General features: G+C 58.0%; 39 protein-coding genes (1 of these 39 only partly in view). 23 read left to right on the top strand and 16 right to left on the bottom strand.

Annotated elements, in window-relative coordinates:
- The 5 genes from HMPREF1556_RS06110 to uvrB form a co-directional block, all read left to right on the top strand.
- Nucleotides 1-691, top strand: partial view of an outer membrane beta-barrel protein gene (locus HMPREF1556_RS06110; protein ID WP_021667491.1) — the end only. It extends 2,129 nt beyond the left edge of the window; only the last 691 of its 2,820 coding nucleotides appear in the window; its start codon lies beyond the left edge, outside the window; its stop codon occupies nucleotides 689-691.
- Between the two features lie 568 nt (nucleotides 692-1,259).
- Nucleotides 1,260-3,221 carry an LTA synthase family protein gene (locus HMPREF1556_RS06105; protein WP_021667488.1) on the top strand — a complete coding sequence of 654 codons (1,962 nt, stop codon included), beginning with the start codon at nucleotides 1,260-1,262 and terminating at the stop codon, nucleotides 3,219-3,221.
- A 22-nt stretch (nucleotides 3,222-3,243) separates the two neighbouring features.
- Nucleotides 3,244-4,602, top strand: a complete 1,359-nt coding sequence (locus tag HMPREF1556_RS06100; RefSeq protein ID WP_021667487.1) for an MATE family efflux transporter — start codon at nucleotides 3,244-3,246, stop codon at nucleotides 4,600-4,602.
- Between the two features lie 26 nt (nucleotides 4,603-4,628).
- Nucleotides 4,629-5,543, top strand: coding sequence for a mechanosensitive ion channel family protein (locus HMPREF1556_RS06095; protein ID WP_021667486.1), 915 nt, complete (start codon nucleotides 4,629-4,631; stop codon nucleotides 5,541-5,543).
- Nucleotides 5,544-5,555: 12 nt separating this feature from the next.
- Nucleotides 5,556-7,577 carry an excinuclease ABC subunit UvrB gene (gene uvrB / locus HMPREF1556_RS06090; protein WP_021667485.1) on the top strand — a complete coding sequence of 674 codons (2,022 nt, stop codon included), beginning with the start codon at nucleotides 5,556-5,558 and terminating at the stop codon, nucleotides 7,575-7,577.
- A 255-nt stretch (nucleotides 7,578-7,832) separates the two neighbouring features.
- Here the strand turns inward: uvrB and HMPREF1556_RS06085 are convergent, their stop codons facing one another.
- The 3 genes from HMPREF1556_RS06085 to rplS form a co-directional block, all read right to left on the bottom strand.
- A complete protein-coding gene (locus HMPREF1556_RS06085) occupies nucleotides 7,833-8,588 on the bottom strand; it encodes a porin family protein (RefSeq protein ID WP_044125332.1) in 756 nt (251 codons plus the stop codon).
- Nucleotides 8,589-8,602: 14 nt separating this feature from the next.
- On the bottom strand, nucleotides 8,603-9,496 hold the full coding sequence (locus HMPREF1556_RS06080; protein WP_021667483.1) for a PCMD domain-containing protein: 894 nt from the start codon (nucleotides 9,494-9,496) through the stop codon (nucleotides 8,603-8,605).
- Nucleotides 9,497-9,658: 162 nt separating this feature from the next.
- Entirely contained in the window at nucleotides 9,659-10,018 is a 360-nt protein-coding gene (gene rplS, locus HMPREF1556_RS06075) for a 50S ribosomal protein L19 (protein WP_021667482.1), read from the bottom strand.
- Nucleotides 10,019-10,511: 493 nt separating this feature from the next.
- On the opposite strand from rplS, the gene HMPREF1556_RS06070 reads away from it, so the two are divergent.
- The 4 genes from HMPREF1556_RS06070 to ubiE all read left to right on the top strand — a co-directional run bounded on the left by HMPREF1556_RS06070 (nucleotide 10,512) and on the right by ubiE (nucleotide 15,314).
- Nucleotides 10,512-10,802 carry a DUF3467 domain-containing protein gene (locus HMPREF1556_RS06070; protein WP_021667480.1) on the top strand — a complete coding sequence of 97 codons (291 nt, stop codon included), beginning with the start codon at nucleotides 10,512-10,514 and terminating at the stop codon, nucleotides 10,800-10,802.
- 123 nt (nucleotides 10,803-10,925) lie between these two features.
- Nucleotides 10,926-12,056: an NAD(P)-dependent oxidoreductase gene (locus HMPREF1556_RS06065; RefSeq protein ID WP_021667479.1), complete on the top strand. Its 1,131-nt coding sequence runs from the start codon at nucleotides 10,926-10,928 to the stop codon at nucleotides 12,054-12,056.
- Between the two features lie 25 nt (nucleotides 12,057-12,081).
- Nucleotides 12,082-14,505 carry a serine protease gene (locus HMPREF1556_RS06060; protein ID WP_021667478.1) on the top strand — a complete coding sequence of 808 codons (2,424 nt, stop codon included), beginning with the start codon at nucleotides 12,082-12,084 and terminating at the stop codon, nucleotides 14,503-14,505.
- A 41-nt stretch (nucleotides 14,506-14,546) separates the two neighbouring features.
- Nucleotides 14,547-15,314, top strand: a complete 768-nt coding sequence (ubiE, locus tag HMPREF1556_RS06055; protein WP_021667477.1) for a bifunctional demethylmenaquinone methyltransferase/2-methoxy-6-polyprenyl-1,4-benzoquinol methylase UbiE — start codon at nucleotides 14,547-14,549, stop codon at nucleotides 15,312-15,314.
- Between the two features lie 186 nt (nucleotides 15,315-15,500).
- Here the strand turns inward: ubiE and rsmG are convergent, their stop codons facing one another.
- The 4 genes from rsmG to HMPREF1556_RS06035 all read right to left on the bottom strand — a co-directional run bounded on the left by rsmG (nucleotide 15,501) and on the right by HMPREF1556_RS06035 (nucleotide 20,948).
- Nucleotides 15,501-16,130 (bottom strand): 16S rRNA (guanine(527)-N(7))-methyltransferase RsmG, encoded by a 630-nt coding sequence (gene rsmG / locus HMPREF1556_RS06050; protein ID WP_021667476.1) that lies wholly within the window; start codon nucleotides 16,128-16,130, stop codon nucleotides 15,501-15,503.
- Between the two features lie 5 nt (nucleotides 16,131-16,135).
- Entirely contained in the window at nucleotides 16,136-16,996 is an 861-nt protein-coding gene (locus HMPREF1556_RS06045) for an RsiV family protein (protein ID WP_021667475.1), read from the bottom strand.
- A gap of 399 nt (nucleotides 16,997-17,395) precedes the next feature.
- Nucleotides 17,396-19,984: an ATP-dependent chaperone ClpB gene (clpB, locus tag HMPREF1556_RS06040; RefSeq protein ID WP_021667473.1), complete on the bottom strand. Its 2,589-nt coding sequence runs from the start codon at nucleotides 19,982-19,984 to the stop codon at nucleotides 17,396-17,398.
- Nucleotides 19,985-20,462: 478 nt separating this feature from the next.
- Nucleotides 20,463-20,948 (bottom strand): hypothetical protein, encoded by a 486-nt coding sequence (locus tag HMPREF1556_RS06035; RefSeq protein ID WP_021667470.1) that lies wholly within the window; start codon nucleotides 20,946-20,948, stop codon nucleotides 20,463-20,465.
- Nucleotides 20,949-21,181: 233 nt separating this feature from the next.
- Here HMPREF1556_RS06035 and HMPREF1556_RS06030 point away from each other — a divergent pair, with 233 nt between their 5' ends.
- The 4 genes from HMPREF1556_RS06030 (at nucleotide 21,182) to HMPREF1556_RS06015 (ending at nucleotide 26,360) form a co-directional block, all read left to right on the top strand.
- Nucleotides 21,182-22,315, top strand: coding sequence for an OmpA family protein (locus HMPREF1556_RS06030; protein WP_021667469.1), 1,134 nt, complete (start codon nucleotides 21,182-21,184; stop codon nucleotides 22,313-22,315).
- 29 nt (nucleotides 22,316-22,344) lie between these two features.
- On the top strand, nucleotides 22,345-23,508 hold the full coding sequence (locus tag HMPREF1556_RS06025; RefSeq protein WP_021667468.1) for an OmpA family protein: 1,164 nt from the start codon (nucleotides 22,345-22,347) through the stop codon (nucleotides 23,506-23,508).
- Between the two features lie 379 nt (nucleotides 23,509-23,887).
- Nucleotides 23,888-24,673 (top strand): patatin-like phospholipase family protein, encoded by a 786-nt coding sequence (locus HMPREF1556_RS06020; RefSeq protein ID WP_021667466.1) that lies wholly within the window; start codon nucleotides 23,888-23,890, stop codon nucleotides 24,671-24,673.
- A gap of 7 nt (nucleotides 24,674-24,680) precedes the next feature.
- Nucleotides 24,681-26,360 (top strand): alpha-amylase family protein, encoded by a 1,680-nt coding sequence (locus HMPREF1556_RS06015; protein ID WP_021667465.1) that lies wholly within the window; start codon nucleotides 24,681-24,683, stop codon nucleotides 26,358-26,360.
- Between the two features lie 137 nt (nucleotides 26,361-26,497).
- On the opposite strand, the gene HMPREF1556_RS06010 is transcribed toward HMPREF1556_RS06015, so the two are convergent.
- A complete protein-coding gene (locus HMPREF1556_RS06010) occupies nucleotides 26,498-26,968 on the bottom strand; it encodes an HU family DNA-binding protein (protein ID WP_021667464.1) in 471 nt (156 codons plus the stop codon).
- 413 nt (nucleotides 26,969-27,381) lie between these two features.
- Between HMPREF1556_RS06010 and HMPREF1556_RS06005 the strand changes: the two genes are divergently transcribed.
- The 4 genes from HMPREF1556_RS06005 to HMPREF1556_RS05990 all read left to right on the top strand — a co-directional run bounded on the left by HMPREF1556_RS06005 (nucleotide 27,382) and on the right by HMPREF1556_RS05990 (nucleotide 32,535).
- A complete protein-coding gene (locus HMPREF1556_RS06005) occupies nucleotides 27,382-28,539 on the top strand; it encodes a Fic family protein (protein WP_021667463.1) in 1,158 nt (385 codons plus the stop codon).
- A gap of 589 nt (nucleotides 28,540-29,128) precedes the next feature.
- Nucleotides 29,129-30,157: a hypothetical protein gene (locus HMPREF1556_RS06000; protein WP_021667462.1), complete on the top strand. Its 1,029-nt coding sequence runs from the start codon at nucleotides 29,129-29,131 to the stop codon at nucleotides 30,155-30,157.
- A 44-nt stretch (nucleotides 30,158-30,201) separates the two neighbouring features.
- Nucleotides 30,202-30,897, top strand: a complete 696-nt coding sequence (gene trmD / locus HMPREF1556_RS05995) for a tRNA (guanosine(37)-N1)-methyltransferase TrmD (protein ID WP_044125325.1) — start codon at nucleotides 30,202-30,204, stop codon at nucleotides 30,895-30,897.
- A gap of 138 nt (nucleotides 30,898-31,035) precedes the next feature.
- A complete protein-coding gene (locus tag HMPREF1556_RS05990) occupies nucleotides 31,036-32,535 on the top strand; it encodes an acetyl-CoA hydrolase/transferase family protein (RefSeq protein ID WP_021667460.1) in 1,500 nt (499 codons plus the stop codon).
- Between the two features lie 489 nt (nucleotides 32,536-33,024).
- Here the strand turns inward: HMPREF1556_RS05990 and HMPREF1556_RS05985 are convergent, their stop codons facing one another.
- From HMPREF1556_RS05985 to ileS, 8 genes are all read right to left on the bottom strand, one after another.
- Nucleotides 33,025-33,951, bottom strand: coding sequence for a dimethylarginine dimethylaminohydrolase family protein (locus tag HMPREF1556_RS05985; protein ID WP_021667459.1), 927 nt, complete (start codon nucleotides 33,949-33,951; stop codon nucleotides 33,025-33,027).
- Nucleotides 33,952-34,546: 595 nt separating this feature from the next.
- Nucleotides 34,547-35,779, bottom strand: a complete 1,233-nt coding sequence (locus tag HMPREF1556_RS05980; protein WP_021667456.1) for a 3-deoxy-D-manno-octulosonic acid transferase — start codon at nucleotides 35,777-35,779, stop codon at nucleotides 34,547-34,549.
- 20 nt (nucleotides 35,780-35,799) lie between these two features.
- Entirely contained in the window at nucleotides 35,800-37,323 is a 1,524-nt protein-coding gene (gene gltX / locus HMPREF1556_RS05975) for a glutamate--tRNA ligase (protein WP_021667455.1), read from the bottom strand.
- Between the two features lie 42 nt (nucleotides 37,324-37,365).
- Complete coding sequence (locus tag HMPREF1556_RS05970) at nucleotides 37,366-37,656, bottom strand: hypothetical protein (RefSeq protein WP_021667454.1); 291 nt, start codon at nucleotides 37,654-37,656, stop codon at nucleotides 37,366-37,368.
- Nucleotides 37,657-37,665: 9 nt separating this feature from the next.
- Nucleotides 37,666-38,553, bottom strand: a complete 888-nt coding sequence (locus tag HMPREF1556_RS05965) for a DUF4296 domain-containing protein (protein WP_044125324.1) — start codon at nucleotides 38,551-38,553, stop codon at nucleotides 37,666-37,668.
- A 21-nt stretch (nucleotides 38,554-38,574) separates the two neighbouring features.
- Nucleotides 38,575-39,243: a lipoprotein signal peptidase gene (locus HMPREF1556_RS05960; RefSeq protein WP_021667452.1), complete on the bottom strand. Its 669-nt coding sequence runs from the start codon at nucleotides 39,241-39,243 to the stop codon at nucleotides 38,575-38,577.
- A 35-nt stretch (nucleotides 39,244-39,278) separates the two neighbouring features.
- Entirely contained in the window at nucleotides 39,279-39,662 is a 384-nt protein-coding gene (locus tag HMPREF1556_RS05955) for a TraR/DksA C4-type zinc finger protein (protein ID WP_021667451.1), read from the bottom strand.
- Nucleotides 39,663-39,718: 56 nt separating this feature from the next.
- Complete coding sequence (gene ileS, locus HMPREF1556_RS05950) at nucleotides 39,719-43,147, bottom strand: isoleucine--tRNA ligase (protein WP_021667450.1); 3,429 nt, start codon at nucleotides 43,145-43,147, stop codon at nucleotides 39,719-39,721.
- A 396-nt stretch (nucleotides 43,148-43,543) separates the two neighbouring features.
- On the opposite strand from ileS, the gene ruvA reads away from it, so the two are divergent.
- The 6 genes from ruvA (at nucleotide 43,544) to HMPREF1556_RS05920 (ending at nucleotide 57,368) form a co-directional block, all read left to right on the top strand.
- The gene (ruvA, locus tag HMPREF1556_RS05945) at nucleotides 43,544-44,161 is read left to right on the top strand and encodes a Holliday junction branch migration protein RuvA (RefSeq protein ID WP_021667448.1); all 618 of its coding nucleotides are present in this window, start codon (nucleotides 43,544-43,546) and stop codon (nucleotides 44,159-44,161) included.
- Between the two features lie 20 nt (nucleotides 44,162-44,181).
- Nucleotides 44,182-51,306, top strand: a complete 7,125-nt coding sequence (sprA, locus tag HMPREF1556_RS05940; RefSeq protein WP_232299043.1) for a cell surface protein SprA — start codon at nucleotides 44,182-44,184, stop codon at nucleotides 51,304-51,306.
- Between the two features lie 222 nt (nucleotides 51,307-51,528).
- Nucleotides 51,529-53,826 (top strand): TonB-dependent receptor, encoded by a 2,298-nt coding sequence (locus tag HMPREF1556_RS05935; protein ID WP_021667446.1) that lies wholly within the window; start codon nucleotides 51,529-51,531, stop codon nucleotides 53,824-53,826.
- A gap of 108 nt (nucleotides 53,827-53,934) precedes the next feature.
- A complete protein-coding gene (locus HMPREF1556_RS05930) occupies nucleotides 53,935-55,167 on the top strand; it encodes a uracil-xanthine permease family protein (RefSeq protein WP_021667445.1) in 1,233 nt (410 codons plus the stop codon).
- Nucleotides 55,168-55,182: 15 nt separating this feature from the next.
- Nucleotides 55,183-55,890, top strand: a complete 708-nt coding sequence (locus HMPREF1556_RS05925; RefSeq protein WP_021667444.1) for a DUF5020 family protein — start codon at nucleotides 55,183-55,185, stop codon at nucleotides 55,888-55,890.
- 173 nt (nucleotides 55,891-56,063) lie between these two features.
- Nucleotides 56,064-57,368 carry an NCS2 family permease gene (locus tag HMPREF1556_RS05920; RefSeq protein WP_021667443.1) on the top strand — a complete coding sequence of 435 codons (1,305 nt, stop codon included), beginning with the start codon at nucleotides 56,064-56,066 and terminating at the stop codon, nucleotides 57,366-57,368.
- Nucleotides 57,369-57,671 lie beyond the last annotated feature (303 nt).

Here is a 57,671-nt window from a genome sequence, read left to right as displayed (position 1 = left end):
CTCCCTCTACGATGTCACCAGCGGGAAGCGTACAGTAGACTATACCAACGTGGACGGGAATGCCTCCCTCGGTCTCGGCGGTTTCCTCACCCAGACCCTGCCGGGGAAGAAGTTCTCCCTGCGCCTAGCGTCCTTCAACGATCTAGCACGTAGCCACACCTACATCAACGGGGAGAAGAACCGTAGCATCTCCCTTCGTCTGCGTGAGGAGCTGGGACTGAACTTCCGCACCACCGGCATCGATATGACGCTCAAGGGAGGCTTCGGCTACTACAATGCCTCCAATAGCCTGCCCTCGGCCGTCACCCCAGCGACGAAGGACTATTCCCTCGGCTACACGACTAACCTCACCCTGCCTCTGGGCTTTGCCTTCGAAGGCGAAGCGACCTACACGACCTCTCGGGGCTACGCTGCTGGATACAATCAAGATCAGCTCCTACTCAGCGCTGGGCTCTCCTACAGCTTCCTGGCGGGAAAGAAGGCTACCATCAGGCTCAAGGGCTACGACCTACTGAATAGTCGTCGAAGCATCTACCAGAACATCACGGCTATGTCTAGCACGCTCGAGGAGTCGAATACGCTAGGGCGCTATGCTATGCTTCACTTCATCTACCGCTTCGATAGCTTCAGTGGTGGAGCGAGCCGAAGCGACCTGAAGCGTCAGGGGCCTCCAGGGCCTCCCCCCTTCTAATTTTCTTCATACTCTGTGTACTCCGAGGCGGTGTGGCGAAGGTCACATCGCCTCGGTGTCGTCTTAGGCTCGCTGGAGGGTAGGGGAAGGTGTGGGGCTCATCTTCGCTCGGGAGGCACTACTGCTACCTCTCTCGAGGCGCTACTAGCGCTTCCCTCGGGGCACCAGTAGTGCCTCCGAGGTGGTAGCAGTAGCGCCCCAGGAGTAGGGCGAATGGCCCTTCGCTCGGGGCTCCTTCGCTTGCCCGATAGGAGGGGTAAGCACTCCGCCTCGCCTGGTCTGACTCTAGGGAAGATGTTGTACCTTTGTCCCTGCTTTTGCGGGTATATTTGGGGCGCTGTGAGACGCCTCAGTAGTCCCTTGTCTTAGTCCCTTCGTTCGTCCCTACAGAGCCCTATCTCAGTGATGGGTCTACTTCGACTCCCTCTGGGGGAGAGATGCTCCTGCTTAGTGGGCTGGTGACAGCTCGCTTCAGTGATCGACTAAGGCCCTCTGCGACAAACTCCTCTCCACGGGCTTGGGCTAAGATTTGTACCTTTGTAGCCAAATAATTACGTAGTATATATCGATGACTTCTAAGTCTTTTGCTTCGGCCCTTGCGCCTCTGGGCGCTCAGGTCCGTCTCCTTCTCTTGCGCTTCCTCCTTTCCTTCGTCGTCTACAGCATCTGCCGACTGATCTTCTGCCTGTACAATCAGGACCTTCTGGAGGTCGGTACAGCGGGGCAGGTGGCGCTGATGTTCTGGGGAGGCCTGCGCTTCGACCTCACTGCCATCCTCTACACGAGCCTTCTGCTGACGGTGCTGAGCCTCTTGCCCTTGCCTCTGGCTTATAGCCGTGGCTACCAGCGTATGCTCACGGGCCTCTATCGGGTCATCACTGCTCTAGCGATCGTGCTGAACCTAGGGGATGTCGTCTACTACCGCTTCACGCTCAAGCGTACGACGATGGCTGTCTTCGAGGAGTTTGGCGAGGAGAATCCGTTCAACTTCCTCCGCTTCTTCATCGATTATTGGGGGATAACGCTTCTGGGGATCGCCTTCATCGTCGCCTTCTGCATCATTGAGGGGAAGCTCCCTCGCCCACGGCGACGCCCTACGGAGAGGCTGTGGACGCTCTCTCTCATATCCCTCGTCCTGCTGGTGGGGAGCATCTACCTCTCCATCGTCGGCGCCCGTGGGGGCTTCACCAGTGAGACACGCCCCATCACGCTGAGTAACGCGAATATCTACATCCGTCGCCCTCAGCAAAGAGCTCTGGTGCTCAATACTCCCTTCTGCCTGATACGCACGATCGGCAAGGCGAGTCTGCCCGAGTACCAGTACATGCCCTTCGCAGAAGTCCCGACGCATTTCAACTCGGTCTACACTCCCGGCACCACGCCCGTCTCGGGTAAGTACAAGGGGCGCAACGTCGTCCTCATCATCTGGGAGAGCTTCGCCCGTGAATGGGTCGGGGGACTGAACGAGGACATCCCCGGCTACCGAGGCTTCACGCCCTTCGTCGACTCTCTGATGAAGCGCTCCTATGTCTTCGCCAACGCCTACGCCAATGGCGTGAAGTCTATCGATGCTATGCCGTCGATATTCTCTTCGGTCATCAAGCCCCACGTGCCCTTCGTCCTCTCGATCTATTCGGGCAATACGATACCCTCCCTGCCGGCCCGACTCGATTCGATGGGCTACTCCACGGCCTTCTTCCATGGTGCTCCCAACGGATCCATGGGCTTCAATGCCTTCGTCATGCAGGCTGGTATCAAGGAGTATTACGGCAAGACGGAGTACGCTAATGACAAGGACTACGACGGACACTGGGGTATCTGGGATGAGAAGTTCCTACAGTATGTAGCTCGTGAGCTAGGTAAGCTCCCTCAGCCCTTCTTCGCTGCGGAGTTCACCCTCTCCTCACACCACCCCTTCCTCGTGCCTGATGAGTACAAGCAGGTCTTGCCCAAGGGGACGATCCCGATGCATCAGGCGGTGGCCTATACCGACATGGCGCTTAGGAAGTTCTTCGAGACAGCGAGTAAGCAACCCTGGTACGACAATACCCTCTTCGTGATCGTCGCTGACCACGCCGTGCCGGGAGCACTGCCCCAGTACAAGACTTCCGTAGGGACCTTCCGTATCCCTATCATCATCTTCGACCCCCGGGGCGAACTGGTCGGGCGAGACACCGAGCACTTAGCCTGCCAAGCCGACCTCTATCCTACGATCCTCGACCTCGTAGGGGACGAGCGTCCGATGGTCACCTTCGGAGGCAATCCCTTCGACACGGCTCGTCCTCGCTTCGTAGTACAGGACATGGATGGGATCTACCAGATGCTCGAGGGGGACTATGCCCTGCATTTCGATGGGCAGAAGGTGACGGCGCTCTACAACCTCAAGACTGATCCCCAGCAGCGTCACGACCTCAAAGACCAACCCGGTACACCGCTCGCCTCCATGCTCCCACGCCTGAAGGCTTACCTGCAGGACTACGCCTGGCGCATGAAGTACAACAAGCTCACCGAGCTCCATCCCCAGCGCTAATCCCACCCCTCGACCCTCACGGATGGAAGACAAGATCAAAGACCTCACCCGAGGCGACATCACAGGACATCTCTACCGCATCGCCCTACCGATCATGGGGACGAGCTTCGTGCAGATCGCTTACAACTTCACCGATATGATCTGGCTCGGTAGGCTTAGCGCCCAGGCTCTGGCAGCAGTGGGTGCTGCCTCCGTCTTCCTCTGGATCGCCGCCTCCTTCGCCCTCATCAACAAGGTCGGGAGTGAAGTGACGATCTCTCAGGGGATCGGAGCGGGACGGCGAGACGAAGCTAAGGCTTATGCTTCGCAGAACGTATGCATGAGTCTCCTCGTGAGCCTAGTGATGCTGGTGGTCTATCTCCTAGGGTCAGGCTTCTTCCTTGACCTCTATGCCCTGACGCCGAGTGTACGTGCCGAGGGGTTGAGCTACCTCTACCTCTCGCTCCTGGGCTTCCCTAGTATCTATCTGGCAGCCTCGCTGACAGGGCTCTACAATGCTATTGGGGATAGTAGGACGCCCTTCCGTATCTCCATCCTCGGGCTCGGTGCTAATATGCTCCTCGATCCCCTCTTCATCTTCACCCTTGGCTGGGGTACCTCGGGGGCAGCGCTCGCTACTGTCGTGAGCCAAGCGCTGGTGCTCCTGCTCTTCCTCTGGCAGGTGCGGAGGGATAAGCTCTTCGGGGGCTTCCCCTTCCTCGTGCGCCTCAGGTGGCTGTATGTGCGCCGTATCCTCCAGATAGGAGTACCCCCAGCATCGCTACAGGTGCTCTTCGCTCTGGTGAGTATCTATATAGGTAGGCAGGTGTCGGCACTAGGAGGCTACATCGGCGTGGCTACTATGACTACGGGGGCGCAGATAGAGTCGCTGACGTGGAATACCGCCACGGGGGTCACCGAGGCCCTCACTACGATCGTCGGGCAGAACTTCGCCGCAGGCAAGCTCCGTCGTGTCTACCGAGCCTTCTGCCGAGCCCTCAGCTTCACCCTCATCGTCGGGGTACTGGGTACGCTCCTCTTCGTCTTCTGGGGCGAGGAGATCTTCGCCCTCATCGTCCCCGAGGAGGCCGCCTACAAGGCAGGAGCTGTCTACCTCGGTATCGTCGGTCTCTCCCAAGCCTTCATGATGCTGGAGATCACCGCCGAAGGGCTCTTCTACGGTCTAGGACGTACGTACCTACCAGCAGCGGTGAGCATCGTGGGTACCTACCTGCGCATCCCTATGGTCTTCCTCTTCGCCTCCTGGGGCTGGGGCATACAGGCGGTCTGGTGGGCCATCTCTATCTCCTCGATACTCAAAGGGCTTACTATGCTCTTCTTCTTCCTGCGCTGGCGACGGCGTACGCAGGCGGAGCGGGAGGCTGAAGCCCTCACTCACTGATCACACGTTTACATTACGCTTATCCTATGTTTCTTCTTGCAGATATCTTGCCCGTAGACTCAGCACAGACTTCGGGCGTACGTAGTGCCTTGGGCTCGGCGACCCAGCCCCTGGATTTGGATTACCACCACTGGTTTGGTCGTGCTCAGCTCGAGAGCTGGATCAACGGAGCAATTAACTTCGGAGTGCGGGTGCTCTTGGTCCTCGTCCTCTTTTGGCTCGGTAGGATCGTCATCCGATGGGTAAGGGGTCTCTTCGATAAGTTCCTCCGCCGGCGCTCCTTCGACGGGGTCGCCGTCACGCTCTTAGACTCGCTCTTCACGGCCTTGCTCTACGTGGCACTCGGGATCATCCTCGCAAGTGTCCTAGGGGTGAAGTCTGTGTCCTTCGCTGCTGTCTTAGCTTCTATGGGTCTGGCTGTAGGTATGGCGCTCAGTGGCCAGCTACAGAATATGGCAGGAGGTGTGATCATCATGGTCACCAAGCCCTTTGGGATAGGGGACTTCATCTCCGCTCAGGGGATCGACGGGACGGTACGTGCTGTACGTCTCTTCCACACAGAGGTGCTGACGCCCGACAACAAGGCGGTCTTCATCCCCAACGGCATCCTGAGTAGTAACCTCGTGACGAACTTCTCTCATGAAGACCTTCGCCGAGTGGAATGGACCATCGGTATCGAGTATGACGAGGACTTCGGGCGAGTACGTCAGGAGATCCTCGACCTATTGGCCCAGGATCAGCGTATCCGTACTACTCCCAAGCCCCTAGTAGTACTGCACAACCTGAATAGCTCTTCGGTAGACGTCCTCGTTCGTGCTTGGGTCGCCTCGGGAGATCTATGGGATGTCTTCTGGAACTTCAACGAGCGGGTCTACGCCGACTTCAATGCTAAGGGCATCGGCTTCCCCTTCCCTCAGCTTACTATTCATCAGGGGAAGTAGCCCGTACGAACTATGTCCTTCAAGCTCACTTCACGCTTCCGCCCCACGGGTGACCAGCCTCAGGCCATCGACGAACTTGTCGCTGGCTTCCGTGGGGGAGTACCCTTCCAGACCCTCCTCGGGGTCACGGGGTCGGGGAAGACCTTCACCGCTGCCAACGTCATCGCCCGCGTAGGGAAGCCGACACTGGTGCTTAGTCACAACAAGACGCTGGCAGCACAGCTCTATGCGGAGTTCAAGGCGTTCTTCCCCGACAACGCTGTCGAGTACTTCGTCTCCTACTACGACTACTACCAGCCCGAAGCCTATATCGCCGCCTCCGATACCTACATAGAGAAGGATATGGCGATCAACGCTGAGATCGAGAAGCTTCGACTAAGGGCTACGGCCTCCCTGCTCTCGGGGCGAGAGGATGTCATCGTCATATCCTCGGTCTCCTGTCTCTACGGTATGGCCGACCCGAAGGCCTTTGAGGAGAAGATCATTCGTCTAGAGGAAGGTCAGCGCTACAGCCAGGAGCAACTCAAGCGAGAGCTCGTGCTCAATCACTACGTCAATGACCGGATCACCTTCTCCCCAGGCTACTTCAGAGTCAAGGGGGATACCCTCGATATCTTCCCTGCGGTAGAAGGGTTCGAAGGAGTGGCTTACCGAGTGACCTTCTGGGACGACGAGATTGAGCGTATCGCCTCCTTTGACCCAGCGTCGGGGAGGGAGTACGGACCTATGTCCCGCCTCATCATCCATCCTGCTAACCTCTTCGTCACGACGCAGGATCAGGTCAATCGGGCTGTGAGCGAGATCGACGTCGACCTCGGTGCCCGGGTAGCCGAACTAGAGGCGGAAGGGAAGCCTTACGAGGCTAAGCGCCTCTACGAACGTACTACCTATGATCTGGAGATGATACGGGAGCTAGGCTACTGCTCCGGTATCGAGAACTACTCCCGTTACTTCGATGGTCGCCGACCAGGAGAACGCCCCTTCTGCCTCCTGGACTACTTCCCTAAGGACTTCCTCCTTATCATCGACGAGAGCCACGTGACAGTACCGCAGATCCATGCGATGTACGGGGGCGACCGCTCCCGTAAGATCAGTCTCGTGGAGCACGGATTTCGCTTGCCGGCAGCCTTGGACAATCGTCCCCTGACCTTCGACGAGTTCGATAGTCTCACCGACCGTATCCTGTACATCAGTGCCACGCCCGCCGAGTACGAGCTGATGAAGAGTGAGGGTGTCGTGGTCGAGCAACTGATACGCCCTACGGGGCTTCTTGACCCGCCCATCGAGGTGCGACCTACGCTGCATCAGGTGGATGATCTCGAGCATGAGATCCAGATAGCCATAGAGCGTGGGGAGCGTGTCCTCGTGACGACCCTCACCAAGCGTATGGCCGAGGAACTCTCGGAATACCTGCTACGTCATGGGGTGTCCTGTAGCTACATCCATAGCGATGTCGATACCCTGACTCGTGTGCAGATCATGGAGGATCTACGCAAGGGGACCTATGACGTCCTCATCGGCGTCAATCTCCTTCGTGAGGGATTGGACTTACCCGAGGTAGCCCTTGTCGCTGTACTCGACGCTGACAAGGAAGGGTTCCTCCGATCGCACCGCTCCTTGACGCAGACGGCAGGGCGTGCTGCTCGTAATGTCAACGGACGCGTGATCTTCTATGCCGACAAGGTGACGGAAAGCATGCGCCTCACTATCGATGAGACTGCCCGACGACGAGCCAAGCAGATCGCTTACAACGAGGCGCACGGCTTGACACCTCAGCAGATCGTCAAGAATAGCTCAGCAGTCTTCCCCGACAAGAAGTCCCCCGGCGAACCCCAGGCATATATCGAGGCTGCCCCCGATGCACCAGTAGAAGATCCGATCGAGCAGCTACTCTCACCCGACCAGCTCCATAGCCTCATGGAGACGAAGCGAGCCGAGATGATGGCGGCTGCCAAGGAGCTAGACTTCATCGAAGCGGCCCGCCTGCGCAACGAACTCCAGCGTCTCGAGGAGAAGATCCGCCTCCTGCAGTAGCCTTTCCCCACCGCCCGTACGAGGGCCGAATGAGCGCGCTACGGAGGGGCGAAAAAGAAACCTACTGTGGGTCGTCTTTGCGACCTACGGTAGGTCGCAAGTGAAACCTACTGTAGGTTTTTTTTCGGCGACCTACCGTAGGTCGTTTTTTAACTCCCCGTTTCTCCCAATAAAACACCCCACTGCCCCGCTACCTCTCTCCCTAGGGAGAGCGTAGCGGGGCAGTGGGGTATTTAATTAGGCAGAGGCGAGGTGCTAGCGGTTGATGCGGTAGCTGACGCCGAGGTTGAGGAAGACGTGACGGAGCGAGTAGGGCATTACCTCGAAGTCCTTGTCGAAGATCTTAGGCAGACCGACATTCATCCGTGCGGTGAGCCCCCAGTGAGGATCGATCTGATAGTCCGCTCCGAAGCGTACCCCCACGTCATTGCGCACGAGGAAGTCCCCCAGAGAGAAGCTCAGGATCGAGCCCTCCTGATAGGTGCGTCCGTCCATGAGCCCATCGCCGTCGAGCTTGGCCGTGAACTTACGCTTGAGCGCATAGGCATAGTAGCCTCCAGCCATGAGGCGGAAGGAGCTACGAGGGAGGGTATAGCTCACCCCGACGGGAAGCACGAGGTAGCGGGTGTCCATCTCTACACGCTGATAGCCCGAGAAGTGCTGCTCCTTGTGGTCTGCACTCTGGTAGCGGATGGGCATGTTCTCCACCAGCACCGTGGAGCTGAAGCTCCGGATATCGTACTCCACACCCATCAGGAGGGAGAAGGGACTTGTAGGGGTGAGGCGGTAGGAGAAGTCCAGCCCGACGTTGGGCGTACCCCCAGGCTTGAAGGCCGTGACCTTCTTGACGGGTCCGGGGACGGTGGGGGGAAGGGCTCCGCCGATATTGAAGCCAAGGTGCACCCCGACCCCAAGGCGGGAGGGGGTATCTTCGCCTGTCTCACCGGCGAGGGCAGGCAGGGTAAGTAGGCCTAGCGAAAGGCCGAGGAGAAGGGTTCTAACCGATATCATCATTTGCTCGAAGTCTAGTGGTGGGGCTTGATACGATCCTGGAGCGTCACCTGTCTGAGGCGCAGCTCGCTACCTACGGCACCTATATATTCGGCGCCTCGATAGCTGGAGGAGAAGACGAGGGCGAGGCGATACTTCTTCGTGGTGAAGTCCACGGCGTCGTAGCGGGCCTGATCTACGGGGGAGAGGCGGAGGGAGGAGGTCTGCCACTCACCCTCAGGAGTCGTGGGCTCGAGTTCGACATAGCCCTTGGCTACGATACGAGCATCCGTCTGTAGGGTGAGGCCATTGAGGTAGCTCTCGTCCTCGGTGATCTCGTAGAAGACGGCCGAGACCGAAGCTCGGTCTTGGCTGGGGAGCTCGACACTCTTGCCCTGTCCGTGGATGACCTTCTCGCCTGCCTTGTACTGGTAGGTGAACTTCACCACCTCAGGGATACCGCTCGAATAGGGCTGTCCGAAGAGGGTCGACTGTAGGGGCTTGCTGACGAGCGAACCAGCGTCTACCTGCCCCGAATACAGCGCACCAGCGATGACGTTCGTACCGAAGCCGAAGAAGTAAAAGCCCTTGATGGAGCGGATGATCGCCCCCCGAGGAGCGCCGTCTTCCTCTAGAGGGATGACGGGGAAGTCCGTGGGCTTGGAGGAGAGCATGGTATAGCCCTGATTGCTGGCGGAGGACCAGTAGGTGTTCTTCGCATCTTCGTCGGGGCTGATCGAGGGCAGTCGGTAGGCGCCCTTGCTCACCTCGATCCATCGGGTGAAGTCGAAGGTCTGGCTCGTGGTGAGCACTCCCTCCTTGAGGCGTCGCTCCTGTAGGCTACGTTCCTTCACAGCGATAGGATCATCGCAGGAGCCGAGCGCTAGGGAGGCGAGGAGGAGGGCTAGAGAGATAAATTGTCTATTCATCGATAAGGGATAAATAAATGTGTGGATACTCACCCTAGGAGTCTGCTGGGTGAGCAAACATCAGCCCCACCACCGAGCGTGTCGGCGATGGGGCTGTATGCTTGGATAGAAGGCTTGGGCTCATCCTTCGTCCTAGGACAGAAGGTGTGCCCGAAGGTCTTCCTACTTGTCAGCGACGAAACGACGCTCCTTGATACGAGCCTTCTTACCGGTGAGAGCACGGAGGTAGTAGAGCTTAGCGCGACGTACCTTACCATACTTTTCGACGGTGATCTTCTCGATGAAGGGGCTTTCGATGGAGAAGATACGCTCTACACCTACACCTTCAGAGATCTTGCGTACGGTGAAGCGCTTCTTGTCGCCGTGACCGCTGATGCGGATGACGACACCACGGTAGCGCTGGATACGTTCCTTGCCACCTTCGCTGATGCGGTAGTCAACGGTGATCGTGTCACCACTGCGGAAAGAAGGGTGCTCCTTGCCGGTAGCGAACGCTTCGTTGACGATCTTAATAAAGTCCATATTGTCCTTTAGCTTATTTGATTAGTACTACACTAAACGCAATGTAACAGGCCACACTCAATTAGATACTTCCTGACAGAGATTACGCAAAGCGTCGCAAAGGTACAAAATATTTATCATCTAGGGAGATAGCGTAGAAGATCCCCGTCCTCAGAGATGGAATTTATTCGGTCTAAAAACCGCCCTCCTTCCCTCCTCCTTTTTCGCCTCCCTTAGACCCCCTCAAAAGGGATCCACGGTAGGTCGTCTTAGCGACCTACCGTAGGTCGGTGAGACGACCCACAGTAGGTTTTAATGACGACCTACGGTAGGTCGTTTTTTGACCCTCCGCAAGTCCGCTGGTGGAGCGGGCTCTCGAGAGGGCCGGAGATGAGGGTGGAAGAGGCTCATGCCTTGCCCCTGGATTCAACGCTTTTGTGTATCTTTGATGAAAGGAGGAGTCCCAAGAGAGGCCCTCCGTCTCTACTAACGAAAGCATAGAAACGAATAAACAATGGCAGAACAGGAATCTCCACAGTTCAACATCGAGCTCCCCGAAGAAGTGGGACAGGGGCAGTACGCTAACCTCGCAGTCGTCCTACACTCGCAGAGCGAATTCATCCTTGACTTCGTCCGCCTGCTCCCTGGGCAGCAGTCGGCCCGTGTCCACAGCCGTCAGATCTTGACTCCCGACAATGCCAAGCGTCTGATACGTCTGCTCGAGCAACACCTGCAGGGCTTTGAGCACGAATACGGCAAGATTGAGCTCCCTGAAGACAGCGTCACCGAGGTCGGAGCCAACTAATATAAGTACTCTCACCCCCCAAGCTCATGCCGAGCTCGGGGGACGAAGCCTCTATCCTGACCGCCCGCTTTGTGAAGCTGGACAGTGGTCGGGATAGCTTCGTTAATACCTAGATAAGAACCAATGCGAAAGCCACTCTTCGTCGTAGATGTGTCGCTCCCTTACCTCGAGGGGCTTGTGGAGCAGGTAGCGGAGGTCGAGCGCCTCCCCAGCCGTGACTTCACCTCCGAGCGAGTGCGTGAGGCTGATGCGCTCCTGATACGAAGTGTCGTCCAGGCTGACCGTGCCCTCCTCGAGGGAAGCCGTGTGCGTGTGGTCGCTACCGCTACGGCAGGCTACGATCATATCGACGCTGACTACTGCGCCTCCCACGGGGTGGCTTGGTACAGCGCTCCGGGGTGCAATGCCGGGGGCGTCGTGCAGTACGTCCTCTCGGCACTAGCTAGTTGGTCGCTCGAGCGAGGTGTATCGCTTCAGGGGAAGACCATCGGGATCGTCGGCGTGGGACACGTGGGCAGTAAGCTCGCCGAGCGTGTCTCTGCTCTTGGCCTTCGCCCACTGCTCTGCGACCCGCCTCGTGCTGAGCGAGAGGGGAGCGAAGGCTTTGTCTCCCTCGAGGAGATCCAGCGCTCGAGCGACATCATCACCCTGCACGTCCCCCTGACGATGACAGGTGCCTACCCGACAGCAGGGATGGTAGATGAAGCCTTCCTCGAGGCGTGTGTACGCCGCCCCTTACTCATCAATGCCTGCCGAGGTCCAGTGTCGCCCAGTGCCCCTCTCCTTCGTGCCCTCAAGCGGGGACAGATCGCTGATCTCATCCTCGACTGCTGGGAGGGCGAACCCGAGATTCACCCCGACCTCCCCAAGCGTACCTTCATCGCTACGCCCCATGTAGCAGGGTGGACAGCCGACGGGAAGTGGCGGGGCTCCCAGATGGCTCTCGAGGCTGTGTGCCGAGAGCTAGAGCTACCGCTCCCCGAGGGTCTCTGGGATGAGTCCGTCCTCTACACCCCCGATCATCCGCTCATCGACCTATCGGCCTTCCCTGATGGGGAGCGCCTGCTGAGAGCTCAGCTCCATACCTGCAGCCTCACGGAGACGACCCGTAGGCTTCAGGCCGAACCCTCTGCCTTCGATGCCCTGCGTCGTGCCTATCGCTTCCCTCGTGAGGCTTCGGCCTTCACCGTCCGAGGTGCCCGTGCCGAGGAGCGAAAGCTACTTGAGCAACTGGGCTTCGTTTCCTTTAGTTAGTCCCTCCCACCGACTCGCTCCGTCTATGTCGCCACTACGCTCCCTCCATACCCTTTGCCTCCTCATCGTGGGCGGTCTACTACTGTCCTTCCCGCTCCGGATGCAGGCTCAGTACCGTCTCCCCTTGACCCCTCGCTCCGAGGAAGCCCCACTGCGCCCTGTCGACCGCTCCCAGGGGGCGAGACTCGCCGTATCTACGGCTACCACGCCCCTCTCAGTAGTGCCACCTACGGACGAAGAGCTTCGTGTGGCCGAGCTCTCTACTCGGGGACTTCGTGCCTATACCTTCGCAGTGGAGCGCCCCGTGACTAGGGCAACGGAGACCCTCGGCGAACTACTACAAGACCCGTCGGGCGACTATGTCTGGCGGGCTGAGATCAGGGCTCCTCGGGCCAGGAATATAGGCCTTCGACTGGGGAAGTATGCCCTACCTGAGGGAGGTGCGCTCTTCGTCAAAGCCAAGGGATCTACAGCACGTGGAGCCTTGACGAGCCAGAACAACAGCCCCGACAGCCTCCTGCAGATCGCCCCTATAGATGCCGAGGCTCTGATCCTCGAGTACGAGTATCCCCAAGGGACTATCCCCGAGGCTCTCGGCCTTCCCTTCCGTATAGAAGCAGTCTTCTACGGCTTCCGGGACTTCCGTGATGCTAGAGAGGCTGACTTCACCCAACCAGGAGAGCCCTTCTACAATCATCCCCGAGCCTCCCTGGCTTCTCTAGCCTGTGCTCCCAATGTACTAGCTTACCCAGAGGCTTGGCGACAGAGCCGTAGTACCCTCCTCCTTGTCGTCGGGGGTACGACCGCCAGCACAGGAGCCTTGATCAATAACGCTACCTCTGATGGTACGCCCTATGTACTGACCTCAGCACACTGCGTCAACAACCTCTTCCGCCTCATAGGTAACTATCCTGCTATCCGACGCAATGTAGCGACGACGGTCTTCTTCTTTGGTTTTCAGAGCCCCCTACAGCGAGGGAATATCCGAGCGACCGAAGAGCAGAGCCTGAGCGGAGCTACGCTCACGGCCTACAACGAGTCTACAGAGATGGCCCTGCTGCGTATCCAAGGCTTACCGAAGCAGAAGAACGGGCAACCCGGGCCCATCCCACCGTCCTACCAGCCCTATTTCGCTGGGTGGAATGCCGAAGCCTCTCCCGTAGGACCCTTCGTCGGGATCCATCACCCAGGGGGCTCGACCAAGCGGTATAACCAGACGGAGGATGCCCAGCTCAAGATCCACGACTACGAGCTCTCCTACCTCGATAACCAAGGTAGCACGCAGTTCATCTCCTGGAGGGATAAGCACTGGTTCGTCCCCCGCTGGGCCATCGGAGTCACTGCTCCTGGTTCGTCGGGATCACCGCTCTTCGACAAGGATGGCCTTATTATCGGTGCCTTGACGGGAGGCGCTTCTTCGTGCTCCACTCCCGAGAGTGATAGCTACTGGTCGGTCAATAGGGCTTGGTCGGTAGGAGGCGGTGATACGTCTTCCCTCAAGCCCTGGCTCGACCCTCGCAGTAGCGGTAAGAAGACCTGCCCAGGATACGATCCGCTTAGCCCGAAGCAGGTCGTGCGCTGGAGTGCGATCTACCCTGATCCCAATGCTTCGTCTATAGAGCCCGTCTATCCCAATCAGCACCACCAGCCCCAGGGAGGTATCGATGGTCTAGCGAACCAGCTTCACCTGCCGAAGCTCAGCGGGGTGAAGGTGCTCGGCGCCTATGTCGTCTTTAAGTCCAGTAGCAAGCTCTCAGCGGAGAAGCTCCCCCAGCTACGGGTCTCCCTACGTCCCTTCACCGAGGAGAAGATCTTCGGAGCGAAGGTGATGGAGTTCGAATCCACCTCCTTAGGCTCCTTCGCTCGCTACGATGAGGCAGGGAAGCTCACGACAGGGACACGAACGCTCCGGAGCGATACCATCGAGCTCTTCTTCCCTGCGCCTGACGGCTTACTACTGAGCCTAGAGCGAGGAGAGTACTTCCTCTCTTGCTCGACGAAGGATGGCGTAGAGATGCAGCTACCTCTGCTGGCCTACGACGGCCCTTCGAATAGGCTTCGTGGCTGGTCGGCATGGATACATCATCCCACCAGTGGCTGGATGCGAAGCACCCAAGTCCCCGGTGGTGCCTACTGGATCGACCTGCTGGTAGAGACCGACCGAGATATACGCCCCTTGACTCCCGACGGCAGTGCTTCTCCCAAGCTAAACGCCTATTATTATGCGGACTACATCAACGTAGAGGGGGAGGACCTCCGCTATAAGACGTGCCTCCTAGAGATCTTTGATCTGACGGGAAGGCTTCATCTACGACAGACCATTGCCCCTGGTGGGGGAAGGGCCTCCATTCCCGTGGCGCTTCTGCCCGAAGGGCTCTATATCGCCTCCGTTCGTCCCGAGGGTTCTTCCCTGAGACAAGGCTTCTCGCTGTACTTCTCACGGCGGTAGCTACACCCCTTTATCCCTATTATCTTCACAAGACTCAGATCATGCTTACTCCCTATAAGGACAGCGCAGAACCGAAGGTGGATCAGATCCGCCGCATGTTCAATCGCATCGCTCCTAAGTACGACCAGCTAAACAAGATCATCTCCCTGGGGCTCGACCGCTCCTGGCGTAGGACCGCCCTGCATATGCTCGCCCCTTATGCACCGAAGAAGGTGCTGGACGTAGCTACCGGCACGGGGGACTTAGCCCTAGAGATGATGAGGACGATCCCCTCGGTAGAGCAGATCGTCGGTATTGATATCTCCGAGGAGATGATGCGGGTCGGAGCGGAGAAGGTACGTCTGGCGGGACTCGACCAGCGCATTCGCTTCGAGCGCCAAGACTCTACGGCTACGACCTTCGCCGATGGCTCGTTTGATGCAGCGACCATTGCCTTTGGGATCCGCAACTTCTCTGATATCCCTGCTGCCGCACGAGAGCTACATCGTATCCTGCGTCCCTCGGGGGTCTTGGTCATCGCCGAGCTTACCGAGCCGACCAATAAGCTACTGCGCTTGGCTTACAAGCTCTACGCCGGCCACATCCTCCCACGTATCGGTAGTATCATCGCCAAGGACAAGGAAGCCTACACCTATCTCCCCGAGTCCATCGCTGTGATGCCCCAGCGGGAGAAGATGGTGGTGATACTGCAGGAAGCAGGCTTCACCGACGCCTTCTACCACAGCATCTTCCCCGGTACCTGTACGATCTATGTAGGGATCAATGCCGAGCCTATGCCTGAGCTCCCCAAGGAGAGCACCGAGGCTTAGCCGATCACCCTACGCCTAACATAACACGGGCCCTTACCTCGGCTGAGGTAAGGGCCCGTCGTGTATACTTGCTCCTCGGCGCTGTGGCTGTGAGCTTGCTGGCGCTTGTATTACTAGCCTAGAGGCGCTACTGCTACTAGGATGGAGGCACTATTGCTGCTAGGCAGGAGGCGCTAGTACTACCTCCTAGAGGGGAAGATAGACGACCTTCTTGGTCTTGAAGAACTCCTCGCTGAAGGTCGGGTATAGCTCGTGCACCTCGACGATACGCTTGTAGGGGCGGATCTCCGCCTGGAGCTCCCCTCCCTTGAGGCAGATGAGTCCGTTGGGCATACCATTGCGGTGCTCGTGGTGGACGAGCTTGCGCGTGAAGCCTACCAGTTCGTCTAAGCGCATGACGGCACGACTGACGACGAAGTCGAAGCGCTCCTGTATCTCTTCGCCACGAGCATGGAGTGTACGCACGTTTTCCAAGCCTAAAGCCTCAGCGATGGCGCCTGCTACCTTGACCTTCTTGCCGATGCTGTCGACCAGGAGGAACTGGCACTCGGGGAAGAGGATCGCCAGCGGAATGCCTGGGAAGCCCCCACCGGTGCCGAAGTCCAGGAGGCTCGTCCCCGGCTTGAAGCGAATCATCTGTGCGATCCCCAAGGAGTGAAGGATGTGGTGCTCATAGAGCGAGTCTATGTCCTTGCGGGAGATGACGTTGATCTGAGCGTTCCAGTACGGATATAGCTCTCCCAGCTTAGTGAAGCGATCCAGCTGCTCCTGAGTGAGACTGGGGAAGTACTTCGATATGAGGTCTACGGAGTCCATAGGGCTTACTGAGGTATGTAGTGATGGAGGATGGAGCCTGGGCGAAGTAGCTCCGTCAGGGCTTCGTACGGGATGAATATCTGGATGATCCCTACTGCGTAGGGAGCGATCTCATAAGGGTTGTAGCAGTAGGTGAGCCCTTTGGGTCCGATGGCGAAGTTGTCGTTGGGCGTCAGGTCGCTGAGGTAGATCCCCTCACTCTCCTCTAGCTCTTGGGCAGTCTGCTTACCGTAGGTCTTGAGGAGTTGGCTCTGGATGATCTTGGTGAGCTCGGGTATGTATCCGTCGACGAAGATATCCCCTTCGCTTAGTATTTCCTTGCCCTGTAGCCCGATATTGTAGTAGCCTAGGCCTAGCAGTCCGTGGATAGCACCGGCGGAATGGGTGTAGAGCTTCTTTTCGATGGCTAGTACAAGGCTATCGCTGTAGTGGATCTTATTCTGTAGGGATAGTGCACTCTTCATCTCCGCCAGCTCGCCAGACGTGAAGCTGAGGGAGTCTCCCCCGAAGAGATACTCTGACTTGACCTCCTCTACGTAGCGCTTCATAGCCTCGCTAGGTAGAAGGCGAGCATAGTCTTCGCCGAAGAAGGTCTTGCAGAAGAGTTGCTGGAGGGTAGTATCGGTCTTAGGATAGAGGAAGTGAATGGTGACGTCTACGGAGGACCCTGTCTTCGTCTGAGGGAAATCAAAGTATGTCTCAGAGATGTCAATAGAGTCCCATTGGGCGGGGCTGTTCCAGAGCGTCTGGAGGCTTGTCGAGTCAGCCGTCCCCTTCCCTCCAGTGGAGGTACAGCCGTAGCTCCCGAGGCAAAGGAAGAGGCCAAGGAATAGAAGGAGCGAGGCTAGAGAATAGATTTTCTTCATCACGTTTGCTTGAGGCAGACTAGGCGCTGAGCGTACTCCTACGGGGGAGGCGGTACTGGGGTGCCTAGTCCTGCAAAGATACATTTACTTGGCGTGATTCGGAGGTTGTACGAGTAAATCCCCCCTTGTCCTAGCCTCGTGGGAAGCCTCCTTCTTCTCTCGTAGAAGGCCCGCTTCTTCCTCCGTGTAAGCCTCTTGCTCCCGCTGTGTAAGGCTTGCTTCTTCCTCCAGCTAAGGTCGCTTGCTCCAGCTGTGGTAGCCTTCCTCCTTCCGAGCCCCTTCCCCTAGCGGAGGGCTACAAAAGACACTCCCCCGAGGAAGGTCTGACTAGCAGTCCTGGCCTCGGGGGAGCACCCATCTAACAACTTAACTAACAACAATCAACTTCGCACGTCGTGCTTAGCGGAAGATGAGCTTCCCATCCGCTACGTCGATGGTGATGACACTGGAGCGATCGACGGCTCCCGAGAGGATACTCTTGGAGAGTTCATTCAGTACCGTGTGCTGGATGACACGGCGGACAGGACGGGCGCCGAACTCGGGATCGTAGCCTGCTTCGCCTATCCACTCGACAGCCTCAGGCGTGTAGCTCAGTTCGATGCCATTCGTGGCAAGGAGTCGAGCAGTAGTATCGAGTTGCATGCGTACGATCTGGTCGATCTCTTCTCTCCTCAGGGGTGTGAAGACGATGGTCTCATCGATACGATTGAGGAACTCTGGTCGGATCGTCCGCTTCAGGAGGTCTAGTACCACCTCACGAGTTTCATCGATAGCACGCTGCTCTTCCCCTGCGGGGATCGAGGAGAGGCGCTCGCGTATCAGGTCGGAGCCCATATTGCTCGTCATGATGATGATGGTGTTCTTGAAGTTCACCACTCGCCCTTTATTGTCGGTCAGGCGACCATCGTCGAGTACCTGGAGGAGCACGTTGAAGACGTCGGGATGCGCCTTCTCTATCTCGTCGAAGAGAACGACGGAGTAAGGCTTGCGGCGTATAGCCTCCGTCAGCTGTCCACCCTCGTCATATCCTACGTATCCAGGAGGGGCGCCGATAAGACGTGTAGCGGAGAACTTCTCCTGATACTCACTCATATCTATACGGGTGAGCATAGTCTCGTCGTCGAAGAGGACCTCCGCCAGGGCCTTCGCCAGCTCCGTCTTCCCCACCCCGGTAGTACCGAGGAAGATGAAGGAGCCGATAGGTCGCTTCGGGTCTTGTAGCCCTGCTCGGCTTCGGCGCACGGCATCAGCGACGGCACGGATGGCTTGCTCCTGGCCGATGACTCGCTTATGCAGTTCTTCCTCGAGGTGAAGAAGCTTGTCACGCTCACTCTGGAGCATCTTGCCCACGGGGATACCCGTCCAGCGTGATACGATGTCGGCAATATCTTCGGCACCTACCTCTTCACGGATGAGCGCACTATCTCCCTGTGCTTCATTCAGCTCGGTCTGGATAGTAGCGATCTCAGCCTCCTTCTCCTTGAGCCGGCCATAACGGATCTCTGCTACTCGACCGTAGTCACCAGCGTGCTCGGCTTGCTCGGCCTCGAACTTCAGCTGTTCGACTTCTATCTTGCACTGCTGGATACGATTGATGAGCTCCTGCTCACGCATCCACTTAGCCTTGTCTCCTGCTTCCTCTTCCTTGAGGGTAGCGATCTCACGGTTAAGTTCCTCGAGTTTGGCTTCGTCGTTCTCCCGACGTATAGCTTCACGTTCGATCTCGAGCTGAGTAATCCGTCGTCCTATTTCATCTAGATCTTCAGGGAGGGAATCGATCTGCATCCTCAGCCGAGCTGCTGCTTCGTCCATCAGGTCAATAGCCTTGTCGGGGAGGAAGCGGTCGGTGATATAGCGGTCCGAGAGGCGAACGGCTGCGATGATCGCATCGTCCTTGATACGCACCTTGTGGTGGTTCTCATACTTCTCCTTCAGCCCACGGAGGATGGAGATGGAGCTAGCTTCGTCGGGTTCATCTACGAGTACCATCTGGAAGCGGCGCTCCAGGGCCTTATCCTTCTCGAAGTACTTCTGATACTCATCGAGCGTCGTCGCTCCTATGGCACGAAGTTCCCCACGAGCTAGGGCGGGTTTGAGGATATTAGCGGCATCCATTGCCCCGTCGCTCTTGCCTGCACCTACGAGGGTATGGATCTCGTCGATGAAGAGGATGATCTCCCCTTCGCTCTTCGTCACCTCGCCGACGACAGACTTGAGTCGTTCTTCGAATTCGCCCTTGTACTTGGCTCCTGCGATCAGTGCTCCCATGTCGAGGGAATAGACTTGCTTGCTACGGAGGTTCTCGGGCACGTCGCCTCGTACGATACGGTAGGCCAGGCCTTCGGCGATAGCGGTCTTACCGACCCCAGGCTCACCGATGAGGATGGGGTTGTTCTTCGTGCGTCGGGAGAGGATCTGCAGTACTCGGCGGATCTCTTCATCACGGCCGATGACAGGGTCAAGCTTCCCTTCACGGGCTCGCTGACACAGGTTGATCGCATACTTGCTAAGCGCATTGTACTGCTCCTCGGCGTGCTGTGAAGTGACTCGTCCGCCCTTGCGTAGCTCCTCGATGGCCTTACGTAGCTCGGCTACCTGGAGACCGAAGTCGCTCTTCAGAAGGCGTGCCATAGGATTGTCCACCTCGACGAGGGCGAGGAAGAGGTGCTCCAAGGCGACATACTCATCCTTCATCTCGGTAGCGAGGTCCTCGGCCTTGTCGAGGATCTTATTCGTCTCTTGGCTTAGGTAGGGGTCGCCACCGCTGACCTTGGGGAGGCTGGAGAGTTGCTTCTTCACGGCATCCTCCAGGCGGAGACGCTGGATGGCGAGCTTGGAGAGGAGGAAGTCGGTGAGACTATCCCCTAGAGAGAGGAGGCTCTCCAGCAGGTGGGCAGGCTCGATGGCCTGATTCCCGCCCTTACGAGCCAGCTCGACGGCGCTCTGCAGGGCTTCCTGGGATTTGATTGTATACTTATTGATGTTCATCTTCACTTGGTTTTCTTCGGTGAGCTCCGTTGCTCACACCTGAGGAGGAGCAAAGGGCGTGCCGTAGGGGTAACTATCTGACTTTTAGTCGTATGGCTACGACAATTTGTCCTAAGAAGAAGGGTCGATCCGACAGAATGTCGGTCGTCGCTGGGGGCGTATCTCCGAAGGTGCTGGCCTCCGAAGACTAGGGGTAAGCCGAGGGGATCGAGCTTAGCCCGCTTGTCGCTTGCCTTCGTTTGACCCCGAGGAGGTAGCAGTAGTGCCTCTCGGGAGGCGCTACTGGTACTTCGAAGGAGGCGCTACTGCTCCCTCTAGCGGTAGATCAAGGGGGAAGCTGTGGTGGTGCTGAAGGGGCGGGTAGGGTAGCGCTTTGCTCCGAGAAGAAGGAGCCCGAGGCGGGACACTGAAAAAGAAACACCCCTCGGGCAGGCATCGAAGCTCGCTCGAGGGGTGCGTATCTTGAGTGAAGGTCGTACTAGCTCTGGCGGGTTAGGACGAAGGTCTTCTTAGCATCCGTGGGATAGAAGACCATTGTGCCCTGCTCCATACTGAGCACGGCATCGGTAGCGATCTGACCGAGGATGAGTTCGGCCTCCGTACCCTGGATGATCGAACCATTGTCCGCTGAGAGCTGGGGGCGGTTGAAGTGGACGACGCCATTGCGGTAGGTGTAGCTCGAGGTGACCGACACCGAGTTACTACGCTTGTACTTCTTAGTTCCCCCGTTGTTGGATTCCTCTACGAGCTTGCCGAAGCCTACATCGAGGAGTACCTGCCCCTTGCGAAGGAAGGTCGCCCGTATGGCAATGGTCGTGCTGGAGTTACCACCACGGTAGTTGAGATCGGAGAGCCCCCAGACAGTGCCTGTGAGGAGGTCTTTTGAGTCCTTGGGCTCAGAGGAGCACGAGCTGAGGCCTAGCCCAAGGAAGAGGAGTAGCAGGAGCGCTGCAAAATGCTTCATGAGGATGATTCTATTACGTATGAATATGGAGTGCAAAGATAAGGCAAAGAGCGGGGTTCGCACCGTGCCTACCCTACTAACGCTCCCGAGGGAGCTCCTTGCATGATTGGGTAGGGGCAGGCGAAGTGTTAAAATACCGCTTCCTCCGCTCTAGAAGCCTAGTCTCAAGGGAAAATAGGTTAACTTTGCTTTACCTAAATGATGCTAATTCGCTAATAAGAATAGGTTTGATTATGAAACTAAAGTACACGCTGCTTGCCTTAGTCGGGATCGGCTCTCTCTCGGCTAATGCTCAGACGGCGCAATCGATGGCCTCAGAGGCGCCTGCTCACCGAGTGGCTCTCACCAACAAGCCAGGTGCCAACTACTTCCTCTCGCTCTCTGGAGGGGTGGGGGCTATGTTCCTCGAGGGGAACAATAAGCCCGCCCTCCTGGATCGTCTCTCATGGACGGCGGCCCTTTCGCTAGGGAAGTGGCACAATCCCTACTACGCTAATCGCCTGAAGCTGGTCGGGGGTGAGACCTACACCTACCACAACCTCAGCGGTCTGCGTAACGATAACTACTTCGTCGGCGGACACCTGGACTTCATGCTGGATGTAGTGAACTACTTCGCTCCCTACAACCCTAGCCGTGTCTTCCACCTGATCCCGTACGTCGGGGTGGGGTACGAGCATAAGTTCGGGCACACCGACAAGGCTCTGCGTGGCACGCACTCCGTGACGGCTAATGGCGGGCTACAGCTCTCCCTGCACGTCGCTCCCCGTGTCAATATCTTCGCCGAAGCCGAAGTGACCTACAGCGGGCTCAACCTCCGCTACCACTACGCTCCTGCTTACTCCAACGCTCTGCGTCTATCGGCTCTGGCAGGTCTTTCCTTCAACATCGGCCGTCAGGGCTTCGCTGCTGTCGAACCCCTAGATCAGGAGTATCTCGATGGCCTGCAGGCTCAGATCAACGCCCTACGCGCTGAGAATGCCGAGCTCTCGAAGCGCCCAGTGAACTGCCCCGATGTAGAGGCTTCCGCCCCTCTCGTCACCGAGAATCGCTTCGTGGCAGATAAGTCGATCCTCTTCGCCCAGGGCAAGGCTTCCGTCAGCAAGGATCAGCTCATCACCGTCTTCGACGCAGCAGAGTTCGCTAAGGAAGCTTCCCAAGGGCTCGTCGTCACCGGCTACGCTGCTAAGAACGAAAGCCGATACAAGGCGCTCGCCGAGCAGCGTGCTAAGGCCGTGGCTACCCTTCTCACCGAGAAGTATGGCGTCTCACCAGACAAGATCACCGTCGAGTGGAAGGAGGCAGACGATGCCCCCTACGGTGCCGCTCAGCAGGGCTGGAACCGCGTCGTGATCATCCGCTCTAAGTAATCCCCTAATCACGTGTCAAGAGATCAATAATGAAGACGAGAATAATGACGCTCGCACTAGCAGCCCTAGCGGCTACGAGTGCTCTGCAGGCTCAGGACGTAGCTCAGACGCCTGCATACAAGACGGCCTTTGTCAAGGATGGTAAGGCTCATTGGTTCCTAGAAGTAGGGGACGCTGCCCTTATTAGTCTGGCAGCCAACAACAGGGATGTACACTTCACTGACCGAGTGAGCCTGCTCAACCCCAGCCTCGCTCTCGGTCGCTGGTCTACACCGTCCTTCGGGATGCGTCTACAGCTCCAGGGCGGTAAGTTCTTCGACTATGCTCGCCCCCAGGGAGCCTTTGCAGCTCTTCCCTCTGTCGGTGGGCTCCTCCGTCATGAGATCACTTATGGCTTCGCCCAGTATGACTTCCTCTTCGATGTGGTGAACTTCTTCACCCCCTATCGGGAGAACCGTCTCTTCCACCTCATTCCCTTCGTGGGCGTCGGTCTAGGCTACAAGCATCAGACGGCCTCGGCAGACGTGAAGGACCAGGAGCACGCCTACAGTCCTCTGGTCGACGCAGGTCTACAGCTGAAGTTCCGTCTCACCCGCTGTGTGGACTTCAACCTCGAGGGTAAGGTCACCGCTTCAGACCTGAATCTCCCTTCGCAGACCGACCACATCAAGGCTGGTACCGACTTCATCGCTCAGGCAGGAGCATCACTGACCTTCCACCTCGGGCAGAAGGCCTTCGAGCCCATCACCCCCAATGATCCCCAGCTCATAGCTAGCCTCAATGACGAGATCAATGCCCTACGTGCGGAGAATGCCGAGCTCGCTAAGCGCCCCGTCAATTGCCCCGATGTAGAGATCCCCGTACCTATGACGAAGATCGTAGGCAATGTCATCTACTTCCGTATCAATAGCGCCGTTATTGACAAGAACCAGGTGATAAATGTCTACAACATCGCAGAGTACGCTAAGAGCAATACCGAGACCATCACGCTCGTCGGCTACGCAGACCGCCAGACAGGTAACCCTGCCTATAACCTCGCCCTCTCCAAGCGCCGTGCTGAAGCCGTCGCAGATATGCTTATCAAGAAGTATGGCATCTCTAGCGACCGGATCAAGATAGACTGGAAGGGTGACACGGTGCAGCCCTATGCAGAGAATGTATGGAACCGTATCGTCCTGATGAGCGCAGAGTAATTGCCTCCTCAGCGAGACCCCTTAAAAAGGTAAAGCCCCGGCCTGCTGGCCGGGGCTTTACTGCTCATATACCCTCCCTCACGGAGGCGGTAGTGCCTGTCCTATAGTAGTGGTGTCGCTCCTCCTGAAGCGCTACTGTTGCTTCATCGGAGGCGCTACTGTTACTTCATCAGAGGCAGTACTGTTGCTTCAGCTGGGGCGGTGCTGTCGCCTCTGTCTTAGTTCAGGGAGTGCCTGCTTGATTGAGGCTGTTTCGCTTGCCCCCTAGAGGCGGTGGCGCTTCCCTCGCGGGGAGCGGGCTCTCGCCGAAGAAGCACCAGGGGCGTGATCGGGATACTTCCTAGATCCGTATCTTTGTACAAATATTAGAACTCACACGATGGCAGAAATCCCCGTAGCTCCCCAGTACAAGCTGGGCCTTGCCCTCAGTGGCGGTAGCATCAAAGGCTTCGCACACCTAGGCGTCCTGAAGTACCTAGACGAGGTAGGGCTCTCCCCCGATATCATCGCCGGCACCAGTGCAGGCTCGATCATGGGAGCCTTCTACGCCTCGGGCTACGCTCCCGACGAAATCTTTGAGATCTTCTCGAATACAGGCTTCATGCAGATGACGCGCCTGACGACGAGCGGTGGAGGTCTCTTTAGTACGACGAACTTCTTTCGCCTGCTGAAGAATAACCTGCGCTACCGCCGCCTCGAGGATCTTCCCCTGCCTATGCGTATCGTAGCTACAGACCTAAGTGCCGGCGAGCAGCACGTCTTCACCGAGGGGCCACTCGCTAGGATCATCCTGGCGTCAAGCAGTGTGCCTATCCTCTTTTGCCCTGTGGAAATCGGGGGAAGAGACTATGTCGACGGAGGGCTGTTTCGCAACTTCCCTGTGACGGTGATCCGAGAGGACTGCCAGAGAGTCATCGGTATGAACCTCGGCCCGGTACAAAGCGAAGAGATCCCTAAGACTATTAGAGCTATCGCCTCACGATCATGGGAACTGGTATTCCGGCAGAATACCGCCCCCGACCGAGAAGCCTGCGACTTCCTCCTGGAGACCACAGAGGTAACCAAGTATGGTATGTTCGAAGTCAGTGCGGCGTCGACACTGATGCAGGTAGGCTATGAGCTCGCTCGCCGTGAACTCACCCCCCTTATTGCTCCTATCCACTGATCCCTCTATGTCCAAGAAACTCATCATCTACTCCGTCCTCACACGTCTATGGGGCAATCCCTCCACGAAGCGAGTCCCCCACGGTACCCTCACTGAGAACGGCGCAGGGAAGCTCTCAGCGTTCACACCTGAGGCGCTCCAGTATATCCGCTCTCTAGGCGCTACGCACGTCTGGTTCATCGGCCTGCTGGAGCATGCTACCAAGACCGACTACAGCGCCTATGGCATCAGCCCGGATCATCCCGACACGGTGAAGGGGCAAGCAGGATCGCCTTACGCTGTGAAAGACTACTACGACATCGATCCTGACTTGGCGGACGATCCACTGAGAAGGCAAGAGGAGCTAGACGCTCTTATCCACCGAACACACGAGGCAGGTCTCCAGGTGATAATGGACTTTATCCCCAACCATGTGGCTCGCTCCTACCATTCCGACGCTTGTCCTAAGGGGACGGTAGATCTAGGGGCGACGGATGACTCGAGCCAAGCCTTCTCCCCAAGGAACAACTTCTATTACCTCCCCGACTCAACACTTATCCTACCCTTATCCACTAGTTCTTCCCCATACGAGGAGCACCCAGCACGTGCCACGGGGAATGACTGCTTCTCCCCTCGCCCCACCATTTGCGACTGGTACGAGACAGTGAAGCTAAACTATGGGGTGGACTACTGTGGCGACGGAGGTCTTCACGCTGATCCCCTGCCCGACACATGGGTGAAGATGCGGGACATCCTCCTCTACTGGGCCGGCCGAGGTATCGATGGTTTCCGCTGTGACATGACAGAGCTCGTCCCGCCGGAGTTCTGGGCGTGGGCCATCCCCGAGATCAAGGCTCACTATCCGGAGGTATGCTTTCTGGCGGAGATCTATCAGCCTCACCGCTATGCAGGGTATTTGCAGGCGGGCTTCGATTACCTCTACGATAAGGTCGGGGTATACGATTACCTAGTAGCTCTGGGGAAGGGACAGGCCAGCGCCACAGCCTTCACCAGTGTCCGTGATGCCGTGGGAGCACTGCAGCCTCAGATGTGCTACTTCATGGAGAACCATGACGAGCAGCGTCTTGCCTCCGAGCAGGTATTCTCGTCGCCTCGCTTGGGTTTCCTTGCCTCAGCCGTCTCCGCCCTCAGTGGTACCAACCCCTTCCTACTATATTTCGGACAAGAGCTTGGCGAGCAGGGAATGGATGAAGAAGGCTTTAGCGGTAGGGACGGACGTACCTCGATCTTTGACTACTGGAGCCTAGACAAGCTCCAGCGCCTCGAGGGTGGTGCTTACACCGGGGAAGGCCTGACGCCTGAGGAGCAGCGCCTCCTCAGCGACTATCGTACCCTCGGTGCTCTCTCGTCGGAAGCAGAGATAGCCACAGGAGGCTACTACGGCTTGCCCTCCTCGGGTGTGGATAAGGCAAGTGTCATTGCCTTCGTACGCTACTCGTCGGAGAAGCTCTACTTGATCCTTGCGAACTTCTCCGAGCATCCTGCCGAGGCGCTTCTACCGCTGTCGGAGGACTTCTTCCAGGCGATCCCCTGGCCTCAGGGTACGGCCTTCGGCGCCGTGGATAAACTGACGGGGGAAGTGGATTACTTAGCGCTCACCCCTTGGGCGCCCCTCAGTTTCTCCCTCGAGGGACACGGACTTCGTCTGCTGGAGCTGACCCCGCTCCCCGAAGCACTTTTCCGTTAAGCTACCCCTCTATATATATGGTATAAGGGCACGAGCCCTCGAAGGAACTAGCCTTCGGGGGCTCGTGTCGTTTCGGGTATCCGAGAGCTGGGGCTCTGGAGGTGGGGGCGGTGCTTCCCGTTGCCGGGGAGCGAGGGTTAAGCTCCTACGTGCCCACCGCCTTCGCTACCACTCTGCCCGCCTCCTCCCTTGGGCTTCTTAGGCTTAGCGGAAGAGGCTTTCTCGGGGTGAACGATCTCCAGGGCTACGCTTCGTGCCGCCAGACGCATAGGGCGCTTGGCGTAGAAGCGCACGTGGGGACGGCGGATCGTCTCTGGTGTCACCTCCTTGGCGGTGAGCATGCGCTTGCCAGTGGCGGCGATCTTGAAAGTCCCTAGTTCGCCTAAGTCCACAGAGCGCCCTTGCGAGAGTTCTTCCTGGACGATGGCGCTCAGGGCGATGATCGCAGCTCGCACGTCGGCACGGGTCAGTGACGTCATGCGTTCGATGCGATACTCTAGAGCGGTAGTGGTCAGACAGTGGTGTGTCGTCTGATGGGCGAAGTACATAGTCGTACCCTTGCGTTTGCCGATCTTCATCTCGGCTTTTTTGATTTCAAATTGTAGCATGGTGCTTCGTTTGAATAAAGAGTGAATAAACTGTTCGGTGTCTCCCTCGAGGCTTAGTACCCTTCGTTTGACAGGAGCAAAGGTAGAGGTAGGGCAAGCGGGCCGAGACCCTAATCGTACCATTTCTGCCCTTATCGGGTCACAAGGGCTCTTACTGGTCCTTAACTAAGGGTACTTCTATCGTCTACTCCATATTAATATAGGCGAGGGAGAAGGAACTCCAGTGGAGCACCTTCCTCACGAAGACGAAACCCTCAGCGTCAATTCTTATTCAATTCTTCTTTTGCTAAAACTCAATTCTTTATATTTTAACTAGTATTGATATTCAGTTGTTTAGTGCCTAAAGTTTCAATTGTTTCATCAGGTGTGGTAAAATCTTTACCTTTGTTTCGCTTCAAATAGCGACTAAGACAATGGCACAGTTTACACATTATGACCTCAGGCTCATCACTCCTTCCTTTGACTCTAGGATCGTCCCGTTGATCTTAGCCTTAGAAGAGCTGAGGAAGAAGCGTGTCGAGCTGACGACGCACCCCGAGCTCTTCCAGGGAATGAAGCGCCTCTTCCACATCGTCGAAAGTGGGGGATCTGTCAAAATAGAAGGCAATCATACAACGCTTGTTGACTACGTGGAATCCCAGCGAGGCCTCCCTGTTGATGTCTCCTCCTCAAGCTTACAAGAGATCAATAATATTGAGCAAGCCTTACGCTTTATAGAGGAGACGATCCTCGAATGTCCTCTCAACAAGGGCTACCTCCTCGAGCTTCATCGTCGGGTGGTGGAAGGCTTGCCCACGGGCCCCAGGGAGGGTGGTGATCGCACGCCGGGATCCTTTAGAACTGGACAGGCGCAGATCACTCAGTCCGATCACCTCCCCCCTGATGCTCTGGCGGTGGAAGGCTATATGGATGAACTGCTGGAGTTTGTGCAACGGGAGGATGCCCCCCAGTATGCCCTGATCAAGATCGCCCTAGCACATCATCGCTTTGTGTGGATACACCCCTTCCACAACGGCAATGGTCGTACGGTGCGACTCTTCACGTATGCGCTTCTGATGAAGTACGGCTTCCGTGTAGCCACGGCCGAGCGTATCCTCAATCCCACAGCCGTTTTTTGCAATGATCGACAGCGCTACTACGACACGCTCATGGAGGCAGATAAGGGGACGGACGAAGGCTTGGAAAGCTGGTGCCTCTACGTGCTCGAAGGGCTCCAAGAAGAGATCAAGAAGGTTGACAAGCTTGCTGATCACCGCTACCTAGCCTCTACGATCCTGCGCCCTGCGGTAGAGTCGGCACTGAAGCAGAAGGACCTCTCTGTCGACGAAGCTCGTATCCTCATGCGTGCGATCGAGCTACAGGTGATACAGAATCGGGATCTCAAGGAGCTCTTCCCGAGCCTCTCCGACTCCGCTATCTCAAAGAAGATACGTGCCCTGCTGGAGGGGAAGTTCCTCGTCATGGCTCCCGACAGCAAGCGTAAGTACATCCTTCGCCTAACGCAGAATGCGCTGACTGCCCACATCATGAAGATGCTCTCGCGCGAGGGCTTCCTGGGCAATCTGGAGTAGCGCTTCGATCGCCTCGCACAGCTTAGCCTACCCTACGTTTAGTGGGGTAGGCTAACTTTTTTCTACTAGAGTAGACCAAGTTCGTCCCATAGCACCGATTCAATTCTTTTTCTGCTGAAATTCAATTGTTCTTGTTTATGCTAGTGTTGTTGTTCAGATAATTAATGGTTATTAGCTCAATTCTTACTAAATGGGCAGTCAAATCTTTTCCACTTTTCTGTCACTTCTCCTGCCCCGCTTTCGGCGCCTTGCTTAGCGCTCAAGTGGGACGCCTCCCCCTAACTAGTAGGAGCAGTAGCGCCTCTCGGGAAGCACCAGTAGTGCCACCGAGGAGGCGCTACTGGTACCTCTTCGGGAGTGCTAAGCGTGCTGGGTGTGGGGGAGTGCGGGCGCTAGGGTGGAAAATGCCCCGTGGGGAATAGTTATCTTTGCTAGGCGCTAGGCCACACTCGCTTCCCCCGCCGAAGGGGACGAAGCGAGTGTGGCGCCCATCTGTCTATTTTATCTTAGTTTTGCAGAGCCAGCTGTAGACGCTGCTCCAGTATCCAGCGTTCGCAGTCATCTTACCACCCTAAACTAACCCCGACTTATGAAGAGAACAATCAGTCTAACAGCGGCACTCTCGGCAGCGGTCCTATTCCTGCTCCCCAGTTGCCTCGGTAAGGGAAAAAACACGCCACTTAACCCACAGATTCCCCCCATCTCTACCCTCACGGGCAAGGTAGAGAAGCGTATCACCACCCGCCTGGATGCCAACCTCAAGGAGGAGAGTCGCATCGAGGAAACCTTCCGCAAGAGCGGGGGGCTCCTCTCCAAGCTTACCTATACTAAGGCCTCCGACGGGACACTGAAGGTCACCGACAGGCTGACCAATACCTACGATGAGCAAGGCAATAGACTCATCCAGGAGCATGAAGTGACGAAGGAGGGTGGGCAGACCGAGCGCACCCGTCTGAAGTACACTTATCGTGCCTTCTCCCCTTCAGTGAGCTATGTGAGCCGTATCGACGAGTACGACACTCAGGATCGCCTCGTCAAGAGCACAGCGTACGAACTAGAGGGTAGTCGCCTGCAGCGAGAGATCGAGACGACCTACTCCTACGAAGGTGGGGCACAGAAGCCTAAGGTCGTCCTCAGGACGAGCTACGACTTCATCAGTGCCGTCATCGTGGGCCGCACCTTCCAGCTCGTACCTAATCCGAAGAACCCTCAGCAGGAGATCGCCCTCTGGCACAAGCAGGCTACCTTCCGCACCGACTACTATGGGCGTAAGGTCTATGAAGAGGTGCTCTCCTACGACACGACCCAGCCTGCCGGTCAGCAGGATCTGAAGAAGCCCCTCGGGGCGCTCGTCTCTACATGGCGCTATGGCGCTATGGGTGATGTCGCCGTAGAGCTTAGGGAGACGCATGGCCGGCGCTCTCAGGAGGAGCTAGACAAGGACCCTCAGCACAAGCTCACTTACCTCAAGCTCGTCGACCGCTACTTCTACGAGGGGAAGTACTCCCGTCCCAATAACGAAGGCTTCCCCACACAGCTTGATGTCACCATCGAGCAAGGCGTAGCGAAGGTCAAGACGACCTATAGCTGCTCCATCTCCTACACCTACTTCAAGTAGATCCCTCCCTCCTCATTATCCATCCAGCATCCCCAGTATCAGACGTGCGTATAGACCTCCTCACCGTAGTCCCCGAGCTCCTCGATAGTCCCCTCAAGCACTCTATAGTAGGCCGAGCCCAGGAGCAAGGCTTCCTCGAGCTTCATGTCCATAATATCCGTGACTACTCGACGAACAAATGGCGTCGTGTCGACGACTATCCTTTCGGCGGAGAAGCAGGGATGATCCTCCAGATCGAGCCCATAGACAGAGCTATCTCAGACCTGAAGAGTCAGCGCCACTACGATGAGGTGATCTATACCTCGCCCGATGGGGAGACCTTCGACCAAGGCATAGCCAATCAGATGAGCCTGCAGGAGAACCTCATCATCCTCTGCGGGCACTACAAGGGGATAGACCACCGCATACGAGAGCACTTGATCACTCGGGAGATCTCTATCGGCGACTATGTCCTCACTGGCGGAGAGCTACCGGCAGCGATCATGGTCGACGCCGTGGTACGCCTCCTCCCCGGCGTCATAGGTGACGCGGAGAGTGCCCTGTCGGATACCTTCCAGGACGACCTCCTCGCCCCGCCTATCTACACGCGTCCCGCCGAGTACAAAGGCTGGCGGGTACCGGACATCCTCCTCAGTGGCCACGCCGCACGTATCGAGGCTTGGAAGATGGACTGCGCACTGGAGCGAACCAAGCGTTTGCGTCCTGATCTCTATGCCAAGCACGTAGGCCGAGGGAAATAGCTAAATAATGCCTAAATTTGCCTTAGGATAGGTCTTAGGAGCTAGCGAGCAGTGCGCCCTCGTGCGCCCGAGCCTTAGCGCCCTCCTCCTTCCTCACCTAGCGCTAACTAATAGCACACACTATAGACATAGAGAATTATGGCTTTGAAGTTTATCACAGCCGACGAAGCTGCTGCCCTGGTGCAGCACGGCGACAATGTTGGCTTTAGCGGTTTTACCCCCGCAGGTTGTCCTAAGGTAGTCCCAGGGGCTATCGCTAAGCGTGCCGAAGCTGAGCACGCTGCTGGTCGTCCCTTCAAGATAGGGATGTTCACAGGAGCGAGCACGGGGGATCGTCTCGATGGCGCCCTTGCTCGTGCTGAGGCAGTGAAGTTCCGCACGCCCTACCAGTCCAATAAGGACATGCGTACAGGGATCAATGCTGGGACCAACCCTTACTTCGATATGCATCTATCGATGCTGGCTCAGGAACTCCGTTATGGTTTCCTCGGAAAGATCGATGTAGCGATAGTCGAAGCCGCTGATGTCACCGAGGATGGTCAGATCGTACCTACCTCGGGTGTAGGTATCCTTCCCACTATCTGCCGCCTTGCCGACAAGATTATCGTCGAGCTCAATGATAAGCACCCCAAGGAGATCCGCGGTATGCATGACCTGGCCGAGCCACTAGACCCGCCTCACCGCCGGGACATGCCTGTCTACTCTCCTAGCGACCGTGTCGGTCAGCCCTTCATCCAAGTAGATCCTAAGAAGATCGTAGGGGTGGTCCACACCAGCGAGCCCAATGATGAAGGGGCCTTCGCTCCCCTAGATGATGTGACGAAGGCCATCGGGGACAACGTAGCTAAGTTCCTCGTCGCCGAGATGGAGGCAGGACGCCTACCTAAGGAGTTCCTCCCTCTGCAGAGCGGTGTGGGCAACGTCGCTAACGCCGTCCTGGGAGCACTCGGAGACAACAAGCAGATCCCTGCTTTCGAGATCTACACAGAAGTGATCCAGGATGCGGTGATTGAGTTGATGAAGAAGGGTCGTGTCAAGTTCGCCAGTGGCTGCTCGCTGTCGGTGACTCGCCCCGTGATCCAGGATATCTACGGTAACCTTGACTTCTTTAAGGACAAGCTATTGCTACGCCCACAGGAGTACTCTAATAACCCTGAGATCGTCCGTCGTCTCGGTGTCATCACCATCAACACGGCACTAGAAGCGGACATCTTCGGCAACATCAACTCCACCCACGTCAACGGTACCCGCATGATGAACGGGATAGGGGGCTCGGGAGACTTCGCCCGTAATGGCTACCTCTCCATCTTCACTACTCCCTCCACGGCGAAGGACGGTAAGATCTCGGCCTTTGTCCCTATGGTCTCCCACCTCGATCACAGTGAGCACTCGGTGAAGATCATTATTACTGAGTATGGCATCGCAGACTTGAGAGGCAAGAGTCCTCGCCAGCGTGCCGAGGAGATCATAGAGAAGTGTGTCCACCCCGACTACAAGCAGCTCCTCCGTGATTATCTCGAGCTTGGTGTCAAGGGACAGACCCCACAGAATCTAGACGCTTGCTTCGCCTTCCACCGTGAGATCGCTACTTCTGGCGACATGCGGAATGTAGACTGGTCGAAGTACAAGAAGGACTAAGGCCTCGCTCCCCTCGCTAAGCCCGCTGTCGGTCCGAGATAAGGCTTCAGACATCCCGACGCTAAGGCTTTAGGCTATCTGGAACTAATGCTTTAGGTATCCTGATGCCAAGGCTTCTCGGAGCCTCTGGATAAGCCTCCGACAAGCGTGGCGCTAAGCTACAAACCAACGAGCCACCCTAGCTCCTCCCTCAGAGGGAGACAAGCTAGGGTGGCTTACTTTTTAGGGGTAATGAAAGGGCGAGGTCAGTGACACCTAGTGTCGCTGACCTCGCCTAATTCTTTTGTTTAAGTCCTGTCGCTTGGGGGATCGGGTGAGTACTGCGTTAGCCTTTTGAGAAGTGCGCCTTGCTCATCTGCAGGGCATAGCCTCTAGAGGTCGGCTCGTACTGCTTCGGCCATTCGCCTAGCATCGCTTCGGGACGTTACTCTTCACTGCTGGGGGCAGGAGGATATCGTCCCTAGGAGTGAGGCGACGCTACCCCTTCGTCTACTCGCGTATCAGGGGCATCGTGGAGCAACGCAGGAGACCACCCATCTTCGAGATCTCTTGATAGGGGACTTCCTCTACCGTCATCCCCCACTCATCACGCAGGAAGGCATTGAGACGGACAAAGTGCTTGTCGCTGATGAGTGCTTCGGGCGAGAGCGAGACGACATTAGTGCTCATATGGTAAGCTTCTTCGGGGGTGACACCGAAGAGGTTGTCTCGGCCGAAGATCTCTTCCACTAGGGCTATGTCGTGGGCGTTGAGGAAGCCTTCTCTGTAGATGATGGCTCGTCCACGGCTCACCGGCTGGAAGGCACAGTCCAGATGGAGCACAGACTTAGCAGGCTCGTGGTCGTGCTTCCGCAGTTCGATAGGCACAATGCGCTTGTGGGGGAAGCGCTCACGGAAGAAGTCTATGGCGTAGCGGTTCGTACGGGCCGTCTTGAAGCTCGAATAATCTTCCCCGAAGTAAGTGCCGACGAAGAGGATATCATCGTAGAGCAGGATGTCGCCCCCCTCGGTATGTACGGCCTCGGGCAAGCGCTCGATGTGTGCCGGGTCTATCAGCGGGAAGATCGAACTAGCGAAGGCTTCGGTCTCCCGCTCACGGTCGGGGATGAGGTTGGAGATAAAGAGTGTGTCATCGATGGTGAAGGCGACGTCACGGGCGAAGACCTGATTGTAGTCCTGGAGAGGCGCTGGGCGTAGCACCTGGACACCATAGCGGTGGAGCACATCCAGGACGCACTGCATCTCGTGGCGAACATCCTCTTCTCGGGGGAAGATGCCTCGCTGGACAGCTTCGTAGCTCTTAGCGTCGTAAGTCTCTTCGAGGGTAGGTACTGGCCCTAGGCTGTCGGGCAGGCCTAAGACGACGGCTTTCAGTCGAGCCGTCTCATTGGTTACATGGGGAAAGATTCGTTCCATAGGGGAGCAGATGTGATTTCGGATGAACGTAAGTCATCCCTCTATCACAAATATAAGCATTCTCTTTTGCTTTCCGGCTAAGGGAAGGAGGCTTTCTCTTTGAGGGAATACGGGCGGGCTAAAAGCGGGGAAGGTGGTGGGCTTACTGAGGGGATAAGCAGTGGTGGTTTCAGGCGAAGGTGGAAGGCTTGTTAAGCGGGAAACGCCTCCTTCGCTTCGGTGTGAGAAGGACTGAAGCTGAGGCAATTGAGGGGGCGGGGGAAGGCCGAAGCTCCTTTGCCTTGCTTCTACTTGCTCTTTCCTTCGCTTCAGCCTTCGAGGCGTCAAGCTCCCCGTCCTTCAAGGACGAGTGTTGATGCTCTTCGGGGGCTATTGCCCTTTACGAGCATCGACACTCGTCACTTGCCTTGAGGCACTACTGTTACCACCGAGGAGGCGCTACTGCTCCTTCCCCAGAGGCACTACTGTTGCCTCCTAGCACGTGCTATTTCCCCTTTGGAATAAGGGCTAGGAGCGCTTCCTCCAAGAAAGCAATAAGCCTCCGAGGGCATGACCCTCGGAGGCTCGTCTGTGGTGGTATCGAATGGACTTCGGCCTATTCCTCGGGGAAGAGGTCGGAGAGGATCGCCTCAGTCGCTCCTCGCTCCTCGGCAAAGTAGGCCTCGGTACGCGTGCGGAGTGCTTGGCATTCCTCGAGCGAAGAGAAGCGGTCGAGTAGCTGTGCTAGTTCAGCCTGATCGTGGAGGATGAAGCCGGAGGAGCGGGCAACGAGCTCCCGCACTTCCCGGTGCTTGTGGATCTCAGGACCGAAGAAGACAGGGATGCCGTAGACGGCGGCCTCCAGCGTATTGTGCACGCTCTTGCCGAAGCCTCCACCGACGTAGGCCCAAGTGCCGTAGCGGTAGACAGAGGAGAGTAGGCCAAAGCTATCGATGATCAGGCAAGCCGTACCCTCGGGGAGGGGCTGCCCCGCCCGACACTGGGAGAGCCGTACGGCTGGTCGGGTGAACTGAGCCTCGATAGCTCGGAGATGCTCCTCGTGGATCTCATGCGGAGCGAGCACGAGGGTGAAGTCGTCCTTGGCTTGGTTGAAGTACGGGATGAGGATTGCTTCGTCTTCGGGCCAAGTACTTCCTGCGATGAGGAGCCGACCTCGGTCGAGCGCCTTCACCTCTGGTACCTCCTTGGCAGCTCTGGCGATGGCCTCGACACGGTCGAAGCGGGTATCTCCCGTGACACTAACCTCAGTGACACCATGCTGGAGGAGGAGCTCCTCCGAGTGGGTGTCCTGTACGTAGAGGTGACGGAAGAGCTTGAGCAGTCTCAGGTACCAGCCCCCGTACCAGCGGAAGAAGAGCTGGTCTTCTCGGAAGATGGCAGAGATGAGGTAGGTAGGCACTTCCCGTCGGGCAAGCTCCCAGAGCATCGTCGGCCAGAAGTCGTACTTGATGAAGATAGCGACGTCGGGGTGAGCTAGGTGCAGGAAGCGACTCACCGAAGGCTCTCGGTCGGAGGGAAGGTAGACGACGACATCGGCGCCGGCGTAGTCGTGGCGTACCGTGTAGCCTGAGGGGCTGAAGAAGGAGAGCAGGATCTGCCACTCGGGGTGCGCCTCTCGCCAGGCCTCCATCAGCGGGCGTCCTTGCTCGAACTCACCCAGCGAAGAGGCATGGAACCACACGACCCGCCGTCCCTTCTCCAGACGGCGTAGTCGCTCGGGAGTCTCCCTGCGCCCTCGGACGATGAGCCGAGCCTTCTCATTGAAGCAGGCCGCTAGATGTAGCCCTGCCGAAGCGAGTATCCCTGCTAAGCTATATAGAGGATTCATGTAGTGGGTCTCGAGGGGTCTTAGCCCAGGTCTGCTATCGCACGCTCGAGGCGACGAAGCGTCTCGCTACGACCTAGGAGCGCCGTGATGTCGAAGAGGTGTGGCCCCTTTGCTGCCCCGACGAGAGCGAGGCGGAAGCAGTTCATTACCGCTCCAAGACCATAGCCCTTCTCCTCGATCCACGCCTTGACGACAGCCTCGGTAGCTTCGCTGGGGAGCGCCTCGGGCTGGGAGCTAAGCAGTGCCGCTAGTTCGGTGAGCTGAGCAGCGCTGTCTTCCTTCCAGCGCTTCTTGACCGTCTTCTCCTCATAGCTTGTAGGAGCGGTGAAGAAGTACTCGATCTGCTCCTCCAGCTCCACGAGGGTCTGGGCACGCTCCTTCACTAGGGCGACGGCCTGAGCGACATAGCTCTCGTCGTAGGCGATGCCCTTGGCCTCCAGCTGAGGGCGAAGGAGCTCTGCTAGACGCTTGTCATCGGAGACCTGGATGTAGTGGTGGTTGAACCACTTCCCCTTTTCGTAGTCGAACTTCGCTCCGGCCTTACTGCACTTCTCGATGCGGAAGTACTTGATGAGGTCTTCCATCGACATGACTTCTTCGTGCTCGTTGCCAGGGTTCCACCCCAGGAGCGCTACGAAGTTGACCACCGCCTCAGGCAGGTAGCCACTCTCCCGGTAGCCCGAGGATACTTCGCTGGTCTTAGGGTCAACCCAACGGAGGGGAAAGACGGGGAAGCCTAGACGATCGCCGTCTCGCTTGCTCAGCTTACCATTGCCCTCGGGCTTGAGGAGCAGGGCTAGGTGCGCAAAGCGAGGCATGGTGTCTCTCCAGCCGAAGGCTTCGTACAGGAGGACATGGAGCGGTGCACTCGGTAGCCACTCTTCCCCACGGATGACGTGGGAGATCTGCATCAGGTGGTCGTCGACGATATTAGCCAGATGATAGGTGGGCAAGTCGTCAGCGCTCTTGTAGAGTACTTTGTCGTCGAGGACGGAGCTGTTGAAGGACACACGTCCACGTATCATATCGTCGACCTCGACTTCGATGTTCGGGGTGACGAGGAAGCGGACGACATACTGCGTACCCTGTGCTATAAGTGCCTCGACCTCTTCCTTGGGGAGGACGAGGGAGTTGCGCATCGATCCACGGGTAGTAGCATCGTACTGGAAGTTGGGGATCGTCTTGCGCTTCTCCTCCAGCTCTTCGGGTGTGTCGAAGGCGATATAAGCACGCCCAGCATCGAGGAGCTGCTGTACGTACTTGCGGTAGATATCTCTACGTTCGCTCTGGCGGTAGGGGCCACAGTCTCCTCCGTAGCTTACTCCTTCGTCGAAGTGAATACCGAGCCACTGAAGTGCCTCTATGATGTACGCCTCGGCACCAGGCACGAAGCGCTGGCTGTCTGTGTCCTCTATACGGAGGAGGAGTTCACCGCCATGTGCCTTGGCAAACAGGTAGTTATATAGAGCCGTCCGTACGCCTCCGATATGGAGGGCACCCGTGGGGCTGGGGGCAAAGCGAACCCGTACTTTACGATCTGACATGATGGGGTAGGGTATATGAATTATGGTGAAACCTTAGTGATCTTAGTAGCCTCGATCCCGAGGAAGGAGGAGTGTCCAGCCTTCGTGCCCATCGAGGAGGCTCTGGAGCTCTCGCCACATGACCTCCTCGGGAGTCCCTTCCTCTGAGAGGGGGCAAGTAGCGCACTCCAGACGGAGCGTCCCCGAGAGGAAGATCGTCCGCTCGAGCTCAGCGCTGAAGGGAGCTAAGCGATAGCGCCCCGATCCCAGAGACTCGACCAGCACCGAGCGGGCGATATAGCGCCCGAGGCGGAGGTAGTGACTCGCATAGCGAGGTGTGGGAGCTGTATCCATCGGCTAGGGCTAACGTCCGCCTTCGTCCTCGACCTCGGGGGCGGAGGTGAGCTCTTCCTCTGGCGCTTCGTCAGAGGCGGGTGAGGTGACGGGGCTGTGCGAGCCCGAGTAACGGACGACGCTGAAGCTGTCTACGACGAAGACCTTAGACTTCGTGCGGGGAAGGCGTCCCCTGAGGAGCCCGACAGCCGAATGCATCGTCTTCCCCTCGGGGATGGTGATGGAGAGGCGATTGAGTCCCGACTGGAGCGAGCCAAGAGTCTGGACGCTCTGAGTAGAGTCGCTGTAGAGGAGATGGAGCTGCATCGCTAGGCTGCCGGAGGGGAGTCTCCCCTGGGCGCCATGCAGACGCACTAGGAAGCGAAGTTCCGTGCCAGTACTGTAGCCGGAGCTGGGCTCCAGGGTGAAGCTCCGCTCCAGATAGCTCCCTGACGCATGATAGGAGACACTGTCTCTGAGGAGGTTCACCGAGTCTACATTCCCCGAGAGCCAAGCGTTTCGTCGCATCTCGAGGAGCTCGAGGCTATCGGCCCTTCGGCGAAGCTCCTTCTGCTGAGGCGTCAGTGTCGCTGCGGCATACTCGTAGATCTTGCTGTACTCCTCGATCCGATACCGCCCGTACCAGACGAGCGAGCTATCCCAGTCCGCCAGAGTATAGCCGTGGCGACTGAGGATGGCTTGGTAGCCGAGGATACGTAGGCTGTCATCGAGGGAGCGCTGAGCGAAGGCGGCTTCAGCCACGAGCATCTCGGGCATGAGTCGCTGCATCGTCTTTAGGTCGATCTTCTCCCACTTAGCCCTTCGCCCAGAGCAGGCTCCGAGACTCAGGAGAAGCACCAGTAGCGCCATCAGAGAGGCACCAGTAGCGCCTCGGGAGGACTTCCAGTAGTGACACATGAGCGCTAAGCGTAGGGGTGGCTAACGGTCTCCTTCGGACGCTTCATCTTGGTCCGACTTCTGCCCTGGGGAGATGAGCTCTAGAGCCTGGGCGAAGGTATGCCGATAGCACAGCAGGAGAAGCGCTACTCCCACGGAGATGCAGGAGTCAGCGAAGTTGAAGATGGGGCTGAAGAAGATGAAGGGCTCTCCAGCGTAGAAAGGACTCCACTCAGGGTAGGTCGTCTCGATGAGTGGGAAGTAGAGCATGTCGACGACCTTGCCGTGGAGGAAGGAGCCGTAGCCCTCGCCCCAGGGGACGAGCTGTGCTACTGCCCCGTGGCTGGAGGTGAAGATCTCCCCGTAGAAGAGGCAGTCGATGACATTGCCTAGCCCCCCGGCTATCACGAGCCCGAGGGTAAGGCAGAAGCCCAGTGAAAAACGCCCCGTCCGGATCAGTTGCACTAGGTAATAGACCCCAGCCCCCATAGCGATGATGCGGAAGAGGGTCAAGAGGAGCTTGCTCCCGAACGTAATGCCATAGGCCATCCCTTCGTTCTCGACAAAGTAGATCTTGAACCACGAGGTGATCTGGTGCATCTCCCCCTCTACCATCGAGGTCTTGACCCAGATCTTCATCACCTGGTCTATTAGGAGCAGTAGGAGGACGAAGCCTCCAGTGAGGAGCGCTGTCTTAGTGCTTCTTGTCATCAGTCTGTGGACTTGCTTCTTCGCTTGCAGTAGGCTTACTTCTTCTCCTGAAGCTTAGCTTCAATGGAGAGGGTAGCATGGGGGACGGCACGCAGGCGCTCCTTGGGGATGAGCTTACCTGTCTCTCGGCAGATGCCGTAGGTCTTATTCTCGATGCGACGCAGTGCCGCCTGGAGGTTGTGGATGAACTTCAGTAGGCGCTCGGCCATACGACCAGCTTCTCCCTTGGAGAGGGCAGCAGCGCCTTCATGGACAGCTTTAAAGGTAGGCTGGGTGTCGGATACATCGTTGCTTGCACGGTCTGTAGCGCTTTCTCTCAGGAGGTCATAATCGCGAATAGCCTGGTCGAGCTTGTGCAAGATCAAGTCACGGAACTCCTGTAGCTCTTCGTCCGTATAAGAGGTTTTCTGGGTACTCATTGTATAGTAGTCATGTAAGAGTGTAGGGCGGTGTACATCCGCCCTACACCGTGTGATTAGATAGCTTTCTCGATATAAACGGGGACGAGGCGCTCGTCCAGATCCAGCTCCAGCGTCGGGGTGAAGGCGCTCTTCTCCTCGATGGAGACGGCCTGCACTTCCTTAGCAATGTAGGAGCCATATACCGTGAGGACTCGATGGAGTTCCTCGTCTTCGGGCAGGGTGAGGCGTACCTTGTCACTGACCTCGAAGCCCGACTGCTTGCGCAGGTTCTGTATGCGGTTGACCAGCTCACGAGCCATACCTTCGAGACGGAGTTCGTCGGTGATGGTGATGTCGAGCGCTATGGTCAGTGTGCCTTCGTTAGCGACCAGCCAGCCTGGGATATCCTCTGAGTAGATCTCGACGTCATCCCTGAGGATGGTCACGGGGCTACCCTCTACAGTGAGGTCGATCTGCCCTGTACGCTCGATGGTAGCGATCTGCTCTTGGGACAGCTCTGCTACTACCGCTGCGATCGACTTCATGATCTTGCCATAGCGGGGGCCGAGCTTCTTGAAGTCGGGCTTGATACGCTTGACGAGGATGCCTTCGCCGTCGGTGACGAACTGGAGTTCCTTGAGGTTCACCTCACTGAGGATCAGCGGTACGACGGGCAGGATAGCCTGGTGATCCTCTTCACTTGTCACAGGGATCATGAGGCGTTGCAGAGGCTGACGGACCTTGATGTTCACCTTACGTCTCAGGGCAAGGACCATAGAGCAGATACTCTGTGCCAGGTGCATACTCCGCTCCAGAGGCTCGTTGATCTCACTACGGTCCGCCTGGGGGAAGTCCGCCAGATGCACTGAGTACTCGGTAGCGTTTGTCCCACGGCTTACGAGGTCTCGGTAGAGCTGGTCGGCGTAGAAGGGCGCTATAGGTGCCATGAGCTTAGCCACGGTGACTAGACAGCGGTAGAGCGTCTGGTAGGCAGAGAGCTTATCTGTAGTCATCTCCCCGGCCCAGAAGCGGCGACGGGAGAGACGCACGTACCAGTTGCTCAGCTGCTCCGAGACAAAGTCCCCGATAGCACGAGCAGCACGAGTAGGCTCGTAGTCCTCTAGGTCGCTGTCGACCTCCAGTATGAGGCTGTTGAGGGTAGAGAGGATCCAGCGGTCGATCTCTGGTCGCTCCTTGTAGGGGATCTCTTCGCTTGCCGTTGGGTCGAAAGCATCGAGGTTGGCATAGAGGGCGAAGAACTGATAGGTATTGTAGAGCGTAGCGAAGAACTTACGACGTACCTCGTCGATGCCCTCGACGTCGAACTTGAGATTGTCCCAAGGTGACGAGTTGCTGATCATGTACCAGCGCAGGGGATCGGAGCCATACTTCTGTATGGTCTCGAAGGGATCGACAGCGTTGCCAAGGCGCTTGCTCATCTTGTTCCCGTTCTTATCCAGCACAAGGCCGTTAGAGATGACTGCCTTGAAGCTGTTGGTGCCTCGTACCATCGTGGCGATGGCATGAAGCGTGAAGAACCATCCTCGTGTCTGGTCTACCCCCTCGGCGATGAAGTCTGCTGGGAAGGCACGACCACTATCGAGGAGCTCCTTATTCTCGAAGGGGTAGTGTAGCTGAGCGAACGGCATAGCTCCCGAGTCGAACCACACGTCGATCAGGTCCGTCTCACGGTACATCGGCTTACCCGAGGGCGAGACTAGGATGATATCATCTACATAGGGACGGTGAAGATCGATCTTGTCATAATTCTCCTTGGTGTAGAGCCCAGGGGTGAAGTCCTTCCAAGGGTTCTCCTTCATCAGCCCTGCGCTGACGGACTCTTCGATAGCTTGGTAGAGCTCTTCGACGGATGATATACACAGCTCTTCACGACCGTCCTCGGTGCGCCAGATGGGCAGTGGTGTCCCCCAGTAGCGACTACGGGAGAGGTTCCAGTCCTGTAGGTTCTCCAGCCACTTACCGAAGCGTCCTGTGCCGGTGCTCTCAGGCTTCCAATTGATCGTATCGTTCAGGCGCATCATCTCCTCACGACAGGCGGTGGTGCGGATGAACCAGCTGTCGAGCGGATAGTACAGTACAGGCTTGTCGGTACGCCAGCAGTGGGGGTAGGAGTGGACGTACTTCTCTATCTTGAAGGCACGACCCTCCTGCTTGAGCTGCATAGCTATTGTTACGTCGAGGGTCTCATCTGCCTCGGTGAGGCTATCGTCGTAAGCGTTCTTCACGTAGCGACCTGCATAGGCTTGGTATAGCTCCGTATCGACGAAGTCCTTGACGAAGCTAGGGTCTAAGTCCTCCAGACGGAAGAGGCGACCCGTCATGTCGACCATAGGACGAAGGTTGCCATCCTTATCTAGGACGGTGAGCCCAGCGATACCGCTTGCCTTGGCGACCTTGTTGTCGTCCGCCCCGAAGGTAGGGGCTATATGTACGATCCCCGTACCGTCGACGGTGGTGACGAAGTCCCCTGCGATGACACGGAAAGCATCACCGTCGGGGCGCATCCAGGGCAGGAGCTGCTCGTAGCGCATGCCCACGAGTTCCTTCCCCTTCCATTCGGCGACGACGAGGTAAGGGAGCTTCTTGTCTCCAGGTTGATATGCCTCGAGGGCTTCCTGGCCTTCGTGGTCCTTACTGAAGAGGGTGTGCAGGAGTGCACGGGCCACGACAGCTGTGATGGGGCTTCCGGTGTAGGGGTTGAAGGAGCGGACAGCCACGTAGTCGATCTCAGGGCCGACACAGAGGGCGGTGTTCGAGGGGAGCGTCCAAGGAGTGGTCGTCCAAGCGAGGAAGACGGGGTCGCCGTGCCCAAGGAGTTCGGCACGAGGCTCGAGGATACGGAACTGTGCCACACAGGTCGTATCCTTGACATCTCTATAGCAGCCGGGCTGGTTGAGCTCGTGGGTGCTCAGCCCCGTCCCTGCGGCAGGGGAGTAGGGCTGGATAGTGTAGCCCTTGTAGAGCAGTCCCTTCTTGTAGATCTGGCTGAGCAGATACCACAGGGTCTCTATATAGCTGTTGTCGTAGGTGATATAGGGGTGCTTCATGTCCACCCAGTACCCCATGAGGCGAGTGAGCTGCTCCCACTCGTGGGTGTACTTCATCACCTCACGGCGACAGGCAGCGTTGTATTCGTCGACGCTGATCTTCTTGCCGATGTCCTCCTTGGTGATACCGAGGGCTTTCTCGACACCGAGCTCTACAGGCAGACCATGAGTATCCCAGCCGGCCTTGCGGTCGACACGGAAGCCCTTCATCGTCTTGTACCGACAGAAGATATCCTTGATCGAGCGTGCCATGACGTGGTGAATACCTGGCATCCCATTAGCGGAGGGAGGGCCTTCGTAGAAGACGAATGAGGGTGCTCCTTCACGCAGGGCAAGGCTACGGGCGAAGAGGTCTTCCTCCTGCCATTGGTCTAGGACCTTCTGATTGATTCCCGAGAGCTGAAGGCTATCGTATTCAGGGAACTTGTGGCTCATACAGCGTACCTATCTTATATATTCGTATCAAGGGGGAGGCGATGAAGGGCACCGAATACTCCACCCTCAATTTAGTTCAAAAAACGGTACAAAGATACATTTTTACCCCCTATGTTTGTCCCTCAGCCTCAGAGCCGTCCGAAGTTCAGTCCCTATCCCTCATCCCCCTACTTCAAGATACCGCTTGGGGAGCGCCTTCCGAGGGGTGATTTTGCAACCTACGGTAAGATCGTCGAAAAAACCTACTGTAGGTCGTCGAGACGACCTACCGTGGGTCGGTCAGGCGACCTACCGTAGGTTTTTTTCGCCCCCTCCCCTGAGAGGCGCCGAGAGCCCGCTAGTAGCGCCTTTTGGCTAACTTTGTACCACGACCTCCAAAACTCAAATTCTATCTAGATGATTGCTTACCTCCGAGGTGCCTATACCGAACTGACTCCCACCGCCGTGCTCGTCGAGTGTGCCGGCGTGGGCTATGCCGTGGCTATCTCCCTGACGACCTATACCGCCCTGACGGGGCAGAAAGAGGGCAAGATCCTCATCACCGAGGTGATCCGTGAGGATGCTCACCTGCTCTACGGCTTTGCGACCCGTGCCGAGCAGGAGCTCTTCCGCCACCTGATGACCGTCTCGGGTGTCGGGCCCAATACGGCACGGATCATCCTCAGTTCGTACCCCCCACATGAGCTGAATAGCATCATCACGCTGGGGCAGATCGAGCCCCTCAAGGCTATTAAGGGCATTGGCCTCAAGACTGCTCAGCGCATCCTCGTTGACCTGAGGGGGAAGCTCCCTCCGCTCGAGGAAACGGGCGACGTCACGACGGCGCTCCCGACCTCGACGACCCGAGGCCGTGTACAGCCTCTCGATACAGCTACGCCCGACGAAGCAGTGAGCGCTCTGAAGATGCTCGGCTACCCTGAGGCGGCCGCACTCAAGGTCGTCCGTCAGCTCATAGCCTCAGACCCCACGATCCGGGTCGAGGACTTGATCAAGCAGAGCCTCAAGCTCCTTTAGAAGCCGTGGGCAAGGGAGGCGTGCACACCAGGCTAGGGGTCTGGGTGGGGAGTCTGCTCCTCGCTCTGTCCTTCGCCTCACCACTCCTTGCTCAGAGGCTCCACGCTCCCTCCCTCACCGACTCCGTGGGGCTAAGCGCTTCGCCCCTAGAGACCCGCTTCGTCTATGACCCTCGTACGGGGCTCTACCTTCGGACTACCTTCGTTGGGGGCAAACCCCTAGGGACGCCCATCCCTTATACCTATGCTGAATACCTACGCTACCAAGAGCTTCGAGGGCAGAGTCGCTACTGGGATCAGCTCTATACCATAAATAAAGAGGCGGGGGAAGGTAGGCGCCTTGCCTCCCTCGGCCCTCGGGAGGAGCGAGGGATCGGCGCCCGTCTCTTCGGCCCGGGAGGACTGAAGCTCCGCCTGCAGGGCACGGCAGAGCTCTCGGCAGGCCTCAAGTCTACCCGCTCGGACAATCCCGCACTCCCCCAGCGGGCTCGCAGGCACACCTTCTTCGACTTCGACGAGAAGATCCAGGCCGGAGTACAGGCTTCGCTCGGGACGAAGCTACACTTCGACATGAACTACAACACCGCTTCGACCTTTGACTTCGATGCGAAGAGGCTCCGCCTGACCTTCGAGGGGGGCGAAGACGATATCATCAAGCTGATCGAGGCGGGACAAGTGTCTCTCAATCCGAAGAATACCCTTGTCAGTGGCGGAGGAGCACTCTTTGGTGTCCACACGAAGCTCCAGCTAGGTCGCCTCGAGGCAGACCTGGTGGTCAGCCAGCAGCGCACCGAGAGCCGCCGAGCTACGAGTAGGGGGGGGGAGCAGACGGAGCAGTTTGAGTTCTCGGCGTCGAACTACGATGCTCACCGACACTTCTTCCTGGGAGACTTCTTCCGAAGGCAATATGACCGAGCCCTCAGCACCCTGCCTTATGTCCGCTCCTCCGTACAGATCACTCGGCTGGAGGTGTGGGTGACGAACCGAAGGGGGCGCTTCGATGATGCCCGAGACCTATTAGCGCTCGTGGATCTGGGGGAGCCCCGTAGAGTGCACAACGGAGGTATACGTCTTGCCTCCCCTCAGCGCCCTGTCCCCGAGAACAATGCCAATAGCCTCTACCAGGAGTTGAGTGCGCTACCAAGCCTCAGGCAGAGCGCTGGGATCACCACAGGGATCACTGCCTTCTCCGGAGGAGTACACCCGCTACGTCCAGCCCTTGACTACGAGAAGATCGAGAGCGCTCGACGCTTAGCCTCTACCGACTATACCCTGAATAGTGCCCTCGGGTACATCAGCCTCTCCGCCCCCCTTGCCTCTGATGAAGTCCTTGCCGTAGCCTATGAGTTCACCTACGAAGGCAAGGTGTATCGGGTGGGCGAATTCTCCTCTGATCGCCCCGACGCAGCTTCGTCGGTCCTCTTCGTCAAGCTCCTCAAAGGGACGGACATGACCCCCGTAGCTCCCGCCTGGTCGCTGATGATGCGCAATGTCTATCGCCTCGGTGCTGGCGTGCGGGATGTACAAGCACAGGGCTTCAAGCTCGAGGTACTCTACCGAGACGACGCTGTGGGTAGAGCTCTACCTTATCTACCTGAAGGTCCGCTCAAGGGCAAGCCTCTCCTCTCGGTGCTTGGACTGGATCGTCTGGACAGCCACCAAGAGCAGCGTGCCGATGGACGCTTTGACTTCGTCGAAGGCTATACCATACGCTCAAGTGAAGGGCTTCTCTTCTTCCCCACCGTCGAGCCCTTCGGTGCGACACTTGCCGAAGCCTTGGGCTCGGGCTCGTGGCAGGCTCGCTATGCCTTCCCTGAGCTCTATAGCTCTACCCTCATCGAAGCCACGAAGCACACCGAGAAGAACAAGTACTACCTCCGAGGGCAGTACAGGGCTACTTCCGCTGGGGAGATCTCGCTCGGGACGGTGAATGTCACCCCTGGATCCGTGCGGGTCACCGCTGGTGGTACGCTCCTGACAGAAGGCTCCGACTACAGCGTCGACTACCTCGCTGGGAAGGTGAAGATACTGAACCAGCAACTCCTCTCCACCCGTACACCCATTGATGTCAGCCTGCAGGGTGGGGCAGGAGCGAACCTGCAGCGTAAGACGATGATCGGTGTAGACCTCGGCTACAGCTTCACTAAGGACTTCCGCCTGGGAGCGACGCTGATGCACCTCTCCGAGCTCCCTCTCTCGACGAAGGTAGCCCTAGGAGAGGAGAGCATGAAGAACACCATGTGGGGAGCTAGCCTCAGCTATCAGACCAAGTCCCCAGCACTGACACGTCTACTGAATAAGCTTCCCTTCCTCGACCTCAGCCAGCCTGCTTCCTTCAGCCTCGCAGCAGAGGTAGCTCAGCTCCTGCCGGGACACTACGAGAATCGCTATACCCGTGGTAATAGCTACCTAGATGACTTTGAGTCCTCTCGGAGCTCCATTGATCTCCTGAGTCCCTTTGGCTGGCACCTTGCTTCGACGCCCCAGTCGCTCTTCCCCGAAGGTGCTACTGCGACGGACTACCTTCGCTATGGGGAGCGAAGGGCACGTCTAGCTTGGTTCACCATCGATCCGCTCTTTACCCGAGAGCGGAGTGCCTATACCCCCGCCTACATACGCAATAGTCCTGATCTGGTGAGCCGACACCTAGTGCGTGAGATCCCTTCGTCGGAGCTTTACCCCTACAAGGATATCAATGTCAGTCAGCCGAGCTACCTGCCGACGCTCTCGCTGAGCTACTACCCCGAGGAGCTCGGCCCCTATAACCTCAATGCCGCCTCGCTACTACCGACGGGACGGATCCAAGACCCTAGACGAAGCTGGGGCGGTATCATGCGTAGGATCGATCAAGCAGACTTCGAAGCAGCGAACATTGAGTACATCGAGTTCTGGCTCATGGATCCTTTCGCCGACGAACTATCGAGGGAAGGACTTCGGGGGGGCGACTTGTTCATCAACCTCGGCGATATATCTGAAGACATCCTACGAGACGGGAAGAAGTTCTACGAGAACGGTCTTCCCCTGACGCCCTCTGCGGGAGCGGTGGAGGAGACGCCCTGGGGGCGAGTCCCTCGAAGGCCTAGTGTAGGCTATTCGTTCGACAACGCTGCAGGGGCTCGGGAGAAGCAGGATGTCGGCCTCAACGGACTATCGACCGAGGAGGAGAAGCGCCACCCGAGCTATTCGGCCTTCGTCAGTGCGCTTACGGCTCGATTAGCACCGGAGACTCGGGCACGTTGGCAGGCTGATCCCTTCAGCCCGCTTAATGATCCAGCGGGGGACGACTACCACCACTATCGGGGGGCGGACTACGATGCTGCCCAGCTCCCGATACTGGAGCGCTACAAGCGGTACAACGGTACCGAAGGCAATTCCTCAGAGCAGACAGGAGGCGACGGCTATAGTCTGGCCTCCACCGTCAGCCCTGATGTCGAGGATGTGAATGGCGACTATAGTCTCAATGAGCTCAACCGCTACCTCGAGTACAGGATCTCGCTTCGTCCCGAGGACCTCAAGGCGGGACGCAACTTCATCGTCAGTGAGCGTCGGGTGGAGGCACGCCTGAGGAATGGGAAGACTTCCCCTGTGACGTGGTACCAGTTCAAAGTACCTCTCCGCTCCTTCTCCGCCCGTGTCGGGGGTGGGGCAGACCTGAGGAGTGTCCGCTTCATGCGCCTCTACCTCACCGACTTCGACAGGGAGACCCAGCTCCGCTTTGGCTCGCTCCGTCTGGTGCGGGGCGACTGGCGTGTCTACGAGGGTGGGCTTGATGAGACGAGCCCAGCACCCTCGCCCGAGACCGAGCTCTCCGTATCGTCGGTCAATATCGAGGAGCACGCTGACCGCACCCCCGTAAGCTATGTCGTCCCCCCGGGGGTGTCCCGTAGCCTCGATGCCGAGGGCGGGCAAAGTCTCCAGCAGAATGAACAGGCGCTCTCCCTTCGGATCACCTCGCTCCCCTCAGGAGACGCCCGTGCTGTCTATCGCCTAGTACAGTACGACCTCAGACGCTACCGCAGGCTTCAGCTCTTCGCCCATGCCGAGGAGCTTCTGGGGGATCTCGCTGGGGTGAAGGATGGCGACTTCACGCTCTTCGTTCGCCTGGGATCAGATGCGACGCAGCACTACTACGAGTATTCCCTCCCCCTCGTCCTCACACCCGCAGGACGCTACAGCACGAATAGCCCCAGTGACCGCACCCGTGTCTGGCCAACGGAGAATTACCTAGATCTAGCCCTCGACAAGCTCGTCTCCCTCAAGCGGGAGCGCAATACCGCCTTGGCCCTTGGTGGCGGGGGCGCTTCCCTCTACCGCCTCTTCTCCCGCCCCGACGCTGACGATCCTCAGAGGAAGCTCTCGGTGCTGGGCAATCCCTCGCTCTCCAACGTGCGCACCCTCCTCATCGGCGTGCGCAATAGCTCGGGCGTGACCCGCAGTGTCGAGGTCTGGGTCAACGAGCTCCGTGTCGGTGACTACCACGAAGAGTCGGGCTGGGCAGGACAGGTGCAGTCGACCCTCCAGCTAGCTGAACTCGGTACGGCGAGCCTCAGAGCTCAGTACATGTCAGCAGGCTTCGGGGCGATCGATGTGCCTCTCTCTGGGCGGACGATGGAGAGTCGTCGCTCGGTACACTTCTCCTCGAATGCAGAGCTGGGGCAGCTCCTTCCCTCCCAGGCTAAGGTCAGTCTTCCCCTCTACTACTCGCTCTCGGACGAAGTCCTCACGCCCGAGTACAATCCGCTCGACGAAGACGTGCGTCTCTCCGACGCCCTACGCTCGCTCCCGAGGCGGGAGCAGCGGGATTCGCTCCGAGCTCGCACCATCACCCATCGCCGAAGCCAAGGCCTAGCGATCTCCAATGCTTCCCTAGGTATCCGCTCTCGGACACCTATGCCCTACGACCCGGCGAACCTATCGTTCTCCTACGAGCGGAATACCTCCCTCGACGAGACCCCCGACATCGAGTACAGCCGTCATCTAGACTGGCAGGCCTCGGTGCGCTACGACTACGCCCCCACCTTCCGCCCCCTCACTCCCTTCGGACGGATACAAGGGAAGAGTCCGTGGGCAAGCTGGCTCCGCGGGTGGAGCTTCACCCCGTGGCCTGCCCGCCTACATCTAGAGACCTCGATGCTCCGGCGCTATGACGAGGAGCAGATGCGTAGCCTCGGGGGAGCGCTGGAGGGCGAGCGTCTGCCAGCGACCTTCGCCCAGCAGTTCCTCTGGCACCGCAAGCTCAGCCTCACCTGGTCGCCGACTACGTCGCTCACCCTCACCTACGCCTCGGGCACCGATGCTCGTATCGAGGAGCCTCATCGGCAGGTAAACCGAGCGCTCAACCCCGATGGCTGGCGCATCTGGCAGGACTCCGTCAGGCGTAGTATCCGTGAGGGAGGCACGCCCGTGCACTACGGGCAGAATGCGAGCCTCACCTACCAGCTCCCTACTGCCCTCATCGCCCCGCTCTCGTTCGTGACCTCCCAGCTCACCTACAGCAGTGCCTATACCTGGGATCGTGGCGCTCGGGTGCCAGACGTGGCGCTCCCCGTGGCGCACAGCCTCTCCAGCCAGGGGAGCCTCGAGTCTACCTCCCAGCTCCAGCTGAGGCAGCTCTACCAGAAGAACCCCTATCTGGCCCGTCTGGAGAGGAAGTTCGCCAGCACCCCCTCAGCCTCGCTCTCGTCCTCGAAGAAGAAGGGCTCCCGTCCTCGCCCTGAGCCTTGGGGCGAGGAGGCTCTTGACCGGCTCGTCTATACCCTCCTGATGGTGAAGGATCTGGCGCTGACCTATCGGGATACGAGGAGCACGATCCTCGGAGGCTTCCTCCCCTCGGTACGTGCCGTGGGAGGGCAGGGGCGTTCGCGTGGGATGCTTTCTCCAGGGCTGGCCTTTGCCTTTGGCCTGAGTGATGTGGACTTCATCGACAGGCTCGCCGAGCGAGGAGATCTCCTGATGACGACGGAGCATCTCACCCCAGGCGTCTTCACCGAGACCCGTACTATCGATGTGAGGGCGACACTTCAGCCGCTTAGGGATCTCTCCATCACCCTCTCGGCTAACCATACCCGTACCGACCGCACCGAGGTACAATATATGTATCCGGGGCGCCCTCGGCTCTACGGCGGAGACTTCACGATGACGACTATCGGTCTGAGGGGCTTCTTCGCCCCCTTGCGTGCTACGGAGGGCTATGCCTCGGCCTCGTTTGACCGTTTCCTCTCGGCTCGCTCTGAGATCGCCGAGCGCCAGCGTCGTAGCTTCGGCTCGCTAGGGGGGGCGACTCTGGAGGAGAATGCTCCCGCTGTCCTCATACCCGCCTTCCGTATGGCCTACACCCAAGCAAGCGACGCCTCCAGCGTCAGTCTCCGAGCCCTGCCCTCGCTACTGGGGATGCTCCCGAACTGGGCCGTCAGCTACACGGGGCTCTCCCGCCTGCCTGCCCTCAAGAAGTACTTCCGCTCCGTGACCCTCCGACATATCTATCGGGCGACCTACACCGTGGGCGACTTCTCCTCCTTCACCGGCTGGCAGGGCTCCGATCCCGAGGGGCTTGGTCTCGTGGAGACTCCTGCTTCGGATGGCTCTTCCCCCGCCTCCTCCCGCCTCAGCTACGCCTATGATATCCCTTCGGTAGCCCTGCAGGAGAGCTTCTTCCCCCTAGCGGGACTCGACCTCATCTGGCATAATGGTCTCGGGATGTCCGCCCAGTGGCGCCGTAGCCGAGGCCTCGTGCTCAACCTCCCGGCCTCCAGCCTCATCGAATCCTCTTCCAATGAGTTCACCCTCGGGCTGAACTATAAGATCGCCGACCTCGCTCAACTCCTTCGTCCTCAGCCCCGCCGTCGTCGTCGGAACACGAAGCCCAGCGAAGCCACCACCAGCGCCCGAGGTCTGACCCTGAGAGGTGAATACAGCTACCGCCGTACCCTGACCCTCATCCGCAGGATCCAGGAGGGCTATGCGCAGGCTACGGCGGGCCTCGTAGACCAGCGCCTCAGGCTCAGTGCTGAGTACGACCTGAGTCGCCTACTCGGGCTAAGCGCTTACTACGAGTACAGCCGCAATGTGCCTCTAGTGAGCACCTACTCCTTCCCCATAGCTACCACTTCCTTCGGCGTCTCGCTCCGGATCAGCCTCACCAATTAATCCCAACTAGTGGCGCTACTGCTCCCTCTCCCGAGGCACTACTGGTGCCCCGAGGAAGGGACTACTAGTGCCTCTCGGGTGGTGAAAATACCGCTCCGAGAGAGGCCTCCTAGAGCCTCAAGAAAAGGGGATATTTCTCTGACCAAAAAATCGCTACTTTTGCTTCAGAGATACCTCTCTTCTAAGATCTACACCTCGCATACTATCTAGTACTTCCACCCTATGAGACGACTCCTACTTACTCTGGCCTTCCTCCTCTTGAGCTTCGGGAGTTACGCTCAGCGCCTCGCTTCGGTCTTCGTCGAAGGGACGCTCCTTATGAGCCCCGATCGCACGCCCCTCGCTGGCCTCATCGTGACCCTATCTCCGACGGATCAGTCTAATCCATCCTCCCCCTACCAAGCCTTGACGAGCGACGGGGGCTACTTCTCCCTCTACGCTCCCGAGGGGAACTATCGCATCGAGGTCTCCTACCAAGGGCTTCGTCGAGTCGTCCGCTCCGTGCTGACCCTCGAGGGGAAGCCCGTGAAGCTCGAACCGATCCTCTTTGATCTGACGAAGGAGCTCCCAGGGGTCGAGGTCAAGGCGCCCGCCCTGCAGGTGCACTATGAGGGCACTAACCAAGTCTTCACGCCAAGCTCGCTCGCTCCAGCCAAGGGAGGGAACCTCCTCGACGGACTTTGCTTCATCCCCGGCGTCCAGCTACGAGGGGATGACCAACTCGTGCTCTACGGCTTCTCCGACCTGCTCGTCTATGTCGACGGTCGCCACTTGCGCATGAGCCGAGAGGAGCTGCGCACCTACCTCCAGTCCATCCCGCTCGACGAACTAGCTTCGGTCAAACTGATACGTGAGCCCAACGGACGCTATGGAGGCCTCACCTCCCCCATCCTCGATATTCGCCTGAGACGCTCGGGGTCTTTGGGTCTGCAGGGCTATAGCTATGGAGAGCTGGTCACACGGCGCAGTCTCTCCTGGCTCCTAGGCTCACGCCTGACCTACACCGAGGGCAAGACCCAGACGTACCTATCCTATCAGCTCTCGGAGAAGCGGAGCGAAGAGACCACCACGCTCTTCGAGAAAGTGAAGGATAGCCTCCTACTTCGTCCTCGGCGCACCCACCGCTTCACCCTCGGGACGAACATCCAGCTCTCCCCCGCCAGCACCCTCGGGGCAAGTCTCATCGGGACACTGGCGAAGGAGCACCTCCAGAACGGCTGGCAGAGTACCAGCGACACCCGTACCGAGAGCCTCTACGGCACGCTCTGGCATGACTGGCGCACCGAAGGCCTCACCCTCAGACTCATGCTCGAGGGGAGCTACGCATCGCTGAGTCAGGAGCGCCTCGTGCGAGCCGAATCGGTGCGCTACGCCGATACCAAGCGCTCGGGGCAGGTAGGGCTCGATGCTTCGGTGCCCCTGGGGAGCCTCTGGAGGCTTGACCTCGGTGCTCAGGGCTATGGGCTGAGCTATCGAGGCTCCTCGCCCCGAGGTGACCTCCACTACGAGCTCTCCGAGTCCAGCCTCAGGGGCTATCTAGAGCTGAGCTACCGGACACGACCCTTCTTCGCTCGCCTCGGCCTTGCGCTCCAGAGGGACGAGCAGAGCCGAAAGCAAGAGCAGTGGAAGCTCAAGCACCCCGACGCTTCACGTGAGGAGACCCACCTCCTGCCCTATGCTTCGCTCCGCTATCACCTCGGGCGCTATCAGGACCTGACCCTTGGGATGAGCTCGAGCTACCAACGCCCCGCCTTCAGGGATGTCGTCGGGGGAAGCCATCGGACGACCGAGTCCATCGCCCGAGAGGCTAACCTCAATCTACGTACCTCGTACACCTACCTCCTTCGTCTAGCCTACACCTATCGAGAGGCAGCTCTACTAGAGCTCTCCTACTCCGATACCCAGCGCCCCATCGTCGACCGCATCATGCTCCCCATAGGCGGACCTATGGTCGTGGGGCTACAGGGTGTCAACCTCGACTACTCTCGCTATCTACGTCTTCTCCTGAGCCTACCGCTACCGCTCATCCAGTCGAAAGAGCTTAAGTGGTATGCTACGACTTATCTAGCAGGACAGCGACAGTGGGACCGAGGGTACCTCGACGGAGTCCTCTATAGCAAGGCCTTCACGGCAGGCTATCTCCGGCATACCCATGACCTTGATCTCCCCGGGAACTGGCACCTACAGCTAGGAGTGACGGCCTATAGCTCCCTCTACTACGGCCTCTTCGAGATGAGCCCCCAGTGGTGGACGGAGGCATCGGTGAGTCGACGCTTGGGCTCCTGGCGTCTGAGCCTCTCTGCCTACGACCTCTTCAATACGAATGTGGCTCGGGGTGACTATCGGGGCTACCCCTATGCGTTCAGTTTCTCCAGAGAGTGGTATAGCCCACGCATAGCCCTCGGTATCTCCTACAGCTGGGGCCGTCGGGCGACTAAGACCCGTCAGGGCAGAGAGCGCCGCCTCACCGACGAGCGCCTCGGCTCAGGTGCTAGTGAAGGCCTGCGTACCGAGCGCTAGGGAGGCTCACTGAGGCGAGTGTACTTCACGTAGTGCCGAGCTCCCGAGCTCTAGGAGAGTGGGGGAGAATAGCTACCTTTATGACGGTTGAATACATCTAATAAAAGCATGACCACAGACGCTACTCCTCTCACCCCGTTGCGCAAAGGGATCGCTGGAGTCCAGTACCTCTTCGTCGCCTTCGGGGCTACCGTCCTCGTCCCCCTGCTCGTAGGGCTCGACCCCTCGACAGCCCTCTTCTCCGCCGGTGTCGGCACCCTCATCTTCCATCTGGTGACTAAGGGCAAAGTGCCTATCTTCCTCGGGAGTAGCTTCGCCTTCATAGCACCGATCATCAGTGCCACTGAGCTCTATGGGCTCAGTGGTGCACTCTTTGGATGCCTCGGGGTGAGCGCCGTGTACCTCGTGATGTCGCTACTGATACGTCTCTTCGGTCTGCGCTTCATCTCCCGCCTCTTCCCCCCTGTAGTCATCGGGCCGATCATCATGCTCATAGGCCTGTCGCTCTCGGGCTCAGCCGTCAAGATGGCCCAGTCTAACTGGCTCCTAGCAGTGGTCTCCCTCTCCACGGCTATCATCGTCACCCTCTATGCCCGAGGCATAGCACGGCTCATCCCGATCTTCCTGGGGATCATCATCGGCTATATCGCTGACCTCCTCTTCTTCGAAGTGGATCTCGCTCCCATCGCCTCTGCTCCTTGGTTCTCGCTTCCTCAGGTGACGCTCCCCGAGACCTTCTCGTGGCAACCCATCCTCTTCATGATCCCCGTGGCCATCGCACCCGTGATCGAGCATATCGGGGACGTGTATGTCGTGAATAATGTTGCTGGTAAGAACTTCGTGAAGGAGCCAGGCCTGCATCGGACGATGCTGGGGGATGGCCTCGCCTGCCTCTTCGCTTCTCTCGTCGGCGGACCTCCCGTGACGACCTACTCCGAGGTCACAGGGGCCATGTCTCTGACGAAGATCACCGACCCCGCCGTCTTCCGCATAGCGGCGGTGACGGGGATCATCTTCTCCCTCGTGGGGAAGGTCAGTGCTCTCCTCAGGAGCATAGACCAAGCGATCCTCGGGGGGATCATGCTTCTCCTCTTCGGCACGATCGCTGGTGCTGGGATCTCCAGCCTACTACAGAGTCGGGTCAATCTAGCCTCCTCCCGCAACATCGTCATCATCTCCGTCACCCTCACCACGGGCATAGGCGGGGCTGTCCTCTCTTTCGGCTCCTTCTCCCTCTCGGGTATCGGGCTCTCGGCGCTCATAGCCGTCCTTCTCAACCTCCTTCTCCCCGAGCGTGCCGAGGATAAGCAGGGTACTTCCACCTCCGAGCACATACACTAAATTCGCTCCTCTCACATGCGTAAGCTTTATCTCCTTGCCCTTACCGCCCTCGTGGCGCTGGTAGGCCTTCGTGCACAGAATGTCCAGCTCCACTACGACTTCGGCCGCTCGCTCTATAGCACCGACGAGCCTCAGCGCCCCCGTCTGACCACCACAGTAGAGCTCTTCCGTCCCGACAGCTGGGGCAGTACCTTCTTCTTCGTAGATATGGACTACCGACGCGAGGGAGTCACGTCGGCTTACTGGGAGATCTCTCGGGAGTTTAGCCTCGGGAAGACGCCCCTCTCGCTACACGTCGAGTACAACGGCGGACTAAGCAATCAGTTCTCCTACAAGAATGCCTATCTGGCTGGTCTTACCTATGCTTGGAATCAGGCGGACTACTCGGCGGGTATCACCTTCACCCCCATGTACAAGTATCTGGCTAGGCAGGATCGTCCCCACTCCTTCCAACTGACGACGACCTGGTACCTGCACTTTGCCGGAGGACGGGTTTCCTTCCAAGGCTTTGCCGATCTCTGGGGGGACCGCCACCTCGTCACCGGTAAGAACAACCTCATCTTCATCACGGAGCCTCAGCTGTGGCTCAACTTGAACAAGTTCGCTGGCATCGACCCTAAGTTCAACCTGAGTATAGGCACAGAGTGGGAGATCAGCAGTAACTTCGCCGTCCTGGACAAAACGGTCGTCAACCCGACGCTCGCCCTGAAGTGGACCTTCTAGACTAAGGGCTGCACTCCATCCAGACCGAGGGCTCTACCTCACCGCATCTAAGGAGCATGCTCTCCTGAGCTAAGGGTTTTTCCCTTAGCTGAACTAGGCTTTCCCCCTTACCCTATCTAGGGGCTTCGCTCCCCATCCTTCACCTCATATTCCATCCACGTATCACTCTTCACATGCAAGCACTCTACCGCCTAGTGGGCTTTGATCCCTCTCGGCACAAGCTTCGTACGGAGCTTCTCGCAGGGGTCACGACCTTCCTGACGATGAGCTACATCTTAGCGGTCAACCCCGACATCCTCAGTACTACCGGCATGGACAAGGGAGCCGTCTTCACCGCTACCGCCCTAGCGTCTGCTGTCGGGACGCTCCTTATAGCCTTCCTAGCGAAGCTTCCCTTTGCTCAGGCTCCGAGCATGGGTATCAACGCCTTCTTCGCCTTTACGCTCGTCATGGGGATGGGCTATAGCTGGCAGGCCGCTCTCTCTGCGGTCTTCGTCGAGGGGATCATCTTCATCCTCCTGACGGCCTTCAACATCCGTGAGCAGATCGTCCGCTGTATCCCGAAGAACCTGCGCTTCGCTATCTCGGCGGGGATTGGCTTCTTCATCGCCTTCATAGGACTAAAGAACGCTGGGGTGATCGTGGCTAATGAAGCCACCTTCGTTGCCCTCGGTGCTTTCACCCCCGTCTCTATTCTTGCCGTCATCGGGATCATACTGAGTGGGGTGCTGATGACCCTAAGGGTCCGTGGAGCGCTCTTCTATAGTATCATCGCCTGCACGCTGGTGGGCATTCCCCTGGGTGTCACTCAGATCCCCGACAGCTTCGTGCCTGTATCTCTGCCCCGATCACTAGCGCCGACCTTCCTGCAGTTCGACTTCAAGGCGCTCCTGAATATGGATATGGCGCTGACGATCTTCGCCCTGGTCTTCATGGATATCTTCAATACCGTCGGCACGCTCATAGGCGCAGCGGCCAAGACGGAGATGATGGACTCCGAGGGCAATGTCAAGAATATCAAGCAGGCGATGATGGCAGATGCTTTGGCTACCTCTATTGGTGCTGTCTGTGGGACGTCTACCGTGACGACCTTCGTCGAGAGCAGTGCGGGGATCGCCGAAGGTGGGCGTACGGGTCTGACGGCACTCTCTACGGCGGTGCTCTTCCTCCTGGCCCTCTTCTTCGCTCCGCTCTTCCTCTTGATCCCCTCGGCAGCCACCACGGGTGCTTTGGTGCTCGTCGGGGTGCTGATGCTTAGTTCGATCCAGGACATCGACCTCATGGATATCTCCGAAGCCCTGCCGAGCTTCATCACGGTGCTGACGATGGTCCTCACCTACAACATCGCCGAAGGGATGGCTCTTGGCCTGATCTCCTACACGCTGGTCAAGCTCCTGAGCGGGCAGTATCGTCAGGTCTCCATCACCCTCTATATCGTCTCGACGCTCCTCGTGCTCCGCTACATCCTAGCGCTGTAGTTCGCCCGTAGAGCTTCGCTCAAGTCACAAGCCCCCTCACCCTGTCCCTTCGTCTGGGATAGCGTGAGGGGGCTTCCTATTATATTATGGTGTAGCCTCCTTGTGTATATGGTGTAGCGCCCTTCCCGTCCCCAAGATTTCTGAGGGCTAGGAGTAAGGCTTCCGAGCCCGGACTATTTGAGGGTTGAAGGTGGCCAGCCAAGCCCCTCTAGATTCGTCCCTCTGAAGGAGCCCAAATGGGATCTACGGTAGGTCGTCCTTGCGACCTACCGTAGGTCGGTCGACCGACCCACAGTAGGTTTT

It is taken from the genome of Porphyromonas sp. oral taxon 278 str. W7784, assembly GCF_000467855.2.
GTDB lineage: Bacteria > Bacteroidota > Bacteroidia > Bacteroidales > Porphyromonadaceae > Porphyromonas.
The sequence above is the reverse complement of the archived record's forward strand: the minus strand, read 5'-3'. Positions and strand labels throughout refer to the sequence as shown.

Coding starts and splice junctions, on each gene's coding strand:
- ubiE (WP_021667477.1), top strand. CDS start 14,547: ATGCTTACTCCCTATAAGGACAGCGCAGAACCGAAGGTGGATCAGATC.
- HMPREF1556_RS06085 (WP_044125332.1), bottom strand. CDS start 8,588: ATGATATCGGTTAGAACCCTTCTCCTCGGCCTTTCGCTAGGCCTACTT.
- rsmG (WP_021667476.1), bottom strand. CDS start 16,130: ATGGACTCCGTAGACCTCATATCGAAGTACTTCCCCAGTCTCACTCAG.
- HMPREF1556_RS05925 (WP_021667444.1), top strand. CDS start 55,183: ATGCGTAAGCTTTATCTCCTTGCCCTTACCGCCCTCGTGGCGCTGGTA.
- HMPREF1556_RS06015 (WP_021667465.1), top strand. CDS start 24,681: ATGTCCAAGAAACTCATCATCTACTCCGTCCTCACACGTCTATGGGGC.
- ileS (WP_021667450.1), bottom strand. CDS start 43,147: ATGAGCCACAAGTTCCCTGAATACGATAGCCTTCAGCTCTCGGGAATC.
- clpB (WP_021667473.1), bottom strand. CDS start 19,984: ATGAACATCAATAAGTATACAATCAAATCCCAGGAAGCCCTGCAGAGC.
- HMPREF1556_RS06070 (WP_021667480.1), top strand. CDS start 10,512: ATGGCAGAACAGGAATCTCCACAGTTCAACATCGAGCTCCCCGAAGAA.
- HMPREF1556_RS05935 (WP_021667446.1), top strand. CDS start 51,529: ATGAGACGACTCCTACTTACTCTGGCCTTCCTCCTCTTGAGCTTCGGG.
- HMPREF1556_RS06080 (WP_021667483.1), bottom strand. CDS start 9,496: ATGAATAGACAATTTATCTCTCTAGCCCTCCTCCTCGCCTCCCTAGCG.
- HMPREF1556_RS06105 (WP_021667488.1), top strand. CDS start 1,260: ATGACTTCTAAGTCTTTTGCTTCGGCCCTTGCGCCTCTGGGCGCTCAG.
- rplS (WP_021667482.1), bottom strand. CDS start 10,018: ATGGACTTTATTAAGATCGTCAACGAAGCGTTCGCTACCGGCAAGGAG.
- HMPREF1556_RS05965 (WP_044125324.1), bottom strand. CDS start 38,553: ATGTGTCACTACTGGAAGTCCTCCCGAGGCGCTACTGGTGCCTCTCTG.
- HMPREF1556_RS05955 (WP_021667451.1), bottom strand. CDS start 39,662: ATGAGTACCCAGAAAACCTCTTATACGGACGAAGAGCTACAGGAGTTC.
- HMPREF1556_RS05990 (WP_021667460.1), top strand. CDS start 31,036: ATGGCTTTGAAGTTTATCACAGCCGACGAAGCTGCTGCCCTGGTGCAG.
- HMPREF1556_RS06045 (WP_021667475.1), bottom strand. CDS start 16,996: ATGAAGAAAATCTATTCTCTAGCCTCGCTCCTTCTATTCCTTGGCCTC.
- HMPREF1556_RS06095 (WP_021667486.1), top strand. CDS start 4,629: ATGTTTCTTCTTGCAGATATCTTGCCCGTAGACTCAGCACAGACTTCG.
- uvrB (WP_021667485.1), top strand. CDS start 5,556: ATGTCCTTCAAGCTCACTTCACGCTTCCGCCCCACGGGTGACCAGCCT.
- HMPREF1556_RS05920 (WP_021667443.1), top strand. CDS start 56,064: ATGCAAGCACTCTACCGCCTAGTGGGCTTTGATCCCTCTCGGCACAAG.
- HMPREF1556_RS06065 (WP_021667479.1), top strand. CDS start 10,926: ATGCGAAAGCCACTCTTCGTCGTAGATGTGTCGCTCCCTTACCTCGAG.
- HMPREF1556_RS06035 (WP_021667470.1), bottom strand. CDS start 20,948: ATGAAGCATTTTGCAGCGCTCCTGCTACTCCTCTTCCTTGGGCTAGGC.
- gltX (WP_021667455.1), bottom strand. CDS start 37,323: ATGTCAGATCGTAAAGTACGGGTTCGCTTTGCCCCCAGCCCCACGGGT.
- HMPREF1556_RS06010 (WP_021667464.1), bottom strand. CDS start 26,968: ATGCTACAATTTGAAATCAAAAAAGCCGAGATGAAGATCGGCAAACGC.
- HMPREF1556_RS06030 (WP_021667469.1), top strand. CDS start 21,182: ATGAAACTAAAGTACACGCTGCTTGCCTTAGTCGGGATCGGCTCTCTC.
- HMPREF1556_RS06025 (WP_021667468.1), top strand. CDS start 22,345: ATGAAGACGAGAATAATGACGCTCGCACTAGCAGCCCTAGCGGCTACG.
- HMPREF1556_RS06100 (WP_021667487.1), top strand. CDS start 3,244: ATGGAAGACAAGATCAAAGACCTCACCCGAGGCGACATCACAGGACAT.
- ruvA (WP_021667448.1), top strand. CDS start 43,544: ATGATTGCTTACCTCCGAGGTGCCTATACCGAACTGACTCCCACCGCC.
- HMPREF1556_RS05985 (WP_021667459.1), bottom strand. CDS start 33,951: ATGGAACGAATCTTTCCCCATGTAACCAATGAGACGGCTCGACTGAAA.
- HMPREF1556_RS06060 (WP_021667478.1), top strand. CDS start 12,082: ATGTCGCCACTACGCTCCCTCCATACCCTTTGCCTCCTCATCGTGGGC.
- HMPREF1556_RS06000 (WP_021667462.1), top strand. CDS start 29,129: ATGAAGAGAACAATCAGTCTAACAGCGGCACTCTCGGCAGCGGTCCTA.
- HMPREF1556_RS05930 (WP_021667445.1), top strand. CDS start 53,935: ATGACCACAGACGCTACTCCTCTCACCCCGTTGCGCAAAGGGATCGCT.
- HMPREF1556_RS05980 (WP_021667456.1), bottom strand. CDS start 35,779: ATGAATCCTCTATATAGCTTAGCAGGGATACTCGCTTCGGCAGGGCTA.
- HMPREF1556_RS06020 (WP_021667466.1), top strand. CDS start 23,888: ATGGCAGAAATCCCCGTAGCTCCCCAGTACAAGCTGGGCCTTGCCCTC.
- HMPREF1556_RS06005 (WP_021667463.1), top strand. CDS start 27,382: ATGGCACAGTTTACACATTATGACCTCAGGCTCATCACTCCTTCCTTT.
- HMPREF1556_RS05960 (WP_021667452.1), bottom strand. CDS start 39,243: ATGACAAGAAGCACTAAGACAGCGCTCCTCACTGGAGGCTTCGTCCTC.
- HMPREF1556_RS05970 (WP_021667454.1), bottom strand. CDS start 37,656: ATGGATACAGCTCCCACACCTCGCTATGCGAGTCACTACCTCCGCCTC.